Origin of the sequence: Buchnera aphidicola (Nurudea yanoniella), from assembly GCA_039829995.1 — a bacterium.
Lineage (GTDB): Bacteria > Pseudomonadota > Gammaproteobacteria > Enterobacterales > Enterobacteriaceae > Buchnera_B > Buchnera_B aphidicola_AV.
The window spans coordinates 173015-230685 of the sequence record CP140036.1 but is presented as its reverse complement, the minus strand read 5'-3'; the positions used below and the strand labels follow the sequence as shown (position 1 = coordinate 230685).

The following is a 57671-nucleotide window of genomic DNA, read 5'->3' as shown; positions in this document are numbered from 1 at the left end:
AATAGGTTGTCCTGAACCTAGATTAATAGTTCGACTTTGGATAATTTCTTTCATTTTTACAATTATAGGACTAGTTTTTATATTCAAGGCTAATTAAAATGTATAACTATTATAAAAAAAAATACTAATATTTGGAATGGGATTAACAGGTCTTTCCTGCTTACAATTTTTTATATCAAAAAATATTTATCCAAAAATATTAGATTTCAAAAAGAATCCAAAATATATTAAAGATATAAAAAAAATAAAAAATATAATTTATCATATTGGATCAATAAATTATAATTGGATAAAAGAATCTGAATTAATTATCACTAGCCCAGGAATACCTTTATATCATCCAGCATTAATATATGCCAAACAAAAGGGTATTGAAATTATTGGAGATATTGAATTATTTATTAGAGAAACTAATGCTCCTATAATAGCTATAACTGGAACTAATGGAAAAAGCACAGTAGCTACGATGGTAAAAAATATATTAAAAATGTCTGGATTTAAGGTATGCTTAGGTGGAAATATTGGAGTTCCTGTACTTAATATTCTAAATAATTCTTCAGAGATATACGTACTAGAATTATCTAGTTTTCAATTAGAAACTACCGTAAATTTAAAAGCTAGAATTGCAACAGTACTCAATATAAGCGCTGATCATATAAATAGATATCCGTTAGGTATAACTGAATACATCAAACAAAAACTAAAAATTTATAAAAAATCTACATTTTCTGTTTTAAATTTAGAAGATAATTTATCATTTAATTTTAAGATTCAACAACAACCACATGTTACATTTGGACTTAACAGGGGAATATACAACTTACAAAAAAAAGATGGAGATTTCTGGTTATGTTACAAATCTAAAAAATTATTGAATACTAAATCTTTAAAAATATGGGGACAACATAATTACATTAATGTACTATCTGCACTATCAATTGTTCACAATTTTAAATTAAATATAAAAACTAGCTTAAAAGCAGTAAAAAAATTTGAAGGGCTTCCACATCGTTTTCAATTCTCATATAAAAAAAATGATATATTATGGATAAATGATTCTAAATCTACTAATATTGGAAGTACACAATCAGCTATAAAAAATATCTTACCATATGCAAAAAGAAATATTAGATTGATATTAGGAGGTGATGGAAAACTAGCAAATTTCTCCTCGTTAATACCTTATTTAAAAAATGAAAAAATAAAGATTTATTGCTACGGAAAAAGTAAAAATGTACTTTTTAAGTTACGTCCTGAAAAATCAATATTGTCAAATACATTAAACGATGCAATGTTTTTGATAAAAACTATAGTAAAACCTGGAGATATAGTATTACTATCTCCTGCTTGCAGCAGTTTAGATCAATTTTCTAGTTTTGAAGAACGTGGAAACACCTTTATAAAATTAATAAAAGAACTACATTAATGGAAAAAAATCTATTATTTAAAAATAAAAAAACATGTCAACAAAAATATGAAATTTTTTAAAAAAAAGTTATACGATGCCGAATTATTATGGTGTACTATCAGTCTATTTCTAATTGGAATAATTATGATAACTTCGTCTTCGATCTCTATAGCTAATCATTTATATAAAGACCCATTATTCTTTACCAAAAAAGAAATATTATATTTGATAATAACTTTATTTTTAATGTATATATGTCTTCAAATACCTATACACTATTGGAAAATACATAGCATAAAAATTTTATTAGCCTCTGTCTTTATGTTGATATTAGTATTAATAATAAGTACTCCTATTAACGGATCTTTAAGATGGATTGAAATAAGTATTATACACATACAACCATCTGAAATATCTAAAATAGCTATATTTTGTTATTTCTCTAATTATATATCCAGAAAACACAATGAAATTATTAATAGTTTCATAGGTTTTTTAAAACCATTAGGAATAATATGTATTATATCAATATTATTACTAATGGAACCAGATTTAGGAACAGTAGCTATATACTTTATTACTATACTATCTTTATTATTTATCACTGGAGCACAAATTTGGAAATTTATACCCATTATTTTACTAGGAATAATAGCTACTGTTGTCTCAATAACTTTTATTCCTTATCAAAATGAACGAATACTATCTTTTTTAAATCCTTGGAAAGATCCATTTGGAAAGGGTTATCAACTCACACAATCACTCATGGCTTTAGGAAGAGGAAATGTATTTGGTGTAGGTTTAGGAAATTCTATTCAAAAATTAGAATACTTACCTGAGGCGCACACTGATTTTATATTTTCTATCATAGGAGAAGAATTAGGATATTTTGGATCTTGTATAATATTATCTATGATATTATTTGTTTCTTTCCGTGCATTAAAAATTGGAAAAGAAGCATTAAAGAATAATTGTTTGTTCTCTGGAAATTTTGCTTTTTCTATTGGAATTTGGTTTATGTCTCAAACCTTAATTAATATTAGTACTACTATTGGAATACTACCAACAAAAGGATTAACACTTCCTCTTATAAGCTATGGTGGATCAAGTTTACTAATCATATCAATTGCAATTTCTATATTGCTACGTATTGACTTCGAAACACGAATAAACAATAAATTTTATCGAGGTTGCAAATGAAAAAAAAAACAATACTCATCATGGCCGGAGGTACTTGTGGACATATTTTACCTGGATTAGTTATTGCAAAAAAACTAATAAAAAAAGATTGGAATGTATTGTGGTTAGGTACAAAAAATCATATTGAATCTGAAATAATACCACAAAATAAAATCCCTATTAAATTTATTAATATAAATCCAATTAAAAAAAAACTTTTTTTAATCTAATTAAATTTTCTTTTCAAATTTTTCTTGCTTGTTTGCAAACTAGGTCTTTTATAAAAAAAGTAAATCCTGATGTAATATTAGGAATGGGAGGATATGTCTCACTTCCCGGGGGAATAATATCAGCCTTATACAAAATACCACTTTTGATTCATGAACAAAATAGAATCGCAGGTTTATCTAATAAATTTTTATCAAAATTTTCAACTTGTACTATGCAAGCATTTCCAAAAACTATATCACATGCAAAAACTGTAGGAAATCCATTAAGAAAAGAAATTGCTAATTTGAAAAATCTAAAAAATCGTTTTAAAAATAGAAGCGGACCACTTAGAATACTAGTTATCGGTGGAAGTCAAGGAGCTAAAATATTCAATTCTGTACTTCCTGAAATAGCTTTTTATTTAAAAGATAAAGTGTTAATTTGGCATCAAGTAGGAAAAAAGAATAAAATACAAACATTAGAAAATTACAAAAAATTTAAAATTTTTCCTTATAAAATAGTTCCTTTTATAAAAAATATAGAAAAAGCATATTTTTGGGCAGATATTATTATTTGCCGATCTGGAGCAATGACTGTAAGTGAAATTGAATATATTGGTTTACCTGCTATATTTGTTCCTTTTCCTCATAAAGACAAACATCAATATTGGAATGCTTATCCTTTAAAATTAAAAGGAGGTGCAATAATAATAGAACAGCATCTTTTTAATGCTAAAACAACAACAAAAATTCTAAAAAATATAAATCGAAAAGTTATTAACATAATGTCAAACAAAATAAATCCAAGATTCTTACTAAATTCTATCAAAACTATTATTAAAACAATTGAAAATACATTTTTACTTTCTAAAAAAATCTCTTAATTTAATATAATCACAAATGATAAAATATTTACATAAATTAACTTATGAAAAATAATAACATACATTACTCTAATTCGCTTATTTCAAAAATGTGTCATAAAAATCACATCCATTTTGTTGGAATTGGAGGAATAGGAATGAGTGGAATAGCTGAAATTTTACTTAAAAATGGATACATTATAAGCGGTTCCGACTTAGAATCTACCCCTATTACAAAAAAATTAGCTAATTTAGGTGCAAAAATATTTTCCAAACATTCAAAAAAAAATATTAAAAATGCAAATTTCATAGTAATATCTAGTGCAATATCACCTTTTAATCCTGAAATTATACAAGCCAAAGCTTTAAAAATTCCCATAATACCAAGAGGTAAAATGTTATCCGAAATAATAAAAGACAAATATGGAATTGCAGTATCTGGAACACATGGAAAAACTACTACTTCTTCAATAATATTTAATATATTTGATAATAATAATTTAGATCCAACATTAATAACTGGAGGATATCTCCAAGAACTTAATAATAATGTTCAATTAGGCAAAAGTTCTTATTGTATAATAGAAGCAGATGAAAGCGATGCTTCGCTACTATATTTAAAACCAACTATAGCCGTATTAACAAACATAGATAATGATCATTTAGACAACTATAATGGAAACTTTAAAAATCTAAAAAATACTTTTATTAAATTTATAAATAATCTTCCATTTTATGGAACAGCAATAGTATGCATTGATGATAACAATATTAGAAATATAATATCATCAATACATTGTAATATCGTTACTTATGGATTTAGTTTAGATGCTGATATAAAAATAGATAAATACAAACAAAATAAATTTTCTAGTTATTTTAGAATAACAAAAAACAAAAAACTCGTATTAAATGCTATTTTAAATATTCCTGGAAAACATAACGCTCTTAATGCAACAGCAGCCATAGCCGTTGCTATCCAAGAAAAAATTAGTAATGCTGGAATTGCTAAATCTTTAAAAAAATTTAAAGGTGTTAAACGTAGATTTGAATTATGCAAAAAATTTTTTATTTGTTGTTCAAAAAATAAAAAAAATAAGATTACCATTATAAAAGATTATGGACATCATCCCAATGAAATTTTAGCAAGTATTCAAACTGCTAGATCTGGATGGCCAAAAAAAAAATTAATAATGATTTTTCAACCACATAGATACACAAGAATGCATTATCTATTTAAACAATTTATAAATATATTACTGAAAGTAGATGAATTATTGATCTTAAAAGTTTACTCTTCCGGAGAAAAAATTATTTCAGGATCAGATAGCCTTGCTTTATATCAAGAACTATCCAAGTATAGAGAAAAATCAGTTACGTTAATATTGAAAAATAATAAAATATTCGAAATTTTAAAAAACAAACTATCAGGAAATGATTTACTTTTAATACAAGGAGCAGGAAATATAAACGTTATATCAAACAAATATATTATAAAAAATTTTCAAATATTAGAAAAGGAGAAATATTATGATAGAAAAAGTAGCAGTACTACTAGGAGGAACATCTAAAGAACGAAATATATCCTTATTATCTGGATATAATATACTCAATAGTTTATTGAATTCTAAAATAAATGCGTATCCTATAGATACTAAATATTATCCGATTATTCAATTACCTACTCAAGGGTTCAAAAAAGCATTTCTTGCTCTTCATGGTAATGAAGGTGAAAATGGAACTATACAAGGAATATTAAAATATTTAAATATCTCTTATACTGGAAGTCGAATTTTATCATCTGCTATTTCAATAGACAAAATGAAGACGAAATTATTATGGAACAGCGTTAATTTACCTACAATACCTTATTACTTTACAAATATAGAAAAATTTGAAAAAACATCAAAAAAAACATTTCAAAAAAATATCTTATCATTAGGATTACCTCTTATAATAAAACCTAATACAGGAGGATCAAGCATTGGAATTTCATTAATTAATTCGTACAATTATTTAAAAAAAGCGTGCATGAAAGCATTTCAATATGATAAAAATATACTTATTGAAAAATTTGTGTATGGATCAGAATATTCTGTAGGAATTTTAGAAAATAAAATATTACCATCTGTTTTAATTATTTCAAAAAACGCTTTTTATGACTATAAATCTAAATATGAATCTGAAAATACTAAATATTTTTGTCCTAGCGGGTTAGATAAAAAAAAAGAAATAGAATTAAAAAAAATAATAAAAATGGCATGGAATATACTTGGATGTACAGGATGGGGAAGAATTGATCTCATTATGGACAAATATAAAAAATTTTGGCTATTAGAAATGAATACTTGTCCTGGAATGACAAAAAAAAGTTTAATTCCTATAGCTTCTAAGCAAGCAGGAATATCGTTTAAATCACTAGTTTTAACTATATTAAAATCGGCTCATTAAAGTTTTAAACCAACTAAATTTACATAAAAATGAAATATAAATCATCATATTATGGAATAACACAAAAACTACTGAAATATGCAGTCATATTATTTTTGATTTCTTTCATAATCTTAAATAGTTTTATATTAATAAAATTTTCTCAACAACTTTCTAATAAAAAAATATCTCATTTAATTATTAAAGGTAAATTTCATTATTTTAATAAAAATGCACTTAAAAATTTTATTCTATCTCTAAAAAAACCATATAATACTAATTTTCAGTACAATATTTTTTTAAAAAATGAACTTAAAAAATTGCCTTTTATACGCAATATTAAAATAAATGCATTAAATAATGACACGTTGTTAATTTATTTAGAAAATTTTAATCCTATTGCATATTGGAATGACAAATATATATTGAATGAAAACGGAGTAAGTACTAAAATTATAAAAAGTTTTTTTTCTGAAAATATTTTACGGTTTTATGGATCGAAAAATAGCATAAAAGACTTTTTAAACAACTATAATACAGTCCAAAACGTACTCAAAAAAAATAATATCCTTTTGAAGTCTATTATAATAACATCCCAAAATTCTTGGAAATTATTTATTCAAAATAATATTGAAATAATTTTAGGTAAATTAAATTATACTAATATTATGAGATTGAAAAGACTAATGAATGTTTGGAAATTTTTAACTGAAAAAGAAAGAACAATGAAAAAAAAAATAAAGCACATTGATATAAGATACATATCTGGTATAGCGATAGAATGGACATAATACATACAGGCTATAATTATGACAAAAGAAAACAACAGAAATTTAATAGTTGGATTAGAAATTGGAACAACGAAAGTGATAACTTTAGTAGGAGAAATGCTAACAGATGGAGTTATAAATATTATAGGAATAGGTATTTGTCCTGCGCTAGGAATAAGCCAGGGTATCATATATGATTTAAAACTAATTATAAAATGTATCAAAAAATCTATTTATCAAGCAGAAAATATGGCAGATTGCCAAATTTCTTCTGTATACTTAGCGATATCTAATAAATATATTAACAGTCAAAATGAAATAGGAATTGTCCCTATATCTAAAAATGAAGTTACAATAGAAGATATAAAAAATGTAATACACACAGCGAAATGCGTTCGTATTCAAAACGAACATCGTATTTTACATATTATTCCACAAGAATATTCTATAGATAAACGCATTGGAATAAAAAATCCAATTGGATTATCAGGAAAAAGAATAAAAGTTCAAGTTCATTTAATTACGTGCCATTCTGAAATAGAAAAAAACATTGTTAAAGCAGTAGAAACATGTGGAATAAAAATAAATCGTATTATTTTTTCAGGATTAGCTTCCAGTAAAGCAATTTTAACAAAAGATGAGAAAAAATTAGGTGTATGTATGGCAGATATCGGTGGAGGAACAATAGATCTTTCTATGTATACCAATGGAACGCTCAAAAATAGTTGTGTTATTCCTTATGCTGGAAATTCAGTTACAAATGATATTTCTTATGCATTTAAAATTCCTTTTATAAAAGCTGAAACAACAAAAATTCAATATGGATGTGCTGACATTTCTTCTTCTAACGATATGCACAAACAAATAGAAATATCTAATTCTAATAATACATCAATTAAAAAATTTAAAAAAAATACATTAATAGAAATTATTGAACCAAGATACACTGAATTACTCAATTTAATAAATAAAAAAATTTTAAATACACAAAAAAAATTAAAAAAATCAAACAATCACTATGAATTTGGAGCGGGAATAGTTTTCACCGGTGGAGCTTCAAATATTAAATTATTAAAAGAAAATGCTAAAAAAATTTTTGACATACCTGTAAGAATAGGAAAACCAAAAGAAATTATAAGTTTAGTAAATAACATCGAAAAATCTAACTATTCTACTACAGTAGGATTACTATATTATGGTAAAGAACATTATAAAAGCTATAACAAAAACAAAATGTCTGCAAATATTTTTAAAAAATGGTTTAATTTTTTTAATAACTGGATAAAAAAAGAACTATAATAAAAAGTAGGATATAAATTTATGTTTGAACCTGTCGAAAAAAATAACGATGCAATTATTAAAGTAGTAGGAATAGGAGGAGGGGGAGGTAATGCTGTGGAACATATGGTTCGAGAAAAAATTGAAGGCGTAGAATTTTTTGCTATAAATACAGATATACAAGCATTAAAAAAAATAGAAGTTGGAAAAACTATACAAATAGGAAATCATATAACACAAGGACTAGGAGCGGGAGCTAATCCTAAAATAGGACGAAATGCTGCTGAAGAAGATAAAGAAAACCTAAAATCAATATTAGAAGATTCAGATATGATTTTCATAGCAGCTGGAATGGGAGGCGGAACAGGTACAGGTGCAGCTCCTGTTATTGCAGAAATTGCAAAAGAACTAGGAATTCTAACAGTAGCTATAGTAACTAAACCTTTTAGCTTTGAAGGAAAAAAAAGAATGACTTATGCGGATCAAGGTATAATAGAACTATCAAAATATGTTGATTCGCTCATCACTATTCAAAATGATAAATTGTTAAAAGTACTAAAAAAAGGTATTTCTTTATTAGACGCTTTTAGTGCAGCAAATAATGTTTTAAAAGGAGCAGTTCAAGGAATAGCAGAACTTATGACTAAACCTGGTTTAATTAATGTAGATTTTGCCGATATACGTACTATAATGTCTGAAATGGGATTTTCTATGATGGGAACAGGAGTCGCTTCTGGAGAAAATAGGGCTAAAGAAGCATCTGAAATTGCTATTTTTAGTCCTCTATTAGAGGATATCGATTTATCCGGAGCTAAAGGAGTATTAGTTAACATTACTTCAGGATTTAATATGACACTAGATGAATTTGAAACTGTAGGTAATATTATAAGATCTTTTTCTTCTGATAATGCTACTGTAGTAATTGGAACATCGCTAAATACAGAAATGAACGATACACTTCGAGTTACAATAATAGCAACAGGCATTAAAATTGGAAAAACATCCACATACACACAATTTTCAAAAACTATACATTCAAAAAAAACATCCTTTAATTTTGAATATGAAAAACCGAATATGTTTTTCAATACAAAAAAATATACAATTGATACGAAACAATCAAAAAATATAAATAATACACTATCAAAAAATGATAATATTGATTATCTAGATATCCCAGCTTTCTTAAGGAAAAAATCTAAATAAAATATTTTATTTTTTAAAAAAACAAATTTAAAAATTTTTAAACATTAAAATAAATTAAATATATTATTTGCACTATTTTAAAAATAAAAATTTTAAAGTTGAGAAACATAATATGAAACAAACATCTAAACGTTTACTATCTTTTTCTCAAAAAGCTATTAAAAAAATTAATTCTATTACTGAAACATCTAAATTATCTAATTTAAAACTAAGAATTTACATCACTGGTGGGGGTTGTAGTGGATTTCAATACAACTTTAAATTTGACAAAAAACAATACGATGATGATACAATTATCACTAAATTAAATGCGTCTATTATAATAGATCCTATCAGTCTTCAATATATAAAAGGCGGAACAATAGATTATCAAGAAAATTTAAACGGTTCGAAATTTATAATATTTAATCCGAAAGCAAAAACTACTTGCAGTTGCGGAATTTCATTCAGCATTTAACGAAATAGTTTCCAAGTGAAATTTGAGAAAATTATGAAAGAAAAAAATGATAAAAAAAATATCACAATTGGAATTATTGGAGCATTAAGCGAAGAAATTAATTTACTATATAAATATATTAAATTTTATAAAAAAAAAATTATCTATAATAAAAAATTTTATATAGGAAAATTAAAAAATATTAAAATAATATTAATACAATCAGGAATAGGAAAAACTTCAGCTAGTATAACATGTACTATTTTATTATATGTTTATAAAATAGATGTTATTATTAATATTGGAACAGCTGGTAGTTTAAGTAAAAATATGAAACTTGGAACTATAGTACTGCCTTGTAGTACATGCTATCATGATGTTGATCTCACTCCATTTGGTTATAAAAAAGGACAAGTCAAGAATTTTCCTCAAATATTTTCAATAAATAATTATTTAACAAAATTAATTGAAACATATATGATAAAATTAAATATTTATTATAAAAAAGGTCTTATAATAAGCGGAGATTCATTTATTCATGAAAAAACAAAAAAAAATAAATTAAAAATACATTTTCCAGAAGCAATCGCCGTAGATATGGAATCAACAGCAATTGCTCAAGTATGCTACCAATTTAACAAACCGTTTTTAATTATTAAAACTATATCTGATCATTCCAATAACTATGCTGCATTAGATTTTCAAAAATTTTCGCACTTAGCTTCAGAAATGCTTTTAAAAATTTTTCAATATTTTCTACATCATTTTTATATACACGAATAACATATGTGAAATTTTAAATAATTTTTATAAAAAATTAAAGCCTTTAAAACAATAACAATTATCTTATAACAACTATAAATCATTAAAACAATAATTGAAGAAATTTTTCATGCATAATTTTACATAAATTAATTAAAGCTAAAAAAATTAATTGTTTAATTTAAAATATTCAAAATCTCGTAAAACATAGAATAATCTATATAAATTTCATATATAAAATTTTATATTTTCGAAACGTATTAAGTTATAATAAAAATTATTTTTCATCGTATCTATATTCAAATATTACATAAATTATAATAAATACACTACTACTTTTTTAAATTTAACATATCAGTAATAGTCCCTTGAAAAATTTGTGCCGATAAATTTATAGATTCATATAAGGTAGGATGAGCGTGAATAGTTAATGCAATATCTTCTACATCGCAACCCATTTCGATTGCTAATCCAATTTCTCCTAATAATTCTCCAGCATGGCTTCCAACAACAGAACCACCTATAATTTTTCTTGTTTTTGAATGAAAAATTAATTTAGTCATGCCACAAGAAAAATTTGAAGATATTGCTTTTCCTAAAAAATTCCATGGAAATACTGCACTTTCATATTCTATTTTATTGTGAATAGCTTCCTTTTCTGTCATTCCTACCCAAGCTACTTCTGGATCCGTATACAATACACATGGAACTACATAAGGATTGAAAACATGGTTTTTCCCAAAAATAACTTCAGCTGCTATATGACCTTGATGCATGCCTTTATGCGCTAACATAGGTTGGCCGGTAACATCTCCAATAGCATATATATTAGATATATTTGTACGTAATTTTTTATCTATTTTAAGAAATCTATTGCAATCTACTTCTAATCCTATTTTATTAATGTTTAAAGACTCTAAATTTGATTCTCTCCCCACTGCAACTAAAATAGCATTATACAATTTAGTATTCCGAACATTGTTTTCTTTATTTCTCGAAACTAAAAAACCATTTTTTTCTGGAACAATTTCTTTAATTTCAGAATTTAAAAAAATATTAAAATCTTTTTTTACTGCATTATAAAAAATGTTCACTATATCTCTATCTAAATGCGATAACAATTCATGTGAACTATCTATAATATCTACTTGAGATCCTAATGAGCTATAAACAGTAGCCATTTCTAAACCAATAATACCTGATCCAATAATTAATAAATTATCAGGTATATGAGGAAGCGATAATGCAATAGAAGAATCCCATATTCTAAAATCGTCAGAAGGAACATATTTTAACTTTTTAGAACGAGAACCTACTGCTATGATAACATTTTCAAAAAAAATAATAATGCTTTCATCTCCATTTTTTACTAATATACTTTTTTTATCTAAAAATTGCGCGTTTCCAAAAATGACTTCTATATTACGTTGATTCGCCATGTTTTTTATTCCAGAACTAAGCTTATTAATAACTCCATCTTTCCACTGACGTATCTTATTTATATCAAAAATTGGTTTAGAAAATGCAACACCTATGTTAAATAAATTTTTTGATTCTTTTATAACTTTAGATATATGCAATAAAGATTTTGAAGGAATACAACCTACGTTAAGACAAACACCTCCTAAATTATTATATTTTTCTATTAAAATTGTATCTAATCCTAAATCTGAACAGCGAAAAGCAGAAGAATATCCTGAAGGACCTGATCCAATCACTACTACTTGAGTGTATATTTTTTTATACGACATTATTCCTACCTATTTATAAAGAAAATTTTTCTATATTTTTCATTAAAATCAAATATTTCAAAAATTATTTGTAACAATATAAAACATTAAATTTAAAATTCATTTAATGATTTAAACTATTAATAATCTAATATCTGATAACATTTCACTGATTAAAGTAATAAATCGAGCAGCTTCTGCTCCATCAACAACGCGATGATCATAAGACAATGATAATGGAAGCATTAAATGTGGTTTAAATTCTTTACCGTTCCAATGCGATTTTATAAAAGCTTTTGATATTCCTAAAATTGCTACCTCCGGATAATTTATAATAGGCGTAAAATTGGTGCCACCAATCCCTCCTAAATTAGAAATTGTAAAATTTCCATTTGTTGTATCTATAACATCTAAAGTTTTTGATTTAGCTTTCTTAGATAAATAATTTAATTTCAATAATAAATCAATAATATCTTTTTTGTCAGCATTACGAATAACAGGGACTAATAATCCATCATTAGTATCTACAGCAATTCCTATATTTATATCTTTATTCAATATTAATTTTTTCTTAGTATTAGGACATAATATACTATTAAATCGAGGAAAACTCTTTAATGACTTAGCTACTACTTTTATTACAAAAACTAATATCGTTAGCTTTAAATCAGATTTTTTCGCACTTAATTTAATATTATAATCTTTTCTAAATTTTTCTAAATTAGTAATATCAGCTTCGTCAAATTGAGTCACATGAGGAATAACAGACCAACTCTGACATAAATGTTTGCTAGAAGCTTTTTGAATATTTGTCAGCCACAATTCTGAAGATTTTTTTAATTTATCATAACTACCTTGAATAGATTTTTCTTCGCTTTTATGTTTTACATTAATATTCTTTTTATTTTGTATTGATTTATTTTGTACATATGCAGAAATATCTTCTTTAATAATTCTCCCTTTTCTTCCACTACCTATTACATGAGATAAATTAATATCTAATTTCCTAGCTAATCTTCGAATAATAGGAGTAGCATGAACTAATTTTTCTTCTTTTAAGCTATTATCTTCTATAAAAATATCTCTTTCAAAATGTCTTTTATTATCATATTCTAAATTATCTAAATAAAATTTTTTATTATTTTGCAATACATGATTTTTACTGGAATTTGAAAGTGATAAAATTAGTGAACCAGATTTTACTTTTTGTCCTACTTGTACAAAAATAGACTGTATTATTCCTGATTTACTAGATGGAATTTCCATAGATACTTTTTGTCCCTCGACAGTAATTAAAGAATCATTTTTTTTTATTTTATCGCCTATTTTTACAAATATTTCAATTACTTCAACCGTTTCTATACCAATATCAGGAATTTTAATTTCAATATCCATTGCGTTTCCTATGCTAACCTCGGATTTACCTTACTTATGTTTATATCAAATTGGTTAATTGCATCTACAATAACGTTTTTATCAAAATTATGAAATTTAGATAATTCTACTAAAGCTGCAATAACAATATGAAATTCATCAATTTCAAAATAGTTTCGTAAATTTTTTCTACTATCAGAGCGTCCAAATCCATCTGTTCCTAATACACGAAAACTTTTTCCTGGAACATAAGCTCTTATCTGTTCGGCAAAGATCTTCATGTAATCTGTAACAGCAATAGCTGGAAAATTATTCATGATTTTTGTAACATAAGGTACTTTTTTTTCTTTAATAGAGGGATGTAATAAATTCCAACGTTCGCAATCTTGTCCATTCCTTGCTAATTCAGTAAAAGATGTAACGCTATAAATGTCTGAACTAATGCTATACTTACTTAATAAAATAAGAGAAGCCTTACATACACATTCTAAAATAGAACCAGATCCTAACAACTGCACTTTAATTTTAGTTTCTCCGATACTCTTTAATTTATATATTCCTTTACAAATACCCTCTTCTGAATCTATAGGAATAGCAGGCATTTTATAGTTTTCGTTAAAAGTAGTAATATAATAATAAATATTTTCTTGAACCTGTCCATACATTCTATGCAATCCATCATGAATGATCACTGCTAATTCATAAGCATACGCAGGATTATATGATATACAATTAGGAATAGTTAATGCTTGAACATGACTGTGTCCATCCCCATGTTGCAATCCTTCTCCATTTAACGTAGTTCTTCCCGAAGTACCTCCTATTAAAAACCCCCTAGCCTGTTGATCTCCAGCTGCCCAACATATATCACCTATTCTTTGAAATCCAAATATAGAATAATAAATATAAAAAGGAATCATAGGAAAATTATTAGTGCTATAAGAAGTAGCTGCTGCTAACCAAGAAGCGAAAGCACCCATTTCACTTATTCCTTCTTGTAAAATTTGACCGTTTTTATCTTCTTTATAGTATAAAAACTGATCTTTATCTTGAGGAATATATCTTTGTCCGCTCGAGTTATAAATACCTATTGTTCTAAACAAACCCTCCATACCAAATGTACGTGCTTCATCTGCAATAATAGGAACTATCCTATCTTTAATGCAAGTATTTTTTAAAATAATATTTAATATACGAATAAAAGCTACAGTAGTAGAAATTTCTTTTTTTTGACTAGTTAACAAAGAACTAAAATCATTTAATTCAGGAAGTGCAAGTTTTTCAGTAAAAAAAGATAAACGTGATGGAAGATATCCTCCTAATTCTCGTCTTCTACTATGAAGATATTTAGATTCTTTACTATCAGCTTCAAAAGAAACATACGGTAAATTACTAAGGTCTCTATCTTCTATTGAAATACACAAATTGTCTCGAATATACCGCATATCTTCAACACTAATTTTTTTGATTTGATGAGCAATATTTTTTCCTTCTGCTATATTGCCTAATCCATATCCTTTTATAGTATGTATCAATATTATTGCTGGTTTTCCTATAACATCATTAGCTTTCTTGAAAGCAAAATAAATTTTTTTAAAATCATGTCCTCCTCTATTTAAATTCCAAATTTCTTGATCAGTCATATCTTTGACTAAATGTAAAGTTTCTTCATATTTTCCAAAAAAATGTTTTCTTACATAAGCTCCATTTTTAGATTTAAATGTTTGATAATCTCCATCTAAAGTTTCATTCATTAATTGAATTAACTTTCCAGTTGTATCTTTTTTTAATAATTTGTCCCATTCACTGCCCCATATAACTTTAATAGTTTCCCAACCTGCACCTTTAAAAATACTTTCTAGCTCATCAATAATTTTTCCATTTCCTAAAACTGGTCCATCTAATCTTTGTAAATTACAATTTACAACAAAAATCAAATTATCTAATTTTTCACGAAAAGCAATAGAAATAGCCCCTTTAGATTCCGGTTCATCCATTTCTCCATCTCCCAAAAAAGCATATACTTTTTGATTAGATGTATCTCTTAAATTTCTATTTTTTAAATATTTTAAAAATTTTGCTTGATAAATAGCACATAATGGACCCAATCCCATTGATACTGTGGGAAATTGCCAAAAATTCGGCATACATTTAGGATGGGGATAAGAAGAAAGACCATTGCCATTTACTTCTTGTCGAAAATTATCTAGCTGTTTTTTATCTAATCTTCCTTCAATAAATGCCCGTGCATAAATTCCAGGAGAAATATGTCCTTGAAAATAAACCAAATCTCCACTATTTTCTTTATTATAAGCCCGAAAAAAATGATTAAAACATACCTCATAAATTACGGCTGCTGACTGAAAAGAAGATAAATGACCCCCTAAATCTAAATTTTTTTGAGATGCTCGAAGAACTATCATTATTGCATTCCATCTTATTACAGAACATATTCTATTTTCTAAAAATAAATTTCCTGGATATTCACATTCTTCAGATACAGATATAGTATTTATGTAATCACTAATAATTTTATTTTCTATAAAATTTACATTTTCTCGTCTTAATCTCTGGATGACCGAATAAACAATAAATTTTGCCCTTTCGATGCCCTCTTCACGAATAACTGATTCAATTCCTTTTATCCAATCATCTGTCTCAATAGGATCAACATCGCTTAAAAACAATTGTGTCATATATGCATTCCTCATAAAATTATAAAATTTAATTTTATATTTCCATTCCACTAAATATTTTATTTTCTTGCTCAGAAACTTTTATAAATGTTGTACGTTTAGTTAGTTCTTTTAAAGTTGAAGCTCCAACATAAGTACATGTAGAACGTAATCCTCCTAAAATATCACGTATAGTTTCATTTACTGAACCTCTAAATAATAACTTTACTGATTTTCCTTCTACAGCTTTATATCCTGCTACACCTCCAATATAGCGATCCATTGCAGATTTAGAACTCATTCCATAAAAAACCATATATTTTTTATCATTTTCTTCAAAAATTAAACCTTCACATTCGCTATGCCCTGCTAACATACCTCCTAGCATAACAAAATCAGCTCCTCCCCCAAAAGCTTTTGCAATGTCTCCTGAAACAACACAACCTCCATCGCTAATAATTTTTCCACCTAAACCATGAGCAGCATCGGAACATTCAATTACAGCAGATAATTGTGGATATCCTATAGCAGTTTTAACACGTGTAGTACATACAGAACCAGGACCTATACCAACTTTTACTATGTCGGCACCAGATAAAATTAATTCTTCAACCATTTCTCCAGTCACTACATTTCCTGCACAAATAATTTTTTTTGGAAAAAAATCGCGGACTTTTTTTAAGAAAGAGACAAATTGTTCTGTATAACCGTTAGCTACATCTATGCAAATAAATTTTAATTCAGCAGATAAAGAACAAATTGTTTTCAATTTTGTAAAATCTTTTTTAGAAGTACCAGTAGACACAATAACGTATTTTAATACAGTATCAGATACACTATAAACAAAATTCTTCCAACATTCATATGAATAGTATTTATGAACTGCAGTTAATATATGAAAAGAAGACAAAACTTCTACCATTCGAAAAGTACCTATTGTGTCCATATTAGCTGCAATCAATGGAATACCAGTCCAAATTTGCCCAGAACTTTTAAAAGCAAAAGTACGTGTAAGATCTACTTGCGATCGACTTTTTAATATAGAACGCTTAGGGCGAATAAGAACATCTTTAAATCCTAACTTTATATCTTCTTCAATGCGCATAAATTAATAATCTCTATATGTGAACTAAATTACATTCATTATTTTCAAGAAATAGTTTATAATTAATTTTATTATTTTATAATAAAAATATTTATGTCAATTCCTATAAAATAAATATAACTAAAAATTAAATTTTATGACTTATATTGTAGCTCTTACTGGAGGAATTTGTAGTGGAAAGACTACCGTATCTAATTTTTTTAAAAAATTCGGTGTAAAAATTATTGATGCTGATATAATTACAAGAGAAGTTTTAAATCATAATCAAACTATAATAAATGCAATTATAAAAAGATGTGGAATAAAATGCTTAAATATAAATAAATCGATCAATAGAAAATACCTAAAAAATTATATATTTTCTAATAAAAAAAATAAATTATGGCTAGAACAGTTATTGCATCCTATAATAATTAAAAAAATGCAAGAAAAAATAAAAGATATAAAATCCTCATGGTGTCTATTAGTAGTACCTTTACTAATAGAAATGAAACTCTATAAACATGTGGATAGAATATTATTAGTTGATACACCGATACAACAACAATTTTTTAGAATTATAAAAAGAGACAAAATTAAAAAAAAACAAATTAAATCCATTATAATGTCTCAAGCAACAAGATTAAAACGTTTATCACTAGCTCATGACATTATTAATAACAATTCTAAAATTAGTTCTTTAAAAATTTTTGTTGAAGAATTAAATAATAATTATTTAAAAATAGCAGCTAACCATTCTAAAATATTCAAGAACCTTTAATAAAAATTAAAAATTTTTAAAACTTCGATAATTTAATACAAATTTTTTATATTCAAAAATTTTAATAAAATTTATGTCTAAAATATCTCAATGCAAGAAATTAAAAATAATAAATTCAAACAAAATAATTTGTTTTTAACATTTATCATATTAAAAAAATTAATAAAATAATACAAAAAAAGTATTTAAAAGTTTTTACGAACGTATTTTTACAATTTTTAAAAACTTTTATATTAAATCATTTATATTTTTGAAAAATAAAATATCATTTTAAATGATTATTATCTTGAGAAAAAAAATCAAATTTGAATAAAGTAGAAATAACCTCAAATTTTAAAGACTTCAACATCACACAAAACATAAAAAAAGATTCTCTTTTATATTCTTGTTTTGGATCTTTTTGTGCATATCCTCTTAAATGAATACCTTGACGTACATATTCCATAGCTGATAAATGTTCTTTCCAAAGTTCATCTAATGTTTCAATCATAATTGACTTTTCAAATTTTCTTATATTATTTAATCCAAAAACTTTTATTTTTTCTCTATAGCTTGCATTAGCACACTCTAAAATTTTTTTTGTGAGTTCTTCTTCATATAGAGTTTCATCATCTTTTAACCATTGCATAATTGGACAAAATAAATTAAAATTATTATATAAACAAGATTCTAATTTCGATACCTTCCACATTTCTTTTAGTGAATTTTTTTTTATATACTTATTAATAACTCCAACAAAGACATCAAAAGAAATCTTTTCAATAATATTACTAATATACTCAGCATCTAATATATAATTTCGTTGACAGTAAATAATATGACGTTGCTCATTAGAAACATCATCGTATTCTAACAGTTGCTTACGAATATTAAAATTATGATTTTCTACTTTTTTTTGAGCATTAAAAATTGCTCTAGTAACAAGAGAATGAGTAATAGCTTCTCCATTTTTTATTCCTAGCGCCTTCATAATTCCAATTATTCGATCAGAAGAAAAAATGCGCATTAATGAATCTTCCATAGATAAATAAAATCGAGAAGAACCAACATCACCCTGTCTACCCGATCTCCCTCGTAACTGATTGTCAATTCTTCTTGATTCATGTCTTTCTGTTCCAATAATATGAAGTCCACCAGATTTTAAAACAAGATCATGCTCTTTTTGCCACTCACTTTTGAGATTTTGTATCTCTCTTTTACTAAGTTTTTTTTTGTTAATTAAATTAAGCTTTAAATTTCCACCCAAAACTATATCTGTTCCTCTACCAGCCATGTTAGTAGCAATAGTTACGGATTTTAATTTTCCCGCCTGAGCAATAATTTTAGCTTCCTTAGAATGAAAATTAGCATTTAAAACATTATGTTTAATGCCTAACTTAATTAAACGATTAGAAATTAACTCTGATTTTTCAATAGATATCGTTCCAACTAATACAGGTTGATTTCTTTTAATACATTCTTGGATGTCTTTTATAATTGCATCTATTTTTTCTGACTCTGTCATATATATTACATCAGGCATGTCATTCCGTATCATAGGACGATTAGTAGGTATAACAATCGTATCTAAATTATAGATCGATTTTAATTCAGATGCTTCCGTTATTGCAGTACCAGTCATTCCTGACAATTTTTTATATAATCTAAAATAATTTTGAAATGTAATTGATGCTAATGTTTGACTTTCATTTTTTATTTCTAATTTTTCTTTTGCTTCTATTGCTTGATGTAGACCATCTGACCATCTCTTTCCTTCCATCATACGACCAGTATGTTCATCAACAATAATTACATTTTTATTTTTTACAATATAATCTATATTTCTAAAAAATAAATTATGCGCTCGAAGAGCAGCTATAACATAATGCATTAAAACAATATTTTTGGAAGAATATAAAGATTTTTTAGTCTTGATTAGATTATTTTGAACTAATAAAGTTTCGATTTTTTTCAAACCTCTATCCGTCAAATTTATGTGACGATGCTTTTCATCAATAAAAAAATCTCCTGTTCCAAAAAAAACATCAGAATCTTCTTTCTTTTGAGAAATAAATTTTGGTATAATTTTATTAATTTTAGAATACAATTCTGAATTACTTTCTGAATCTCGAGATATTATTAATGGTGTACGAGCTTCATCTATTAAAATAGAATCTACTTCATCAATTAATGCAAAGTTCAAATTTCTTTGAACTCTATCATTTTTTTGAAAAACCATATTATCTCTTAAATAATCAAATCCATATTCATTGTTAGTGCCATATGTTATATCAGAATAATAAGCCTTTCTTTTTAAAATAGGAGACATTCCGGAAACGTTTATTCCAACAGTTAATCCAAGAAAATTAAATAGAATTGAATTGTTTTCAGCGTCTCTTTTAGCTAAATAATCGTTCATAGTCACAATATGTACGCCTTTTCCTTCAAGAGCATTTAAATATGCAGGTAATGTTGCGGCCAATGTTTTTCCTTCACCTGTCCTCATTTCTGCTATGCATCCATAATGTAATACAATTCCTCCTAATAATTGAACATCAAAATGACGCATACTAAATACTCTTTTACTAGCTTCGCGAACTACAGCAAAGGCTTCAAATAACAAATCATCTAATTTAAAACCTTTTTTCAAACAATCTTGAAAAAAAATAGTTTTATTACGCAATGCTTTATCCGATAATTTTGAAAATTGAAATTCTAAATCATTAATCCTATCTATTTTTTTTGTAATATGCGATATTATTCTATCGTTACGATTACTAAATAATTTATTTAAAAAATTAATTATTATATTCATTTATACTCATATTTAAAAAAATATTAAAATATTATATTGTATGAAAAAATCAATTTAAACTTTTAAATGATTTTAAATTAAAATAAGCTTATTTTTTTTTTGTATTACTAAATTATTAGACTAGTTCAGAATATTAATTTATTTATTATATAACAATGTAATAAAAATTATAAAAATGTATTAATGAATTTTAAAAATATAATTTTTACAAAATATAAAAATTCTTAATATAAACATTAAATTGTAATAAATAAAAACTTATATATCTTATATAATTATAAATTTTATGAATTAAAAAATAAAAAAATTATTCATTAATTTTTAAATTAAAAATTCACTAAAATCGTTTTCCACATTTATTTCATATTGAAAAGTTTTTATAAAGAAAAAATAAATAAAATTTCAATTACATTCTATACATCTCTTAAAACTAACATTTAATATATTTATATATTTAAAAAGTACAAAATCTAAAATTTTAAGTATATTAAAATCTTAAATTATGAAAATAACTTTTCATAGAATTAGAACATTGGTGCAATTCACAATATTTATGATTGTCTCTACCAATCCAAATTACAATTATTTTCTTTTTATCAATGCTAACAAACCACCTATCCACAAAATCATCTTTTTTTTTCACTATATTATTTAAAAAATCATTCTTAAACAATTTTCCTAATTTCTCAATTTTACAAAATTTAATCACTGATTGCATAGAAAATAATATTGAATATACATTCTGCATCGACATAACCCAATTAAATTGAGGCAAAATATTGTACAATACAATATTGTCTTTCGATATAATTGTTTGAATAAAAGACATATTTGACTTATAGCCTCTACTAGCTATTACCTGCAATACTTGTGCTACTTTAATAGGAGTTAAATTAATCATACCTAATGAAATATAAGGATTTTTTAATGTTTGATTATCTAAAAAACCTAGTTTTATAAAAATTTCTAATAATTTTTTTATTTCTAATTGTGCATTTAAATTTTTTTTAGGAAAATTAATAAAAAAAACTAATCTATCAATAAATCCTTCTTCTCTTTTAAACTCAATACTACTACTATTTTTAAATTGAAAAAATTGTTCACTATTAAATCTTGAAATAATAAATCTATCTGATATAAATTCGTCTATACTAAATGTATTAAATTGAATAAAAGTAAACAAACACGTGATAAATTCAAATAAAGAACCTACCGAATAATGTATTTGGGAAACATGATCATTATTCAAAATTTTATTATGAGAACTTTCTAAAATACCTTGAATACCTCCATTCACTTTATCAATAATCACCATAGACATGTCTAAATTTTTAATATTTTTTTCTCTTTTTAATAAAGATATAGAAGATTTCATAACATTTTCTGAAAAAATGTGAGAAATAAGATCTAAAGTAGTAAAAACTTTAATACCTGAAAAATTTTTTATTTTATGTTTTAACTTTTGTTTTATTTCTTTTTTAACAATTTGCATAAATAAACTTTTTTCTGAAATAATACTATCTTGAGACTGAACTCCTAATGGTCTTAATATAAGATAACGATATAATTTATTACTTATAATATTTTGTTTATGTAATACATATAAAACCACATTACGTCTATTTAATGTTATTGAAGGATTTTTCCATGGATTATACAAAGAAGCTCCTTTGATCATACCTACTAATAAAGCATATTGATCAAAACTCAATTCGTTCATAGGTCGACCAAAATAATGTAAACTAGCTAGAGGAAGACCTCTTATTTGTTTATTTCCATTTTGTCCTAAATATACTTCGTTTAAATATAATTCTAAAATTTTGTCTTTGCTATATTTCCAATCTAAAATCAAAGCCATACATATTTCATTTATTTTTCTCCATAATGTTCTAGAATTAGTTAAAAACAAATTTTTTACTAATTGTTGAGTAAGAGTACTTCCACCTTGAACAATATAACCAGCATGAATATTAGTTAAAAAAGCACGTATTATAGAATGAATATTAATTCCACTATGATTATAAAAATGTTTATCTTCTGTAGCCAATAAAATATTAATTAATTCGGAGGGATAACACTTAAGAGGTAAAAACAATCGCTGTTTTTCATATGAAGATGGTAATATTGTAATTAATTTAGGATCCAATCGTAACAATCCAAAATTATGATTATTGTATAAATTTTCTATTTTTGTCAATCTATTCTTGTTAAAATATAACTTTGCATAAATTTTTCCTTCTTTCTCATCAGGAAAGATAAAAGATCGTCTTATCAATATTATATTTTCTCCTTTTGTAATAAATTCTCCCGATCGTTTCAAGATAGAAACGTATTTATACTGTATACTTTTTAATATAGATACCATTTCTTTTTGAGAATAATAATTTCCAGGTTCTAAAGTAATTATTCGACTATATATTAAAATAGGAAATGACCATGTTTTTTTATTAATAAACGAATTAATTTTAATATATAAAAAAAATCCATATAACATAATTAAAAAAAATAATGAAAAAAATATTTTTGATACAACAATTGAATTAAATTTTATATTCATTTTATACATTTTAAATAACCTTTACCTAATATACAAAAATTTATTCCTATGATACAACCATGAAATTTCTCAAAATTTATTATATTAAAAAATCTCACATATTAATTTAACCACTAAAATAAAAATTAATAATTCATTTCAACAAAAAAAATAACTACTATGTATAAAATTACATTATAAAATAAGGTCCAATTTGAACTTTCGGAATATCAAAAATATTTGGATATGTTACTTTTACTAAGTACAAACCTTGAGCTTTAGCAGTAGGAGATGCTAATGTTCTATCTCTAGATAATAATAATTCTTTCATCCAATGTTCACTATACTTAGATGTTCCTATTTCAATCAAACATCCGACTATATTACGTACCATATGATACAAAAAAGAATTTGCTATAATATCAATAATAACTAATCGATTTAAACTAAAAACTTTTAAAAACATAATATTTCGAATAGGAGTACTAGATTGACAGTTAATAGATCGAAATGAAGTAAAATCATGTTCTCCAATTAAATATTTAGCAGCACAATTCATCTTAAATATATCTAATTTTTTAAAACAACTATAAAACCCTTGAGAAAAAATAGATGAGCGACATTTGTCATTATAAATTATATAACGATATCTACGTGATAAAGCACTATAACGTGCATGAAAAGATTCTGATACATCTTTTTTCCATAACACCGAAATATCCTGAGGTAAATAATTATTAACTCCAACAGTCCAAGCTGCATCATTTCTAACTGCAGAGGTATAAAAGTGAACTACTTGACCAATGCTATGAACACCTGCATCAGTTCTTCCGGCACAAAAAACTGTTATTTTATGATTAGCTATAATTGATAATGCCAATTCCACTTTTTCTTGAATATTTGATACTAATTTTTGATACTGCCATCCATGATAATTACTTCCTTGATATTCAATCCCTAACGCAATTTTTCTTTTATTAACTATATTATTCATTAAAAACTATCCTAAATTAAATTATGTAATTCGTAAAATTTTTTAAATTATTAAAGCGTTTTATCAAATTAATCATTATGATTAAACAAGTTTAAAAAATCCAAACAAAAATTTATTATTAAAAGTATAAAATTTGCAATAAATTTATATTTTGATAATATTAGTTTATTAAAATAATAAAAATTTTAAATATAAAATAACTCTTAAAAAAACAAATCAATAAAATTAATATATAAAAATAAAAAATATAAGTGTAGCGAATTTTTCTAAATTATAAATTTTGTCTATTGTATTTAAAAATAATACGTTTATAGGACGTGTATCATGCACAAAGAAAAGAAAAAAAAAAGATCTTCTTTAAGTATATTATTCATGGCAGGAGTACAGCCTTATGAAAATACAAAAAATGAAAAATATATGAATTCCAAGCAAATTAATCATTTTAAAAAAATTCTTATTGCTTGGGCTACTCAATTAAAAAGTGATCTCCCTAAAAAAAAACTATACGTTCAAGAAAAAACTACTAACTTTCCAGATCCAATTGATAGAGCTGTACAAGAAGAAGAATTTAATTTTGAATTACGTCATCGCGATAGAGAAAGAAAATTAATAGAAAAAATAGAGAAAACTTTAAAAAAAGTTGAAGAAAATGATTTTGGATATTGCGATTCATGTGGAGTAGAAATAGGTATAAAAAGATTAGAAGCACGACCTACAGCAAATTTATGTATAGATTGTAAAACATTATCAGAAATCAGAAAAAAACAAATGTTGGGATAAAGTACGATGCAAAGAAGTAATTTAGTGAACGGGATTTTCCCGTTTCACTTTAAATTTATTTATGTATAGAAGGATTTATATCTATATTACAAATATGACAATACCCGTAATCTCTTTTTTTTATTAAATTATCTTGTTAAAAATCTTTCCAGTATAAAAAATATCAATACAATTTAAAAAAACAGATTCTACAATAAAAAATTTTTTATACACATAAATAAAAACATAATTAAAAAATAAATTCTAACTTTCTTATATGCATATTTTTCTGATGAAATAAATAGTTAAACATTTTCCTTTTATAATCTCAGAAATTTTGATGTTTCATGTAAAATAAATTATGAATCTATTTATATCTTCAATGATTATAATATATTTTAATAAAAATTTTGGTATAAATCTTCGAAAATTCTTAGTTTTTCCAGGAAAAATATTTTTATCATGAAAAAATAGATATAAAGTCAATCTTAAAAATAAGATCAACTACACAACCTAAATAAATTACCCACGTCGACAAACTAAAAAATAAACGTATCAAAATTTTACCCTCACTATTTCAAACATTTTTACTAATTTTTTCTGAATTCATGAATTTATTCATTTAATTTTTATCAAAAAATAAAGATACAAACACTATCTTTCGTAATATTTTGTATAGTAATATAAAAACTTAAAATAAAATATTGACTTAAAAAATTATAACTTTTTATAGTATAAAAATATAAAAATATTTTTATTGCAAATATGATAGTATATTAAATAGTAAATTTATCACACAGAAAAATATTTATTCAATATGTTTGGTATTTAAATTTATTGTTTAATATAGTTTATATATTTAATAATTTTAAATTTATAATTTCTTGAAAAATATATCTGTATCTAATTTTTCATTTAAAACTAGTTCAAACTATATGCATAAAAAAGAGCTTACCTTTTGACGAAGTGTGGGCTTTTCTCATATATTACTTTAGGAATATTTTAACCATGAAAATACTTAAATTTGGTGGAACTTCTTTAGAAAATTCAAAAATGTTTCTATGTTCAACAAAAATCATTGAAAATAATTCCAAAAATGATCAAATTGCGGTTGTCTTATCTGCACCTGGGAAAATTACTAATTTTTTAGCTAATGCAATTGAAAAATCAATAAAAAATAGAAATACACTATCGGAAATGTCTGAAATAAAAAATATCTTTTCTAAATTAATTACTAATATATATCAAAAAAATAATAATTTTCCATATAACTTAGTACAAGAAATTATCAAAAAAAAACTTTTAAAATTACAATCCCTTTTAAATGGAATAAGTTTATTAGGAAAATGCCCCGATAGCAGTCGCGCAAAAATAATTTGCTATGGAGAATTATTATCTGTAATAATTATGAAAAATGTTTTAAAAGCTAAGTCCTACAAAATTACTGTTATTGATCCGCAAGAAAATCTTTTAGCCATTGGAGATTATTTAAATTCTACCGTCGATATTCATGCTTCAACTATAAGAATTAATGCTATGAATATATCTAAACACCACATTATATTAATGGCTGGTTTCATTGCTGGTAATAAAAAAAATGAATTAGTAGTTTTAGGAAGAAATGGATCTGATTACTCTGCAGCTATCTTATCAGTATGTTTAAAAGGAAAAATTTGCGAGATTTGGACAGATGTCGACGGAATATATACATGCGATCCCAAGCATGTAAAAGACGCAAAATTACTTCAATCACTTTCATATCAAGAAGCTACAGAACTTTCTTACTTCGGAGCAAAAGTACTTCATCCGAAAACCATAGCTCCAATTGCGAAATTTAAAATCCCTTGTCTCATAAAAAATACCAAAAATCCCAATGCTCCTGGAACAATAATATGCGAAAACTCCAACGATACTACTTTTCCGATAAAAGGTATTACATATCTAAATAATATAACTATAATTTATATTTCAAAATATAAAATAAAAAACATGATTACAATAGCATCTCGGATTTTTTCTGTTTTATATTCAAATCAAATCGAAATTATATTAGTTACACAATTTTCTTCAGAATTCGATATCAGTTTCTGTATATGCAAAAATAATACACAAAAAACTATTGACATATTAGAAACTGAATTTCAATTAGAACTAAAAAATAAGCTTCTAAAACCAATAAAGTTTATAGAAAATTTATCTATACTATCTATAATAGGATCAGGAATAAATACTCAAAAAAAATTTTTTTCTAAAATATTTTCAACTTTATCCAAATCTAATACATCTATATTTTCTATATCAAACGAATCATCAAAAAATTCTATTTCAATAGTACTACAAAATGATTGCATTTTATCTAACATTAAAGCAATACATAATTCTTTATTTAATAATGAAAAAACCATTGAATTATTTCTAATTGGTATCGGAGGTGTTGGTAAAACTTTATTGCACCAAATTAAAAAACAAAACAATTGGCTAAAATTAAAAAACATAAATATAAAAATTTGTGGAATAGCAAATTCAAAAAAAATTCTCTGCAATATCAATGATGGAATTGACTTGAATTTTTGGAAAAAATTTTTTTTAGAAACTACTAAACCTTTCAAAATTAATGACTTAATATTGTTATCTAAAAATAATACTTTAATAAATCCTACAATCATTGACTGCACTGCTAATCAAGAAATAGCTAATCAATATTCTATACTACTAGAAAGCGGATTTAATGTTATAACATCTAACAAAAAAGCTAATACATCTAATATGCAATATTATAAGAAAATTAGATCTTCTGCTTCGCATTCTAAGAAAAAATTTCTATATGAAACTAACGTAGGAGCAGGTTTACCAATTATAGAAAATCTAAAAAACCTATTTTATGCAGGAGATGAATTAATACATTTCAGAGGAATTCTATCAGGATCCTTATCTTTTATCTTTGGGCAATTAGAAGAAAATATACCATTATCTGAAGCAACAAAAAAAGCTCATGAACTAGGATTTACAGAACCAAATCCAAAAGACGATCTATCGGGAATAGATGTAGCACGAAAATTACTAATATTAGCACGCGAAATTGGACTAAATTTAGAATTAGAAAATATAAAAATTGAACCTATATTACCAGAAACGTTTAATAATATTTCTAATACTAAACATTTTATGATTAAAATTCAAGAATTAGATCATATCTTTTCAAATCGCATAAAAAAAGCTAAAAAACATGGAAAAACCCTTAGATTTGTAGGTATTATTGAAAAAAATAGAACATGCACAGTAAAAATTGAAGAAGTTGAAAAACACGATCCACTATACGAAATTAAACATGGAGAAAACGCATTAGCTTTCTATAGCAAATACTATCATCCCATTCCATTAGTTTTGAGAGGATACGGTGCTGGAAATATTGTCACTGCAGCCGGAGTATTTTCTGATATATTACGTATATTATCATAAAATAAGGAGTTTAAATAATGATAAAAATGTATTCTCCTGCATCAATCGGAAATGTAGGAGTAGGATTTGATATATTAGGCGCTGCAATTACACCTATAGATGGATCATATCTAGGAGATATTGTAACTATTGTTCCTTCAAAAACTTTTAATCTTATAAATAAAGGAATATTTTCCAATCAACTTCCTATTGATACTAGCAGAAATATAGTTTGGAAATGTTGGAACTATTTTTGTTCTTTCTTTAATAAAAATCTTCCTATTACTATAATTCTTGAAAAAAACATGCCGATCGGCTCTGGTTTAGGATCTAGTGCTTGTTCTGTAGTCGCCTCTATTACAGCTATGAACACATATTTTAAAAATCCAATAAATAAATTCGAATTATTGTTGCTAATGGGAAAACTTGAAGGAAAAATATCAGGAAGTATACATTACGATAATGTTGCTCCATGTTTCTTAGGTGGTTTACAATTAATAATTAAAAAAAACAACATTATTTGCCAAAGATTACCAATGTTTAAAAATTGGTTTTGGATAATTGCATGGCCTGGAATAAAAATAAAGACAGAAGATGCTAGAACAATATTACCTTTAAAATATAGCAAAGATATTTGCATTAAACACAGTCGCTACTTAGCTGGGTTTATTCATTCTTTATATACGAAACAGCCAAAATTAACTGCAAAACTTATGAAAGACGTCATAGCTGAGCCATATCGCATTAAATTAATACCTAATTTTCTAAAAACAAGAAAAGAAACTAAAAAAATAGGCGCTATAGGATGTGGAATATCAGGATCAGGACCAACTATTTTTGTTATTTCTGATAATTTGAAAACCGCTAAAAAAATAAAAATATGGTTACACGAAAATTACCTTCAAACCAATCAAGGATTTGTTCATATTTGCAAACTAGACACTATAGGAACTCGTCAAATAGGATAATTCATGAAATTATATAATCTTAAAGATAAAAAAGAAGAAAGAAGCTTCTCAGAAGCTGTTAAATTAGGATTAGGAAACCAACAAGGATTATTTTTCCCAAAAAATTTACCAACTATCTCATGCGAAAAATTATCACAATTATTAGACATGAATTTTCTACAACGTAGCAGCAAACTATTATCAATTTTTATAGGAGATGAGATTTGCAATTCTGATTTGACAAAACAAGTTCAATCAGCGTTTTCATGTACTACTCCAAATATTACATTGATCACAGAAAATATAGCTTGCTTAGAGTTATTTCATGGACCAACGCTAGCTTTTAAAGATTTCGGGGCAAGGTTCATGGCTCAAGTGATATCTTTTCTTAATCATAAAGAAAATAAAACCATAACAATATTAACTGCTACATCCGGGGATACAGGAGCAGCTGTCGCTCATGCTTTTTATAAAATGAAAAACGTTAAAGTTGTAATTCTTTACCCTAAAGGGAAAATTAGCGATTTACAAGAAAAATTATTCTGTACATTAGGAGAAAATATAGTTACTATTTCGGTCAATGGAAGTTTTGATGAATGCCAAAATCTCGTAAAAAAAACTTTTCAAGATGATGATCTTAAAAAATCAATAGGATTAAATTCTGCTAATTCAATTAATATTAGTAGATTGTTAGCACAAATATGCTATTACTTCGAAGCTTTTTCATTACTTACTCCTCAACAAAAAAACAATTTAATTATATCCGTTCCTTGTGGAAATTTTGGTAACATTACAGCAGGTTTACTAGCAAAATCTCTAGGTCTTCCTATAAAATCATTTATAGCAGCTACTAACGCTAATAATACAGTTCCAAGATTCCTTCAAACAGGTCATTGGCATCCACATAGCACGATATCAACACTTTCTAATGCTATGGATATTAGCCAACCTAATAATTGGCCACGAGTTAAAGAACTATTTAAAAGAAAAGCGTGGCCATTAAAAAAATTAAAGTTTGGTAGTGTGTCTGAAAAATCAACAAAAGAAAGTTTAATAGATTTAAAAAATAAAGGATACATTTCAGAACCTCATGCAGCAGTAGCATATAATGTACTAAAAAATAAAATTAAAAAAAATGAATTCGGATTATTTTTAGGAACTGCGCATCCATCTAAATTTAAAAATACTGTAGAAAAAATTTTAAATATAAATTTATCATTACCTAGTGAATTATCTCGCCGAGAAAAATTACCTACGTTTTCTCATAATATATCTCCGAATTTATGTGAATTAAAAAAATTTTTGCTAAAATAATAAAAATATCATTTGTATATAGAGAGAATTTTTCTCTGTATACATAAACTATATTAAACAGTGACATATAAATAACTTTCTCAAAAAATAATTTATTAATTTTATGTTCTTGAAAAGAACGTAAAATTATACTTTATACAATACATTTACAATATCTCCATCATTGATATGGTAATTTTTTCCTACTACCTTGACTTTTCCTAATTTTTTTACATTTTCTATACTTCTATATTTTATAAAATCGAGATACGCAATTACTTGAGCTCGAATGAAACCTTTTTTAAAATCTGTATGAATACACCTAACTGATTCACGAATTCCAATTCCACTTTTTGTAGTCCATGCATGCGTTTCTTGTTTTCCAACAGTAAAAAATGTTTTTAATTGCAAAAGCTTATACCCAAGATAAGAAATAGCATCTAAACCAGATTTTTTTAAACTTATTTGAAAATCATTAAAAGATCTATTATTATATTTTATAGAATCTTGTTGCATAAAATCCATGTAAACAAATAATATTATAAAATTTCTATGTTGAAATAAACTTCGTATACTTTTAACATATGAATCATTTTTAATATTATAATTCATATTAATTACATAAATAATAGGTTTTAACGTAATAAATTTTAAATGATCAATAATTTTAATTTCTTTTATAGTTAAATTTAAAATTTTTAAAAATTCATTTTTTTGTAAAACAATCAAACAACGATTCAATATTTCAAGTTCCTGAAGAATTTCCGTTGTATTAAATATATTGTTACTTTTTATTCTTCGTATTCTATTTTTGCAAACATCTAAATCAGATAATATTAATTCTAAATTAATTACCTCAATATCATCAATAAGACTAACTTTTCCATAAATATGAGTAATATCTATATTTTCAAAACCGCGAACTACATGAATAATTAAATCTGTTTGTCTAATATGACTTAAAAATTTATTTCCCAATCCTTCTCCTTGACTAGCTCCTTTTACTAATCCAGCTATATCTACTAATTCTATACATGTAGGAATAATATGCTTAGAATTAACTATGTTCGCAAGATCACTTAAACGAGAATCAGGAATAATCATTTTTCCAATATTAGGTTTAATAGTACAAAATGGATAGTTATGTGCTGGAACTTTTAATTTTGTTAATTCATTAAATATAGTTGACTTTCCTACATTCGGTAATCCAACTAAACCACATTTAAATCCCATATGATACTAACCTTATTGAAAAAATTTAAATTTAACTTTTTATATAATTTTTAAAATTTTTTAACATAAAACATTAACTATTAATTAACGAATGAACCATATTTATAGCATTGCAAATAGATTTTTCAATTAAAAATTTTTCTTCCGGAAAAGGAGAAGATAAAACAAAATCAGAAACTTTTTCTTTTTGATGAGGACGTCCAATACCGATTTGTATTCTTAAAAAACTACTTTTTTCTGGAAACATATCAATAATATTTCTAATTCCATTATGACCATTATGTCCGAATCCTAATTTTAATCGCACTTTTCCAGGATTTAAATCTAATTCATCGTGAACTACTAAAATTTCATTTAACGCAATTTGATAAAATTTAGAAAATAACATAATCGATCGAGCATTTATATTCATAAATACATTAGGTATAAATAAATACACTTTTTTTTTAAAATTCGAAAAAAAAAATCCGGTATATCCTAAAAATTTTTTATTTTTTCTTAAAATTTGATTATAGAATCTCGCTAAATTTTGAACAAACCAAGAACCTACATTATGTCGAGTTTTGTTATATTTAATAATTGGATTAGCCAATCCAACTATTAATTTTATATTTTTCAAAAATTTTACTCTGTAAAATTATCTTAAATTAAATAAATATATTTTACATTAAAACTATATTTAAATATAACCTAAATACAATTAAAACATCATAAAAATACATATATTTTTAAAAATAAAACTAAAAAATGCAATATTATCTTATATTAAATCTTTTACTAGCTTCATCCCAATTAATGACGTTCCAAAATGATTTTATATAATCCATACGATTATTTTTATATTGTAAATAATAAGCATGCTCCCAAACATCTAAACCAAAAATAGGAAAACCAGATGTTCCAGATATATCTTTTCCCATTAACGGATTATTTTGATTAATAGTAGAAGTAATAGATAATTTTCCGTTTTCTTTAACTAACCAAATCCAACCTGAACCAAAATGACCCATAGCTAATTTTTCAAATTTTTCTTTAAATTTTTCAATAGATCCAAAATTGTTTTCAAGAGAAACTTTTAAATCTCCTGTTAAAATAGTTCCAATCTTTAACATAGTCCAAAATAATTTATGATTGGCATGTCCTCCTGCGTTATTTTGTAAACTTATTTTATTTTTTACATTTATTTTTTGCAATTTAGAAATCAAATTCTCAATCGAAATAGTTGTACACAAATCATTATTATTTTTTAATATATCGTTTGTATTATTTATATATGCTTGATGATGTTTTAAATGATGAATTCTCATAGTTTCTTGATCTAAATAAGGCTCTAAACTATCATAAGAATAAGAAAGTTCCGGTAAAGTATAACTCATTTTTATAATCCCAACATTCTAAATATATTTATTAAAGCTATATTCGAAAAAAATTATAATATCATTATCAAAGTAAAATATAATTTTGTACTAATAACTTTTAGTATAAAAATTTTATATTATATTTTAAATATTTTTATTAAAAAAACATAAAATATTTAATTCAATATTATACAGGATATAATAAAAAATTAAATACATTTTAATAGAAAATAAAAATATAATGTACGAATATAGAAAACATTATTCTTTAAGAAAACGATTTCGCACTTTTTATCCTGTAGTTATAGACATTGAAACTTCAGGATTTAACTCAGAGAAAAATGCACTTTTAGAAATCGCTATAATTACACTAAAAATGAATGAATTAGGATTATTGGAACGAGAAACTCTTCTACACTATCATATAAAACCTTTTTTAGGATCAATTATTGATCCTAATGCTATTATCTTTAATAAAATCGATCCTTTTAATCCTTTAAGAGGGGCTGTAAGTGAATACGAAGCACTACAATCTATATTCAAACTTATTAACAATAATATTAAAAAACATAAATGTAGTAAAAGTATCATCGTAGCTCACAACGCAATATTTGACTATAATTTTCTTATGGCAGCCATAAAAAGAAACAAAATTAAAAATAATCCATTTCATTCGTTTGTTATTTTCGATACAGCTACATTAGGTGGTTTAGCTGTTGGGCAAACAGTGTTAGCAAAAGCCTGCAAAGCTATTGGATTAACATTTGACAATAATAAAGCACACTCAGCTTTATACGATACAAAAAAAACAGCAAAACTCTTTTGTGAAATAGTAAATCGATGGAAAAAATTGGGTGGATGGCCACCCAAAAAATAAAAATATTACTTATAAAAAACGCAAGAAATATAAAAAATTATTATTTGATTTAAAAAAAATTTTACATATTTGCAATAAAATTTCTTATAAATATTTAAAGAAAATTGTTTCTTTCAAATTTTTTATATTTTTAAACCTTTGTCAACAGCTTTCGTAATTAAATTTTGCAACTTTCCATTTTCAAAAAGTTCTAAAATTATGTTACATCCTCCTATAAGTTGTCCATTAATCCATAATTGCGGAAAAGTTGGCCAATTAGCATATTTCGGCAATTCAATCCGAATATCTGGATTTTTAAGAATATCCACATATGCGAATTTTTTACCACACGACGTCAAAGCTTGAACAGCTTGAGCAGAAAAACCACAACTTGGCGAAGAAGGAGAACCTTTCATATAAATTAAAATAGGATTGTTTTTAATTTGAGATTTAATTTTTTCTATAGCATTCATATTTTTTTCCTAAATAATTTTAAAATAAATTATAATATAAAATAACATAAATATTAACTATATATAAAATACTCATTATAATTTAAATACTAGATAAAAATATTTTTTTAATATATAATTTTTAAAAAAGGGGCTGATTTTGGACTTGACAAAATTATTAAAAACTTAAAGTGCATGCCGAGGACGGTTGCCTCGTTAAAAACCGAAAAAAATATAATAGCAAAACATAAAAATTACGCTTTAGCAGCTTAATAACCTGAACTAAAGCTCTCTTTCTTTATTTTTTCTCTTAAAATAAAGAAAATAGAGAAAACATAAAAGAGATTAAATTAATTTAAGACATGCTTATATTCTTAAATTAAAGTTTTTCATTTAATAAGCAAAATCTATATCGTGTCTATACGCTTATAGAGTATTTGAAAAATAATAGACTAAGCATGTAGTACTCAAGTCAAACATATTTTGGACGCGGGTTCGATTCCCGCCAGCTCCATTATTAATAATATTTGAAATGTACATTGTAAGAAAACTCATAAAATTTATTATGTAAAATTCTAAAAATATTAATTTAAAAATATTTTTATAATATTCCTAAACCACTATTTAGACCAACTCAATTTAGAATTTAAAACTTCAAAATAATTATAAGTTTTAGGATGTATTAAACATAAAAAATCATTACTCCTTTGAATAGAAATTACATCATTTTTTTTGACTGATATAATAATTTGACTATCACAACTAATTTTTAACTCTGATATAGTTTCCATACAACGCAAACAAATAGTACTATTACTATTTATTACTAAAGGACGAGAAGACAAAGTATGAGGAAACATAGGGACAAGAACAATAGCTTCTAAAGAAGAAACTAAAATTGGGCCACCTGCCGATAAAGAATATCCAGTAGATCCAGTAGGAGTAGAAATAATTAAACCATCGGAACGTTGAGAAAACGCAAAATTATTATTAATATACACTTTAAAATTTATCATATGTGCTACATGTGCAGAATGTAAGACAATTTCATTAATAGCTTTACTAAAAAAATATGATTTGTTTTTTTTAGTTACTTTTACTTCTAATAAAAATCGATTTTCTTGAATATATTCTCCAGATAACACTAATAATAATTGTTCAAGAACAATATCAGGATTTAAATCAGTTAAAAAACCTAAATTTCCTCTATTTACGCCTATTATCTTAATGTTATGAACAGACAATACACGAGCAGCGCGTAACATATTCCCATCACCGCCAACTACTATTACTAAATCGCATTTTTTACCAATATTAAACAATGACTCTTCATGAACATCTTTTAAATTTAATAGATTAGCTACTTTGTCTTCTATAATAACTCGATATTTTTTTTTTTAACCAATTATAAAGAACTTTATGTGTAGAAAATGCATTAGAATTTCTAGGATAACCTACTATTCCAATGCAATGAAAATATTGTTTCATAAAATTACTTCCTCTATAATAAAGTTACAAATTATTATTTAATACTAAATTATTTATTATAATTCTCTATATTCAGTAGAAAAATTAATTTATTAAAAACATAGGAAAATATATGAATAGTGAAAATACAAAATTACATTCTAAAAAAACTGTTAAAGAAAATGTTATCAATAACCTAAAAACGAAAGACAATGAAAAATATACAAATTACAAATTTAGCAATATTCATGAACTCAATAAATATATCAATAATATAAAAAAAAATATAGTTGATATGAAATTACGAGAACAAGCTGAAATCGAAAATATAAAAAAAAATACTGAAAAAAAAATAAAACAAATACAAAATACACAGTTAGAATTCTTTTGTACTCATTTAATTCCCATTCTAGATAACTTAAAAGATATAGAGAAAATTTTGTGTACACTAAATATAAAAAACGACAAAATAATTGAAGGAATATCATTGACATTAAAATTATTTTTAAATACCACTAAAAAATTTCACTTAATAACAGAAAAACGAAAAAACATAAAATTCGATTCATCATTGCATAAAACCGAATGTGAAAAGAATTTAAATAAAACAAATGATTATTATGTATCTGAAATAATTAAAGATGGTTACATATATAAAGGAAAAACAATACGTAAAGCTACAGTAAAAATTCATAAAAAACCTAAATTTAGTTAAAAATAAATAGTATTTCATTACAATTATTTACTATTTAGTAAAAAATAAAATATACATATTGTTTTATTTTTTAAATTACTAAAAAAACCAATTAATTTCACCTTTATTTTGTTCTTTCAGAAAAACATTAGTTTTTGAAAAATGGCGGCATCCAAAAAAACCTTTATAACAAGATAATGGTGATGGATGCGAAGCCAATAAAATATGATGTCTTTGATTACAAATATTTTTCATTTTATTTCTAGCATGTGACCCCCATAATAAAAAAATAATTCCTGAATGATATTCGTTAATTATTCTTATAACTTTATCCGTAAACAACTCCCATCCTAATTTGAAATGAGAACCTGGTTTTCCTGATTCTACTGTTAAAGAAGAATTTAATAAAAAAACTCCTTGATATGCCCAATGTTCTAAACAACCGTGTTTAAAAATAAAATTTATACCAATATCGTTAACTAATTCTTTCTGAATATTTAATAAAGAAGGTGGAATTTTAACACCTTTCTTAACAGAAAATGCTAATCCATGCGCTTGGCCTTTTTTAAAATATGGATCCTGTCCAATAATCACTACCTTTATATTAGAAAATTTAGTCAATAGAAAAGCATTAAAAATTTCATGTTTAGGAGGATAAATTAGTTTTTTTTTTCTTATTTTAGAAAGATTTTTAATAATATTAACAAAATAACATTTTTTTTTTTCTTTTTCTAATACATTTTTCCAATTTATAATATAATTCTTCATGTAAATATCTCTAATTCATTAATTAAAAATAAAAATTATATGTATGCAATAAACATAATTTTCTATATGATATACTTATTAAATTAGTATATAAAAATTTAAAAACTAAAAATTCAATTTTTCAATAGTATAAAATATAAAATAAATTAAAAAAACATAAATTAAAGCACAATATACCTAAAAAAATAAGGAAAAACATGCTAGTAACTTATCCAGCACCAAATTTCATTGCACCAGCCATTTTGCATAATGACGAAATTGTTGATAACTTTAATTTTTCTAATCATATTCATGGAAACACCACGGTTTTATTTTTTTGGCCTATGGATTTTACATTTGTGTGTCCATCGGAAATTATAGCTTTTGATACACACTTATCCGAATTTAAACAAAGAAACACAGAAGTTATAGGAGTATCTATTGATTCAATATACACACATCGCGCATGGAGAAACACTGAATTAAGTCAAGGAGGAATTGGAAAAATACAATTTATAATGATTTCTGACATAAAAAGAGAAATTCAAAAACTATATAAAATAGAACATCCAACATTAGGTGTTGCATTACGAGCTTCTTTCTTAATTGACAAAAACGGGATAATTCGCCATCAAATTATTAATGATCTTCCTTTAGGAAGAAATATTCCTGATATCATAAGAATGATAGATGCACTACATTTTCATGAAAAAAATGGAGAAGTTTGTCCAGCTAATTGGAAACCAGGAAAAAAAGGTATGCAAGCAACTTCAAGTGGAGTAAAGAAATATTTAAGAAATTTGCATAATTTTTCATAAAAATTTTATATATCTATTATCTTAAAATTAAAGTAAGTTATAAACCAGCAAAAAAATAAATTTATCGCTGGTTTTATTTATTTAAAAGCAATCTAAAAAATTGATATTTCAACATTTTAAACAAAATCATCATCTTCACAAATATCATAGTCACTACTATCTTCCAAAGAATCACAATCAGACTGATACGAGTTGTCAGTATTATTATCGTCATCATCTGTATATTTTTTAGTATCACTAATATATTGACTATGCATAGAATCATGTTCTAAAGAATTCGAATTGATATCATGAGAAGAATCAACATTATGTACCGAAGCATCCATTATTTCTTCTTCAGGTTTTTTATGTTGAAAAAGATTCATTAACATATTAGCCATAACAACACCACCAGCTACTCCAGCGGCAGTTTGTAATGCTCCTCCAAGAAATCCAGTACCAGAAGTAGCGCTATTATTAACTATTTCACCTTGAGGTGCAATGTTAGAATGAGATCGCATGGGAAATGAGCTACTTCTAACATCTTGTTCTGTACCTTTTAAACTATCTACGTTTTTATTTGAATGCAATGTGTCTGAAGTATTTTTAGATTTTTTTGTTCCAAATATATTTGATAAAAAACCATTAGATACAGATTTTTTGTTGTCTTGGTTCTCAACATTATTATTATTTAGAAAAGAAATTTTTTCATTTAACTTTTTAATAGCAGTCTCTTGAATTAAAATTGTTTGTGCCATATAATACGGCGAATTTGGATATTTTTCTAATAAATCTTTTATTAATTTTTCAGCTATATCATCTCTATTAACAGATTTTATTTCAGTTTTATACAATCTAGAAAATAAATCTTCTATTAATTTTTTTTCGTCATTATTCATATGGAACTCCACAAATGTATGTTTAAAAAATAATATATAATATGAAAATCCGAATAGTAAAACTTTATATTACATTTTTTAAAATATTAAAAATAATTGATTTATAATAATGTTAAAGATGTTTTTACATAAAACAAATCTACTGACATTTAATGTACAAAATATATATAATAAAATTAACTATTAATATTCAATAAAAGAATACATCATATAATATTGTAAAACAATATTTTATACTAATTTAAATATATCTTAAAAATAAATATTTTAGAAAAACTATATGAAAACGAATAAAATTAAAAAATACACTATAAAATTTGTTTGTAAATAACTTTTCTAATATAACTAATTTTAATTTTTTATTTTTTTATCTTTTATAATTATTATTATAACAATCATATTACTGAAATATTCAAAAATAAAGGACACATTCCTATATTAAAAAATTAAAAACATAAATTTTTAATAAAATGACTTTCTTCTTTAATTCAATTTCAATTTGAATACTAATATTATACTCTTTATTTAATAAAACAGAAAATTTAACTATGAAGAAAATTGCAAAAGAAATTATCAAAACAAACATACAAGACGAACTTAAAAATTCTTATTTAGATTATGCTATGTCAGTTATTATAGGACGTGCTTTACCAGATGTAAGAGACGGATTAAAACCAGTTCATAGAAGAATATTGTTTGCAATGAAAACATTAAACAACGATTGGAATAAACTATACAAAAAATCTGCTAGAATAGTTGGTGATGTTATTGGAAAATACCATCCACACGGAGACACAGCAGTATATGATGCGATAGTGAGGATGGCTCAATCATTTTCATTAAGATATACTCTCATTGATGGACAAGGAAACTTTGGATCAATAGATGGAGATTCTGCAGCAGCAATGAGATATACTGAAATTAGAATGTCAAAGATAGCATACGAACTATTAAGCGATTTAGACAAAGAAACAGTGAATTTTATTCCTAATTATGATGGAACAGAAAAAATTCCTGAAGTTTTACCTACAAAAATTCCAAATTTATTAATCAATGGCTCTTCTGGAATTGCAGTAGGTATGGCTACAAATATCCCTCCTCATAATATCAATGAGGTGATAGACGGATGCCTAGCTCTAATTAATGATAATAAAATTACATTAAAAAAACTTATGAAATACATTCCTGGCCCTGATTTTCCTACATTTGGAATAATTAATGGATGTAAAGGCATTACAGAAGCTTATCAAACAGGAAAAGGGAAAATTCATATTCGAGCTAAAAGTAAAATAGAAATTCAAAAAAAAACAAAAAAAATCTCTTTAGTGATTTTTGAATTACCTTATCAAGTCAATAAATCACGAGTCATTAAAAAAATAGTTGAACTAATAAAAGATAAAAAAATCGAAGGAATTAGTTGTTTACGAGATGAGTCAGATAAAGAAGGTATGCGAATAGTTATTGAAACAAAAAAAGAAGCTAAACCCGAAATAATTCTTAATCGATTATATACTCTTACTCAATTACAAATTTCTTTCGGAATTAATATGGTTGCTTTAACTCATGGACAACCTAAAATAATGTCTTTAAAAAACATTCTACGCGAATTTATATCTCATCGTAAAAAAATCATAACTAAAAGGAGCGTGTTTGAATTAAAAAAAGTTCAAAAAAAAATACATATCATTGAGGGATTAATAATTTCTTTAAATAATGTAGACATAATTATTTCATTGATTAAACGTGCAAAATCACTATCAGAAGCAAAAAAATTACTATTAGCTCAAAACTGGAATTTAAATGGATCTAAAAATACATATTATTCTAAAGATATTCGATTAAAATCTTGTATTTTTAACACTCAATTTACAAAGAATACTACTGTATTTTTAACTTCAGCTCAAGTAAATGCAATATTAGAATTACGCCTTCAAAAACTTACTCATTTAGAATTTTCAAAACTCATTGAAAAATATAAAAATCTTACACAATCTTCTATAGTATTAAAAAATATTTTACAAAATACTAACGAATTAATTAAAGTTATGAAAACAGAACTAATTGAAATTAAAAATAATTTCGGAGATAAAAGACGAACACAAATTATTAGAAGTTATAAAGATATAAACATTTCTGATATGATAGATCAAGAAGATGTAGTAGTTACTTTATCTCATTCAGGATATGTAAAATACCAACCATTATCCATATACGAAGCACAAAAAAGAGGTGGAAAAGGAAAATCTGCAGCTAAGACAAAAGAAGAAGACTTCATAGAAAGTTTATTAGTAGCTAATACACACGATACAATTCTTTGCTTCTCCAGTAAAGGAATAATTTATTGGATGAAAGTATATCAATTACCTGAAGCAAGTAGACACGCTCGCGGTCGTCCTATAGTAAACCTGTTACCCCTAAGTACTAAAGAAAGAATAACAGCTATATTACCTATTTCCGAATATAAAGATAGTATAAATATTTTTATGGCTACTGCTAAAGGAATGGTAAAAAAAACTAATTTATGTGAATTCAAAAAACCGAGAACAACTGGGATAATTGCAATAAAATTAAAAAATGACGACGAATTAATTGGAGTTTCTCTAACAAATGGCGAAGATAAAATTATGCTTTTCACAGCTGTAGGAAAAGCTGTTCATTTTTCTGAAAAATCTGTTAGAACTATGGGAAGAAATACTTCGGGAATGAAAGGAATTTCCATTAAAAAACAAGATAAAGTTGTTTCTTTAGTAGTTCCAAAAGGCACTGGAAATATATTAATTGTAACTGAACATGGATATGGAAAAAGAACAGAAATTTGCGAATTTCCAATAAAATCTCGAGCTACTCGAGGAACTATTGCCATAAAAATAACTAAAAAAAATGGAATAATGATTGGAGCTATGCAAGTAATAGAAAAAGATCAAATTATGATTATAACAAATGCAGGAACATTAGTAAGAACTAGAATTTCAGAAATTGGAATACTCGGAAGAAATACACAAGGTGTTATCTTAATTAGAACATCGGAAAAAGAAAAGGTAGTAGCCGTACAAAAAGCTAATGAATCGTTTTTATAATTTGTTAATTTAATAATAAATTAATATTTTTATATCTACAAAGTCTTCACCTAATATGTACATAAAATTATAGCTTTGAATACTACTCATATTAAATCTACTATGAAGAACAATATATAATTACATTGTACTTAAAAATCAAATCTAAGAAATTAATTATACATTTTATATGCCTTCTTTTATTAAAAATTTTATTATTTATACAATAATTATTTATGAAAATATTAATTAAACCAATGTTTAATTGCAAACGACTGTAATAAATATATTTTTAACTTTAGGAAAAACAAAATGAACCCAATATTACTAGTGAAAAAAAGAAATGGACGAAAAGAACTAATAGATTTTGACAAAATTCATCGAGTATTAAATTGGGCTGCACAAGATCTAGAAAATATTTCTGTATCTCAAGTAGCACTTAAATCTAGAATTCAATTTTATAATAATATAAAAACTACTACTATACATAAAACAATTATAAAAGCTGCAGCAGATTTAATTTCTGAAAATGCACCTGATTATCAATATATGGCTGCTAGATTATCTATATTTCATCTTCGCAAAAAAGCTTTCGGCCAATTCAATCCTCCATCCTTATATAAATATGTAAAAAAAATGGTAAAATTAGGAAAATACGACAAACATTTACTAGAAGATTATTCTAAAACAGAATATATAAAAATAAATAACTTCATTAAACATTACCGTGATATGAATTTTTCTTATGCAGCAGTAAAACAACTAGAAGGAAAATACTTAATACAAAATAGAGTTACGAAAAAAATTTATGAAAGTGCTCAATTTTTATATATAATGATATCAGCTTGTCTATTTCGTACATATCCAAAAAATACAAAAATGGAATATATAAAAAAATTCTATGACGCGCTTTCTACTTTTAAAATTTCTTTACCAACTCCCATCATGGCTGGGCTAAGAACTCCTACACGACAATTTAGTTCTTGTGTTTTAATTGAATGTGCTGATAGCCTAAATTCTATAAATGCTACTGCTAGTACAATTGTAAAGTATATTTCTCAACGTGCAGGTATAGGAATTAATGCAGGACAAATTCGAGCTTTAGGAAGTCCTATTAGAGGAGGAGATGCATTTCATACTGGATGTATTCCATTTTACAAACATTTTCAAACTGCTGTAAAATCATGTTCTCAGGGAGGGATAAGAGGAGGTGCAGCTACAATATTTTACCCTATTTGGCACCTAGAGGTAGAAAGCTTATTAGTTTTAAAAAACAATAGAGGAATCGAAGAAAATCGTGTTCGACACATGGATTATGGCATACAAATTAATAAATTGATGTACCAAAGAGTAATATTAGGACAACACATTACTTTATTTAGTCCATCAGACGTTCCAAAACTATATAGCTCTTTTTTTTCTAATCAAAAAAAATTTGAATTTCTATATACTAAATATGAAAAAGACATAAATGTTCGAAAAAAAAAAGTAAAAGCAATTAATTTATTTTCTTTAATGATGCAAGAAAGAACGTCTACTGGAAGAATATACATACAAAATGTTGATCACTGTAATACACATAGTGCATTTAATCCAAAATTAGCACCTATAAAACAATCTAATTTATGCTTAGAAATCACATTACCTACTAATCCTCTTAATGATATTCACGACATTAATGGAGAAATTGCACTTTGTACTTTATCTGCTATTAACTTAGGTTCTTTAAAAACTCTAAGTGATTTATCAGATCTATCTAATTTAATTGTTAGAGCATTAGATTCAGTATTAGATTATCAAGACTATCCAATTGAAGGAGCTAAAAAATCAGCATTGTCAAGGAGATCATTAGGAATAGGAGTTATTAATTTTGCATACTATCTAGCTAAAAACAAAGTAAAATATTCAGACGGAAGCGCGAATTCCTTAACACATAAAACATTCGAAGCAATTCAATATCATTTATTAAATGCATCATGTAAATTAGCAAAAGAAAAAGGAGCATGTGCTTGGTTTAATCAAACAACATATTATCAAGGTCTTCTTCCAATAGACACATACAAAAAAGAAGTTGATAATATTTGCAACGAACCACTGCACTTAAAATGGAACTTATTAAGAAAGAACATCAAAAAATACGGTTTACGAAATTCTACACTATCAGCATTAATGCCTTCTGAAACATCTTCTCAAATTTCTAATGCTACAAATGGTATAGAACCTCCTAGAGGATTTATTAGTATAAAAGCATCAAAAGACGGAATGTTACGTCAAGTGGTTCCAGAATACAAAAGACTGAAATCACATTACGAATTGCTATGGAACATGCCAAATAACATAGGATATTTACAACTTGCTAGTATTATGCAAAAATTTATAGATCAATCTATTTCTACTAATACTAATTATGATCCTAAATCTTTTTCTAACGGGAAAATTCCTATGAAAAAACTAATAACAGATTTATTAATAGCTTACAAATTAGGATTAAAAACATTATACTATCAAAATACAAGGGACAATGCAAAAGACAATCAGAGTGAGTGTTTAATATTTAATTATAACGATAATTGCGATAATGGAGCATGTAAAATATAAAACATATTTTATTTTTAATTAACCAATTTAATATATTTTTTATAAAGGAAATTCATATGACATATACTACTTTTTCTAAAAATAAAAATGACCAATTATTTGAACCAATGTTTTTTGGACAATCTGTTAATATTTCTAGATATGATCAACAAAAGTATGAAATCTTTGAAAAATTAATAGAAAAACAATTATCTTTTTTTTGGAGACCAGAAGAAGTAGATTTATCAAAAGATTTGATTGATTTTCAAAATCTTCCAAATCATGAAAAACATATTTTTATTAGTAATCTGAAATATCAAACTTTACTAGATTCTATTCAAGGAAGAAGCCCAAACGTTGCTTTTCTACCTATTGTTTCTCTTCCCGAATTAGAAACATGGATAGAAACTTGGTCTTTTTCAGAAACAATTCATTCTAGATCATATACACATATAATAAGAAATATAATAAATACTCCATCTATAATATTTGATGATATAGTTAATAATAAAAATATAGCAAATAGAGCTCGAGATATTTCAAAATATTACGATGATCTTATTAAAATGACTAGTTATTGGCACCTATTAGGAGAAGGATCTCATATAATTAATGGGAAAAAAATACTGGTTAACTTACATGAACTTAAAAAATTATTATATTTATGTTTAATAAGCGTAAATGCATTAGAAGCTATTCGATTTTATGTCAGTTTCGCATGTTCTTTTGCATTTGCAGAAAGAGAAATTATGGAAGGAAACGCTAAAATAATTAGATTAATTGCCAGAGATGAAGCTTTACATTTAACTGGAACTCAACATATTATAAACATATTAAGAAATAGAAATAATCAAGAAGAAATGTCCGAAATTTTTCAAGAATGCTATACTGAATGTTATGATCTATTTATTTTAGTTTCAGAACAAGAAAAATTATGGGTAGAATATTTATTTCAAGATGGATCAATGTTAGGACTAAATAAAGAAATTCTATCGCAATACATCGAATATATTACTAATATTCGCATGAATGCTGTTGGATTTCCTATGCCATTTTTAATTACTTCTAATCCTATTCCATGGATAAATTCCTGGTTAGTCTCAGATAATGTTCAAGTAGCACCCCAAGAAACTTCTGTTAGTTCTTATTTAGTTGGACAAATCGATTCCGATATTAAAGATACTGAATTTAATTCATTTAAATTATAATATGTCTTATTCAAAAATTAAAATTTATAATAATAATCGCATTATTTATTATAAATTTAAAAAAACCCCATTACGTGTTATTCTTCAAACGAACAATATAAATATAGAATATCAATGTACACAAGGATATTGCGGAACCTGTAGAATTAAATTAATCAAAGGAACAATATACTATAAAAATAAAAATGTTCCTCTAGCTTCTCAAAACCCAGGAGATATTTTTCCTTGTTGTTGTATAGCTCAAGGCAATATTGAAATAAAAATTTAACAATCTTTCTATCTAAATATTTATGTTATACAAACCTCAAAACTACTTTCATAAAACTTATTTATTTAGATTGTACAGAAGTTACAGCAATAGTATACACTATATCTTGCACTGAAGCTCCTCGAGACAAATCATTAACTGGCTTTCTTATTCCTTGTAATATTGGACCAATCGAAATAATATTTGTTGATCGTTGCACTGCCTTATATGCAATATTTCCAGAATTAAGATCTGGGAATATAAAAACTGTTGCTTCTCCATTAATAACAGAATTCGGACATTTCAATTGTGATACTACATTATCTATTGCTGCATCGTATTGAATAGGACCTTCTACAATAAAATGAGGACAACTTGATCGTACTATATTCGTTGCTTTCCTTATATTTTCTACTTTTTTTCCACTGCTAGATGATCCTGTAGCATAAGATAACATTGCTATTTTAGGAAATATTCCAAATAATAAAGCAGTATTAGCTGATTGAATAGCAATTTCCGCTAATTGACTAGCACTAGGATTAGGATTAACTGCACAATCTGCATATAACAATACACGATCCGGTAGTAACATAAAAAAAACAGATGATATGAGAGAAGAATTTCTAGATGTTTTAATCAATTGCAAAGCAGGTAAAATAGTATTAGAAGTAGTGTTTACAGATCCTGAAACTAATCCATCAACTTCGTTAGACTCTAATATTAAAGTAGATAAAATCGAATCATCTTGAAGAATTTTTTTCGCTTGAAATGTAGTAATTTTATATTTACAACGAAGTTGCAAATATCTTTCAATATATTTATCTCGTATTAATGTTGGATTTAAAATGCGTATATTGGGTTCTAATTCAATTCCATTTAACTTAGCAAGTTTCCTAATTGTATTAGGATTTCCTAATAATATACAATTTGCTATATCTTGATGTACACAAATAGAAGCAGCTTTAATAATACGAAGTTCATTTCCCTCAGGAAGAAGAATATTTTTTTTTTTCTTTTTTGCTAGTTTTTTTAAGTTATGAATAAATACAATAGGAGATACTGGATACTTATATAAATTCTTGTTTTGTAAAGAAGATATAAAATTATCATGAATATGCATCGAAACATATTCGCGTATTATTTCAAATTTTTCACTATCTTTGGAAGATATTTTAAAAGAAAACTTTTTAAACAAATCTATTATTTGCAATAAATTATACTTTATAGAAAATACAGGTATACATATTTTCTTCTTATTGATACAAATTTTTAAAGAATTTATATAAAATTCCTTACTATCTATTAAAAATAAAGCATTTATGCAATTATTTTGATTGACATAATCCAATATATCATCTAAATCATGTAAATTATCTAACGAAACTATTAATATTACACGAGATAAAACATTACTTTCATTTTTAAGCAAACTATTTTTATTATATAAAACAACTGAATTCACAAATAAAGAATTTAAATTAAACTGATTAATAAGACATGCTTTGAAATAACGAGATACTTTTTCTAAATTTGGTTCTATTAATTTTGAATACCATGGAATATATCCTAATATTGGAATTTTATAACTTTTATATAAAAAATCATAATTAACACTACTGTTATTATCTTTTTTTATTATAGTATTAAACATATCAAAATAATTTATAAAGTTTCCTTCACAATCAAAATTTATAGTTTTAAACTCATTAATTATAATTCCATGAATGTTAATATATTTTTTCTTTAAAAAACATTCGTTAATAATTTTCATATTATTACTAATATCAACAATATTATTTTTTCTTATAGTAAATAAAAAAATAATTTCTGCATTAGTAGCTTGTGCAATTTCATAATTAATTATATTTGATAAAAAAGAAGAAAATCGGAAACATACACCTTCTAAAAACAAAATATCATTATTTTTCTTTTCAGAATCTATCTTTAACAAAATATTTTCTAATATACTTTGTCTATATTTCGGAATTAAAAAATTATTTGCATTTTTAACTTTTATTGGATGAAGACATGAAATAGAACTCATATTCTTTAAAATTTTCGTAGTATGATCAAGACTTTCTTTACCATCGAAACTGTTAAAAATTGGCTTAAAAAATTTTATTTTAAAATCATTTTTTTGTATCTTACGAATTAATCCTATACTCACGGTAGTCAATCCAATATTTGTTCCTACAGGAATCAACATTAAAGTTCGTTTCAAAATTAACTCCATAAATGTAAATACTATTAAATTAAATGTTTTAGTGTATAAAAATCATATTTTAATTGTTTTTAACTAATGACATAGATTCTTTAGCTATTACTAATTCTTCATTAGTTGGTATAACTAATATAGAAATACTATCTTTTGTATTAATAAAGCCTTCTTTCCCCAATATCATGCATGAATTTAACTCTTTATTAATTTTTAAATTTAAAAGGGATAACTTAGATACAGTAATATTTCTCACTAATTTAGAATTTTCTCCAATTCCTCCCGTAAAAATAAGAGCATCTAATCTTCCTTTCAGCAAAGTAGTATAAGAACTAATGTATTTAGATAAACGATGACAAAATATATCAATCGATAATTTTATTTTTTTACATAATAAATAGTTTTTTTCCAAATGTCGAAAATCGCTACTACATTCGCTTAATCCTAGCAGTCCTGATTTTTTAATCAAAATGTTTTCAATCTCTTTCATGCTTATATTTAATTGATTATGCATAAAAAAAATAATTGCAGGATCTATATCACCGCTTCTAGTACCCATAATTAATCCTTCTAAAGGAGTTAAACCCATAGAAGTATCTACACATGAACCATTGCAAATAGCTGATACCGACGAACCACTTCCTAAGTGGCAAGTTATAATATTTAATTTATTTTTATGAATGTTTAACATTCTCGAAGAACGATTCATCACATATGAATGACTGATCCCATGTGCTCCATATCTTCGAATACCATAATATTTATAGAAATTATAAGGTATTCCATACAAATAAGAAGTTTTAGGCAATGTACTATAAAAAGCTGTATCGAATACAGCTACATTTTTTTTTTTAAATGAGGGAAAATTTTAAATGACGATTTTATTCCTAATAAATTTATAGGATTATGTAAAGGAGCAAAAATAGAAGCATCTTTAATATATTTCATTGTTTCTTTATTTATAATAACCGATTTTCTTAATTTCAATCCACCATGAACAATACGATGCCCTATACATGAAATGTTATCGAATATATATAAATTATTTTGTAAAATATTATGGAAAATAAAATGAATAATTTCCTCAATATCTTTGTCTGAATATAAAATATATTTATGTTTTTTAATTCTATTCTTCCAAGAAATCTCTACTTTAGAAGAGCATAAAAAATTAGCTATTCCTAAAATTTCTATATTGTCTGTTTTAGGATTAATAATAGAAAACTTTAAAGATGAACTGCCACAATTTAACGTTAATACGAATATATCAGACATAAAAATCTTCCAAATATAAAAAATATTTTTTATTCATATACCATTATGTATTTTATAAAATTTATTATAAAAATATTAAAAATAAAATACTAATTAGATATTACATAAAAATATAAAAAAGTACTAGAACTTAATTCATAAAATTACATTTGTTCTTTCTAAATACATTAGATATAATATATTTTTTAAAATATTAATACATATTAAGAAATAAGAATATGAATTTGCAAAAAAAAATAATTAAAACTCTAGGTGTAAAACCTATAATTAATCCAAAATATGAAATTAAAAGAATATTAAATTTTATAAAAACATACTTAACAAAAAATAAAAATATAAAAACATTAGTTTTAGGAGTTAGTGGTGGGCAAGATTCTACACTAACTGGAAAATTATGTCAATTAGCTGTGCAAGAACTGAATGCTATTAACAATAGCACTATATATAAGCTTATTTTATTATATTTACCATATGGAAAACAAATCGACGAACAAGATTGTCAAGATGCAATAGACTTTATTAAGCCAAAAATAACAGTGAATATCAATATAAAGAACTCTGTACTAAGTACTGAAAACGCTTTAAAGAAATCAGGAATATATATATCTAAGCGCATACACGAAAATAACAAAGCTAGAGAAAGAATGCAAATGCAATACAGTGTTTCCGGAATAAATAACGGAATTGTCGTTGGAACTGATCACGCTTCTGAAGCTGTTACTGGATTCTTTACAAAATACGGAGATGGAGGATCAGATATTAATCCCATTTCTGAATTAAATAAAAAACAAGGAAAACTTTTATTAAAAGAACTACAATGTCCATCTCATCTTTATCTTAAAAAACCTAGAACTTATTTAGAAGATACATACCCATATAAAACAGACGAAGAAATATTAGGAATAACTTATCACAAAATTGATTCTTATTTAGAAGGAAAGAAAATTGATAAAAAAAGTCAATTAATAATCGAAAAATATTATATTAATACTCAACATAAACGTAACATGCCAATCACACCCAATAAACTATTAAAAAAATATTTATAATATTATGTTAAAATATATGAAATTAAATTTTTATAAAAAATAAAATATTAAAAATCTTAATTTGAATATATTATTCCATAAAATAATAAATTAATGCAAAACAATATTTTGTTTCTCTATCGAATGAATTTGAACTTTTATTATTTCACTAATAGGATCTTCAGGGCAATGTTCTACAAAATAAATCAAATCAGTTAATGCAATGTGATTACATTCCAATTGAGCATATATTAATCCTCGATCACGTATTTCATAAGGATCATTAGGATTTATTTTTAATAATACATTGCTAACATTTAATGCTAATTCCATTTCTTTTTCTTCCATCAACGCGTTCTTCAACGTATCAAACATTTTTTGAATAACAGTTAAATATTTAACTTTATTTAAATCATTTTCATACAATTCTGCTGTTGGGCTAATATTTCCTTTCAGCCATACTTTTAAAATATGTTCGTTTAAAGTTTCTCCATTAAATGGATTTATCAACCACATTTTTTTATTAAACTCATCTGCACGCAAAATAAGTTGAGTAGGAAAAATGACCGGCATAAGGGGAAGACAAAGTTTTTGAGCAATATGTAATAATATTATGCCTAATGAAACTGCAGTTCCTTTTCGAGTTTGCAAAACATTGTCTAACCATAACACATCAGATAACTTATAAACTCCAGTAGCTCCACCAAATTTCCAACGATCATAAAACAATTCTATTAATTTTTTTAACTTTAAATACATCTCTTTTTCAGTTGCTATATATAATTTAGCTTCGGCTACTTTATTATTCAATTCTTCAATCACAAAATGAGATGGAAAATCCGGTCGAACAAGGCATAACATAGAAATTATTGATTCACATAAAGGCAATTTAGAAACGTCATAATCAAAAGAAGATGTCATATTATTTCCAATAATTAATTATTATATAAATATTGATTATTTAATACAAAACACATGTGATCATTTAATTATATATAAAAACACAAAATTAATTTAAAATAAGACTAAATAATTATAATACTTTTAAAAAAATATACATTACATACTAACAGGTTAAAAATCTTTACATATTTTTTTGTCCTACTGTAACTCGATCATTTCCAGAATAATCTCGATAAGTCATTATATTAACAAAACCATTTTTTTTAAATAACTTTTGTACACGTACCTTTTGCATCCAACTATGTTCTATTAATAACCAACCTGCATGTTTCAAATATCTTTTAGAATTTTCTATTATATAACGTATGGAACTCAGTCCATTTTCTGTAGAAATTAATGCTGTAAGAGGTTCAAATAATAGTTCTTTACTCAAATAATTTATTTCATTTAAACCAATATAAGGTGGATTACTAATGATAATATCAAATTTTTTATAAACAGAAGAAAACCAATTACTACAAAAAAAATTAGCATTTTTTAACTTTAAAATTTTTGCATTCTTTTTAGCTATATAAATTGATTTCTGAGAACGATCTATCCCTATAATTTTACAATAGGGTTTTATACTAGCTAATGCTAATGCTATGCAACCACATCCTGTACCTAAATCTAGTATATCTTTACAAAGAAAATCATCTAAACGCTCTAGCGCTTGTTCAACTAAAATTTCAGTATCCGCACGAGGTATTAATGTAGATTTAGATACAAAAAAAGGCAATGACCAAAACTCTTTCTTATGAACTAAATATGCAACTGGTTCACCATTTAATCTACGTTTGAGAATACTATTTAATCGTTTTAAATCACAACTCATTATTTTATAAAAATTATTTCTTATTAACCAACTAACATTCTTTTTAAGGACGAAATTTGCTAATACTTCCGAATCTAATCTAGGACTTTGACATCCAGAATGTTTTAATTTTAATAATGCCATATTGAGCCAAGATTCAATGTTCATTTATTTTATAAAATTTTTAGATATATGAGATAAATAATTAATTTGATATTTTTGGATAATAGGCTCAATTAATAAATCCAAATTTCCATTCAATACTTCATTTAAAGAATATAATACTAAATCAATCCTATGATCAGTTATTCTATTTTTCGGAAAATTATATGTCCTATTTCTATCTGAACGCGTACCACTTCCAAATAAATCTCGACGCATAATAGAATCTTCTTTCTTTCGTTGAAAAAACTCTTCTTCTTGAATCCTAGAAATTAATATAGATAGAGCTTTAGCTTTATTTTTGTGTTGAGAACGTTCGTCTTGACATTCAGCAACATGACCGGTTGGAATATGAGTAATTCTAATAGCAGAATCTGTAGTATTTACATGTTGTCCACCTGCTCCAGAAGATCTAAAAGTATCAATTCTCAAATCGTTCAGGCTAACGTTTTTTAACTCTTTTTTAGGAACTACAGGAATTACAGCAACTGTACAAGTAGAAGTATGAATTCGTCCCTGAGATTCAGTTTTAGGAACTCTTTGCACTCTATGACCTCCAGATTCAAATTTCAATCGCGAACATGCTTCTTTCCCTGTAATTTGAATTATGACATCTTTAAATCCTCCTTTTTCACTCTGAGTAGAATTAACAATTTCTGTTTTCCAATGATGTATTTCTGAATATTTAATATACATTTTACACAAATTTCCTGCAAATATAGCGGCTTCATTTCCACCAGTCGCTGCTTTTATTTCAATAAAACAACTTTTTCTATCAAAAGGATCATTAGGTAACAACAATTTTTGTAATTTTTGTTCTAATTTAGACTGTTTTAAAAAAATTATTTTTAATTCTTCTTCAGCTATATCATGTAATTCAATGTCATTTAATAAACTAGAAATTTTCGTCTTATCATGTTCATTTTTTTTCCAACTTTCAAATAAATTATTAATATTAGATAATTTTAGATATTCTTTAGATAATTTACGAAATTTATTTTTATCAGAAAATGTATAAACATCAGATAATATCAATTTTATTTCTTTATATCTTTTATGCAAAATTTCTAATTTTTTAAAAATAGAATTTTTCATTGTTTAAAGTACCCTTTTGTTGATTCGTAAAAAAATAGTTATACATATAATTGTTTATTTTATAAATTTAAAAATATAAAACATACATTTCATTAAAAATATTTATAATACTTCACTATTGCAAAACTTAATATAACAACACATTAATCAAAAAATTTAACATCACTAACAACCTTTTATGTTTTAAATGTCTTTACTAAAACATTATTTAAATAAAAATATACTTAACAATTTGAAATAATGATAAAATTCATAAGATAAACATTAAATAAAAAAATAAAATCAATTTTTCTACTTAACATAATTGAATAATTTTTATTTAATCTATTTTTTGCGTTATTACATACTTAATACTTAACTAAAATTATAAGTAAACTAAACATTACTTTTAATAAAAAATTTTTTTATAATTTTAATGGGAAAATTCTATATATCAATGTGCAAAAATATTAAAAACAATAAATATATATAAAAACACTCTTAAATCATTTTAAAAAATAATTTATTAAATTTCTAGAAAAACATATATATTTTGAATAAAAAAATACATACGTATGTTTTTAATATTAAACTGAAAAAGATATAATTTAACATATTAAATATTTTAAATATAAAAAATAATATTTATTCACCTTAATTCAAACAAAAATAATCATTTTAAATCACAACAACTGGATTTTAAATTAATGAAAACTATTTGGTGGCCCTCTCCAGCTAAAATTAATCTTTTTCTCTACATTACAGGAATACGTTCCGATGGCTATCACAATATCCAAACACTATTCCAATTATTAAACTATGGAGACATGATTTATACTACTCTTAATAAATGTGGAAACATAAATTTATTAACACATATTAAAAATATCCCAAATTCAAAAAATATAATCATTCATGCAGCAAAATTATTAAAAAAAAAGCGCAAAAACTAAAAAATCACTCAAAAAAAATAGGTGCTAATATTTATATTAAAAAAAATATACCTATAGGGGGGGGTTTAGGAGGGGGGTCATCTAATGCTGCAACTATTTTTCTAATACTTAATAAATTATGGAATACACAATTCACAATATCACAATTAGCTAATTTTGGAAAATGCTTAGGAGCTGATGTTCCTCTTTTTATCATGGGTAAAACAGCACTAGCAGAAGGGATAGGAAATATATTATTTCCTATTAAAACAAAAAAGAAATGGTATCTTATAACTTTTCCAAAAATTGAAATTTCTACTAAAAAAATTTTTTCTGATCCTAAACTTAAAAGAAGTTCTCCAAAAAGAAATATACATTCTTTATTATCTATTCCTTTTAAAAATGATTGCGAAGATCTTATAAAAAATACATTTTGTGAAATAAATGATTTGATTATATGGCTATCTAAATATGCACCTTCTCGAATTACAGGAACAGGATCATGTATATTTTCTGAGTTTGATTCAAAAACACAAGCAAAAAAAATTCTTTCTATGCTACCACTTAATGTTGATGGATTTATTGCAAGTAGTACTAATACTTCTATATTACATAAAAAATTGTAATAATTTTAATCATCATAAATAATATTTCAATACTATTTAATGAAAAATCACATATTTCACATACCGAGGTTCTCATGTCTGATATGAAATTATTTTCAGGAAATGCAGTTCCAAATTTAGCGAAATCTATTGCTACCCGACTTTACATGAATTTAGGAAATGCATCAATAGGAAAGTTCAGCGATGGAGAAATTAGCGTTCAAATTAATGAAAATGTTCGTGGAAATGACGTATTTATTATTCAGTCAACCTGTCATCCTACTAATGATAATCTTATGGAACTAATAGTTATGGTTGATGCTTTGAGACGAGCATCTGCAGGAAGAATTACAGCTGTAATCCCTTATTTTGGTTATGCCAGACAAGATAGACGAGTACGTTCAGCTCGAGTTCCAATTACTGCCAAAGTAATAGCAGATTTCTTTTCTAGTATCGGAATAGACAGAGTTCTTACAGTAGATCTTCATGCTGAACAAATTCAAGGATTTTTTGACGTTCCTGTAGATAATGTTTTTGGAAGCTTAATTTTGCTAGAAGACATGCTACAAATAGATCTTAAAAATCCTATAGTCGTATCTCCAGATATAGGAGGTGTTGTAAGAGCACGCGCTATTGCAAAATTACTACATGATACAGATATGGCAATTATCGATAAAAGAAGACCTAATGCAAATGTGTCACAAGTTATGCATATAATCGGAGATGTTTCTAATCGCGATTGTATTTTAGTTGATGATATGATTGATACTGGAGGAACATTATGTAAAGCTGCTGAAGCTCTAAAAGACAGAGGAGCTAAACGCGTCTTTGCATATGCCACACATCCTATTTTTTCAGGAAATGCTGTTGAAAATTTAAAAAATTCAAATATTGATGAAGTAATAGTATGTGATACTATTCCTTTATCAAAAAATATTCAAATGCTCCCGAATGTAAGGACACTAACACTTTCTGGAATGTTATCAGAAGCTATTAGAAGAATTAGTAACGAAGAGTCTATATCTGCTATGTTTGAACATTAATATATAAGTAATATATTTAAAAAATTTGAGTACAATAAAATATTATTTACATTTACTGTACTCAAAAATATTCAATACAATTTGGTTATCTACTGCTTTGATATAAAAAGATTTATTTTATAACAACACTTGCACATATTTAGTATATGTAATATTACATAAAAATATTTCTTATAAAAAATTTTAAAAATATTCTTATAAAATAATTATAATAAGGAACCAATAGCGAATTTTTAAAACTAACACTACTTGCAAATGTAGTAGAAAACTCTAAAAAAAATAACACAACACAAACAATAAGAATACCTCTTATTACCCCGAATAATATTCCTAAAATTTTGTTTAATATAGATAAATGAAAGTGTTTTATAAAAATTATTATTAAAAAATTTAGTATAAACTTAATTATTAATAAAAAAGTAAAAAAAACTAAAAAGTTCACTACATATTTTAAAATTTTATTATCAATATACATTGAAAAAAAAGAAAATAAATAGTAATACCTAATATATGAATACGTTCCTATTATCCACATTAAAATAGATATAATTTCTTGAAGAAAACCACGAAAAAAACTTGCAATAGTAGAAATAAAAATTACAATTATTGAAATATAATCTAATATATTCATAAAATGTTCAATATTTTATTAAAAACAAAGAATTTTTTGAAAAATGTTATTAATTTATTAAAAATTTATATATTTCTCTCACTGTAAAAAAAGATCCAAATATTAAAATCACGTCATTAATACTTACAATATTTTGAACTTTTCTCCAGGCATACTCAATATTAACGCATATTTCAGAAGAATTAATTGGAAGAAATTGCACTATTTTTCTAGGAGAAATACTTCTTTTCGTATTTAATCTAACACAATACCAAAAACTTACTATTGTAACTAATGGAGTAACAATGTTTAATATATCTTTACCTTTTAATAATCCTATTATAACATATATCTTTCCTAAAACTTTCATATTAACTAATTTTCCAAATAAATAATTTACTGCGCAACTATTATGTGCTACATCTAAAATTATT

General features: G+C 25.0%; 43 protein-coding genes, 1 other RNA gene and 4 pseudogenes (2 of these 48 running past the window's edge). 28 read left to right on the top strand and 20 right to left on the bottom strand.

Annotated elements, in window-relative coordinates:
* The 12 genes and pseudogenes from mraY to U0T64_00965 all read left to right on the top strand — a co-directional run.
* Positions 1–97, top strand: partial view of a phospho-N-acetylmuramoyl-pentapeptide-transferase gene (gene mraY, locus U0T64_01020; GenBank protein ID XBC41445.1) — the end only. Its footprint begins 983 nt before the window's first position; 97 of the gene's 1080 nt are visible here — the last part of the coding sequence; the start codon falls outside the window, past its left edge; it ends in the stop codon at positions 95–97.
* Position 98: 1 nt separating this feature from the next.
* A pseudogene (gene murD / locus U0T64_01015) lies at positions 99–1426 on the top strand (UDP-N-acetylmuramoyl-L-alanine--D-glutamate ligase).
* Positions 1427–1474: 48 nt separating this feature from the next.
* A complete protein-coding gene (gene ftsW / locus U0T64_01010) occupies positions 1475–2608 on the top strand; it encodes a cell division protein FtsW (GenBank protein ID XBC41444.1) in 1134 nt (377 codons plus the stop codon).
* Positions 2605–2817, top strand: coding sequence for a glycosyltransferase (locus U0T64_01005; GenBank protein ID XBC41443.1), 213 nt, complete (start codon positions 2605–2607; stop codon positions 2815–2817). Before ftsW ends, U0T64_01005 begins: the two co-directional genes overlap by 4 nt.
* A gap of 32 nt (positions 2818–2849) precedes the next feature.
* Positions 2850–3680, top strand: a complete 831-nt coding sequence (locus U0T64_01000; GenBank protein XBC41442.1) for a UDP-N-acetylglucosamine--N-acetylmuramyl-(pentapeptide) pyrophosphoryl-undecaprenol N-acetylglucosamine transferase — start codon at positions 2850–2852, stop codon at positions 3678–3680.
* A gap of 44 nt (positions 3681–3724) precedes the next feature.
* Positions 3725–5230, top strand: a complete 1506-nt coding sequence (gene murC, locus U0T64_00995; protein ID XBC41441.1) for a UDP-N-acetylmuramate--L-alanine ligase — start codon at positions 3725–3727, stop codon at positions 5228–5230.
* A complete protein-coding gene (locus U0T64_00990; protein XBC41440.1) occupies positions 5190–6110 on the top strand; it encodes a D-alanine--D-alanine ligase in 921 nt (306 codons plus the stop codon). The genes murC and U0T64_00990 overlap by 41 nt, the downstream gene beginning before the upstream one ends.
* A gap of 29 nt (positions 6111–6139) precedes the next feature.
* Positions 6140–6880 carry a hypothetical protein gene (locus U0T64_00985; GenBank protein ID XBC41439.1) on the top strand — a complete coding sequence of 247 codons (741 nt, stop codon included), beginning with the start codon at positions 6140–6142 and terminating at the stop codon, positions 6878–6880.
* An 18-nt stretch (positions 6881–6898) separates the two neighbouring features.
* Positions 6899–8158: a cell division protein FtsA gene (gene ftsA, locus U0T64_00980; protein ID XBC41438.1), complete on the top strand. Its 1260-nt coding sequence runs from the start codon at positions 6899–6901 to the stop codon at positions 8156–8158.
* A 21-nt stretch (positions 8159–8179) separates the two neighbouring features.
* The gene (ftsZ, locus tag U0T64_00975; protein XBC41437.1) at positions 8180–9343 is read left to right on the top strand and encodes a cell division protein FtsZ; all 1164 of its coding nucleotides are present in this window, start codon (positions 8180–8182) and stop codon (positions 9341–9343) included.
* Between the two features lie 112 nt (positions 9344–9455).
* Complete coding sequence (gene erpA / locus U0T64_00970) at positions 9456–9800, top strand: iron-sulfur cluster insertion protein ErpA (GenBank protein XBC41436.1); 345 nt, start codon at positions 9456–9458, stop codon at positions 9798–9800.
* Between the two features lie 33 nt (positions 9801–9833).
* Positions 9834–10562 carry a 5'-methylthioadenosine/adenosylhomocysteine nucleosidase gene (locus U0T64_00965; GenBank protein XBC41435.1) on the top strand — a complete coding sequence of 243 codons (729 nt, stop codon included), beginning with the start codon at positions 9834–9836 and terminating at the stop codon, positions 10560–10562.
* Positions 10563–10873: 311 nt separating this feature from the next.
* Here U0T64_00965 and lpdA read toward each other — a convergent pair whose 3' ends face one another.
* The 4 genes from lpdA to U0T64_00945 all read right to left on the bottom strand — a co-directional run bounded on the left by lpdA (position 10874) and on the right by U0T64_00945 (position 17425).
* Positions 10874–12292, bottom strand: a complete 1419-nt coding sequence (gene lpdA / locus U0T64_00960) for a dihydrolipoyl dehydrogenase (protein ID XBC41434.1) — start codon at positions 12290–12292, stop codon at positions 10874–10876.
* Positions 12293–12403: 111 nt separating this feature from the next.
* Positions 12404–13666 (bottom strand): 2-oxo acid dehydrogenase subunit E2, encoded by a 1263-nt coding sequence (locus tag U0T64_00955; GenBank protein XBC41433.1) that lies wholly within the window; start codon positions 13664–13666, stop codon positions 12404–12406.
* 8 nt (positions 13667–13674) lie between these two features.
* Positions 13675–16341: a pyruvate dehydrogenase (acetyl-transferring), homodimeric type gene (aceE, locus tag U0T64_00950; protein XBC41432.1), complete on the bottom strand. Its 2667-nt coding sequence runs from the start codon at positions 16339–16341 to the stop codon at positions 13675–13677.
* A 34-nt stretch (positions 16342–16375) separates the two neighbouring features.
* Complete coding sequence (locus U0T64_00945; protein XBC41431.1) at positions 16376–17425, bottom strand: GMP reductase; 1050 nt, start codon at positions 17423–17425, stop codon at positions 16376–16378.
* 136 nt (positions 17426–17561) lie between these two features.
* On the opposite strand from U0T64_00945, the gene coaE reads away from it, so the two are divergent.
* Positions 17562–18185: a dephospho-CoA kinase gene (gene coaE, locus U0T64_00940; protein XBC41430.1), complete on the top strand. Its 624-nt coding sequence runs from the start codon at positions 17562–17564 to the stop codon at positions 18183–18185.
* Between the two features lie 265 nt (positions 18186–18450).
* Here the strand turns inward: coaE and secA are convergent, their stop codons facing one another.
* From secA to truA, 3 genes are all read right to left on the bottom strand, one after another.
* Complete coding sequence (gene secA / locus U0T64_00935; protein XBC41513.1) at positions 18451–20973, bottom strand: preprotein translocase subunit SecA; 2523 nt, start codon at positions 20971–20973, stop codon at positions 18451–18453.
* Between the two features lie 493 nt (positions 20974–21466).
* Positions 21467–23545 carry a transglycosylase domain-containing protein gene (locus U0T64_00930; GenBank protein XBC41429.1) on the bottom strand — a complete coding sequence of 693 codons (2079 nt, stop codon included), beginning with the start codon at positions 23543–23545 and terminating at the stop codon, positions 21467–21469.
* A gap of 160 nt (positions 23546–23705) precedes the next feature.
* Positions 23706–24509 (bottom strand): tRNA pseudouridine(38-40) synthase TruA, encoded by an 804-nt coding sequence (gene truA, locus U0T64_00925; GenBank protein ID XBC41428.1) that lies wholly within the window; start codon positions 24507–24509, stop codon positions 23706–23708.
* Between the two features lie 324 nt (positions 24510–24833).
* Here truA and dksA point away from each other — a divergent pair, with 324 nt between their 5' ends.
* The 4 genes from dksA (at position 24834) to thrC (ending at position 30967) form a co-directional block, all read left to right on the top strand.
* The gene (gene dksA, locus U0T64_00920; protein ID XBC41427.1) at positions 24834–25289 is read left to right on the top strand and encodes an RNA polymerase-binding protein DksA; all 456 of its coding nucleotides are present in this window, start codon (positions 24834–24836) and stop codon (positions 25287–25289) included.
* 987 nt (positions 25290–26276) lie between these two features.
* Complete coding sequence (thrA, locus tag U0T64_00915; protein XBC41426.1) at positions 26277–28727, top strand: bifunctional aspartate kinase/homoserine dehydrogenase I; 2451 nt, start codon at positions 26277–26279, stop codon at positions 28725–28727.
* A 17-nt stretch (positions 28728–28744) separates the two neighbouring features.
* Positions 28745–29674, top strand: coding sequence for a homoserine kinase (gene thrB, locus U0T64_00910; GenBank protein XBC41425.1), 930 nt, complete (start codon positions 28745–28747; stop codon positions 29672–29674).
* Positions 29675–29677: 3 nt separating this feature from the next.
* A complete protein-coding gene (gene thrC / locus U0T64_00905) occupies positions 29678–30967 on the top strand; it encodes a threonine synthase (protein ID XBC41424.1) in 1290 nt (429 codons plus the stop codon).
* A 126-nt stretch (positions 30968–31093) separates the two neighbouring features.
* Here thrC and ychF read toward each other — a convergent pair whose 3' ends face one another.
* From ychF to U0T64_00890, 3 genes are all read right to left on the bottom strand, one after another.
* On the bottom strand, positions 31094–32179 hold the full coding sequence (ychF, locus tag U0T64_00900) for a redox-regulated ATPase YchF (GenBank protein XBC41423.1): 1086 nt from the start codon (positions 32177–32179) through the stop codon (positions 31094–31096).
* Between the two features lie 73 nt (positions 32180–32252).
* Entirely contained in the window at positions 32253–32798 is a 546-nt protein-coding gene (pth, locus tag U0T64_00895; protein XBC41422.1) for an aminoacyl-tRNA hydrolase, read from the bottom strand.
* Between the two features lie 136 nt (positions 32799–32934).
* On the bottom strand, positions 32935–33555 hold the full coding sequence (locus U0T64_00890) for a Fe-Mn family superoxide dismutase (GenBank protein ID XBC41421.1): 621 nt from the start codon (positions 33553–33555) through the stop codon (positions 32935–32937).
* A 223-nt stretch (positions 33556–33778) separates the two neighbouring features.
* Here U0T64_00890 and rnt point away from each other — a divergent pair, with 223 nt between their 5' ends.
* Entirely contained in the window at positions 33779–34414 is a 636-nt protein-coding gene (gene rnt, locus U0T64_00885) for a ribonuclease T (protein ID XBC41420.1), read from the top strand.
* Positions 34415–34536: 122 nt separating this feature from the next.
* Here the strand turns inward: rnt and grxD are convergent, their stop codons facing one another.
* Positions 34537–34866, bottom strand: coding sequence for a Grx4 family monothiol glutaredoxin (grxD, locus tag U0T64_00880; protein ID XBC41419.1), 330 nt, complete (start codon positions 34864–34866; stop codon positions 34537–34539).
* Between the two features lie 129 nt (positions 34867–34995).
* On the opposite strand from grxD, the gene ssrA reads away from it, so the two are divergent.
* Positions 34996–35362: a transfer-messenger RNA gene (ssrA, locus tag U0T64_00875) on the top strand.
* Positions 35363–35465: 103 nt separating this feature from the next.
* Here ssrA and nadK read toward each other — a convergent pair.
* Positions 35466–36333: pseudogene (gene nadK, locus U0T64_00870) on the bottom strand (NAD(+) kinase).
* 112 nt (positions 36334–36445) lie between these two features.
* Between nadK and grpE the strand changes: the two are divergent.
* Positions 36446–37027, top strand: a complete 582-nt coding sequence (grpE, locus tag U0T64_00865) for a nucleotide exchange factor GrpE (GenBank protein ID XBC41418.1) — start codon at positions 36446–36448, stop codon at positions 37025–37027.
* A gap of 78 nt (positions 37028–37105) precedes the next feature.
* On the opposite strand, the gene ung is transcribed toward grpE, so the two are convergent.
* On the bottom strand, positions 37106–37774 hold the full coding sequence (ung, locus tag U0T64_00860; protein ID XBC41417.1) for a uracil-DNA glycosylase: 669 nt from the start codon (positions 37772–37774) through the stop codon (positions 37106–37108).
* A gap of 197 nt (positions 37775–37971) precedes the next feature.
* Here ung and U0T64_00855 point away from each other — a divergent pair, with 197 nt between their 5' ends.
* Positions 37972–38571 carry a peroxiredoxin C gene (locus U0T64_00855; GenBank protein XBC41416.1) on the top strand — a complete coding sequence of 200 codons (600 nt, stop codon included), beginning with the start codon at positions 37972–37974 and terminating at the stop codon, positions 38569–38571.
* 116 nt (positions 38572–38687) lie between these two features.
* Here the strand turns inward: U0T64_00855 and U0T64_00850 are convergent, their stop codons facing one another.
* Positions 38688–39449, bottom strand: a complete 762-nt coding sequence (locus tag U0T64_00850) for a DUF2076 domain-containing protein (GenBank protein ID XBC41415.1) — start codon at positions 39447–39449, stop codon at positions 38688–38690.
* A gap of 548 nt (positions 39450–39997) precedes the next feature.
* Between U0T64_00850 and gyrA the strand changes: the two genes are divergently transcribed.
* The 4 genes from gyrA to yfaE all read left to right on the top strand — a co-directional run bounded on the left by gyrA (position 39998) and on the right by yfaE (position 46558).
* Positions 39998–42526, top strand: a complete 2529-nt coding sequence (gene gyrA, locus U0T64_00845) for a DNA topoisomerase (ATP-hydrolyzing) subunit A (GenBank protein ID XBC41414.1) — start codon at positions 39998–40000, stop codon at positions 42524–42526.
* A gap of 291 nt (positions 42527–42817) precedes the next feature.
* Positions 42818–45103 (top strand): class 1a ribonucleoside-diphosphate reductase subunit alpha, encoded by a 2286-nt coding sequence (nrdA, locus tag U0T64_00840; GenBank protein XBC41413.1) that lies wholly within the window; start codon positions 42818–42820, stop codon positions 45101–45103.
* Positions 45104–45159: 56 nt separating this feature from the next.
* Entirely contained in the window at positions 45160–46290 is a 1131-nt protein-coding gene (nrdB, locus tag U0T64_00835) for a class Ia ribonucleoside-diphosphate reductase subunit beta (GenBank protein XBC41412.1), read from the top strand.
* A 1-nt stretch (position 46291) separates the two neighbouring features.
* On the top strand, positions 46292–46558 hold the full coding sequence (gene yfaE / locus U0T64_00830; protein ID XBC41411.1) for a class I ribonucleotide reductase maintenance protein YfaE: 267 nt from the start codon (positions 46292–46294) through the stop codon (positions 46556–46558).
* A gap of 61 nt (positions 46559–46619) precedes the next feature.
* Here the strand turns inward: yfaE and pta are convergent, their stop codons facing one another.
* Both pta and U0T64_00820 read right to left on the bottom strand, forming a co-directional pair.
* Positions 46620–48758, bottom strand: a complete 2139-nt coding sequence (gene pta, locus U0T64_00825) for a phosphate acetyltransferase (protein XBC41410.1) — start codon at positions 48756–48758, stop codon at positions 46620–46622.
* Positions 48759–48819: 61 nt separating this feature from the next.
* A pseudogene (locus tag U0T64_00820) lies at positions 48820–50027 on the bottom strand (acetate kinase).
* Positions 50028–50245: 218 nt separating this feature from the next.
* Between U0T64_00820 and nadE the strand changes: the two are divergent.
* The gene (gene nadE / locus U0T64_00815) at positions 50246–51076 is read left to right on the top strand and encodes an ammonia-dependent NAD(+) synthetase (protein XBC41409.1); all 831 of its coding nucleotides are present in this window, start codon (positions 50246–50248) and stop codon (positions 51074–51076) included.
* 90 nt (positions 51077–51166) lie between these two features.
* On the opposite strand, the gene sirB1 is transcribed toward nadE, so the two are convergent.
* The 3 genes from sirB1 to prfA all read right to left on the bottom strand — a co-directional run bounded on the left by sirB1 (position 51167) and on the right by prfA (position 54068).
* Positions 51167–51976: an invasion regulator SirB1 gene (sirB1, locus tag U0T64_00810; protein ID XBC41408.1), complete on the bottom strand. Its 810-nt coding sequence runs from the start codon at positions 51974–51976 to the stop codon at positions 51167–51169.
* A 163-nt stretch (positions 51977–52139) separates the two neighbouring features.
* The gene (gene prmC / locus U0T64_00805; protein XBC41407.1) at positions 52140–52979 is read right to left on the bottom strand and encodes a peptide chain release factor N(5)-glutamine methyltransferase; all 840 of its coding nucleotides are present in this window, start codon (positions 52977–52979) and stop codon (positions 52140–52142) included.
* Positions 52980–54068 carry a peptide chain release factor 1 gene (gene prfA / locus U0T64_00800; protein ID XBC41406.1) on the bottom strand — a complete coding sequence of 363 codons (1089 nt, stop codon included), beginning with the start codon at positions 54066–54068 and terminating at the stop codon, positions 52980–52982. It abuts the gene before it with no gap.
* Between the two features lie 686 nt (positions 54069–54754).
* Here prfA and ispE point away from each other — a divergent pair.
* Positions 54755–55605 (top strand): annotated as a pseudogene (ispE, locus tag U0T64_00795) (4-(cytidine 5'-diphospho)-2-C-methyl-D-erythritol kinase).
* Positions 55606–55679: 74 nt separating this feature from the next.
* Positions 55680–56627 (top strand): ribose-phosphate pyrophosphokinase, encoded by a 948-nt coding sequence (locus U0T64_00790; GenBank protein XBC41405.1) that lies wholly within the window; start codon positions 55680–55682, stop codon positions 56625–56627.
* 680 nt (positions 56628–57307) lie between these two features.
* Here the strand turns inward: U0T64_00790 and folC are convergent.
* A protein-coding gene (gene folC / locus U0T64_00785) for a bifunctional tetrahydrofolate synthase/dihydrofolate synthase (GenBank protein ID XBC41404.1) crosses the window boundary here: on the bottom strand, positions 57308–57671 show its 3' portion. Its footprint extends 881 nt past the window's final position; only the last 364 of its 1245 coding nucleotides appear in the window; the start codon falls outside the window, past its right edge; the stop codon is at positions 57308–57310.

Bases quoted from the DNA above. Each gene is read 5' to 3' on its own strand.
- ftsW (XBC41444.1), top strand. From the start codon at position 1,475: ATGAAATTTTTTAAAAAAAAGTTATACGATGCCGAATTATTATGGTGT.
- U0T64_01005 (XBC41443.1), top strand. From the start codon at position 2,605: ATGAAAAAAAAAACAATACTCATCATGGCCGGAGGTACTTGTGGACAT.
- murC (XBC41441.1), top strand. From the start codon at position 3,725: ATGAAAAATAATAACATACATTACTCTAATTCGCTTATTTCAAAAATG.
- U0T64_00990 (XBC41440.1), top strand. From the start codon at position 5,190: ATGATAGAAAAAGTAGCAGTACTACTAGGAGGAACATCTAAAGAACGA.
- U0T64_00985 (XBC41439.1), top strand. From the start codon at position 6,140: ATGAAATATAAATCATCATATTATGGAATAACACAAAAACTACTGAAA.
- ftsA (XBC41438.1), top strand. From the start codon at position 6,899: ATGACAAAAGAAAACAACAGAAATTTAATAGTTGGATTAGAAATTGGA.
- ftsZ (XBC41437.1), top strand. From the start codon at position 8,180: ATGTTTGAACCTGTCGAAAAAAATAACGATGCAATTATTAAAGTAGTA.
- erpA (XBC41436.1), top strand. From the start codon at position 9,456: ATGAAACAAACATCTAAACGTTTACTATCTTTTTCTCAAAAAGCTATT.
- U0T64_00965 (XBC41435.1), top strand. From the start codon at position 9,834: ATGAAAGAAAAAAATGATAAAAAAAATATCACAATTGGAATTATTGGA.
- lpdA (XBC41434.1), bottom strand. From the start codon at position 12,292: ATGTCGTATAAAAAAATATACACTCAAGTAGTAGTGATTGGATCAGGT.
- U0T64_00955 (XBC41433.1), bottom strand. From the start codon at position 13,666: ATGGATATTGAAATTAAAATTCCTGATATTGGTATAGAAACGGTTGAA.
- aceE (XBC41432.1), bottom strand. From the start codon at position 16,341: ATGACACAATTGTTTTTAAGCGATGTTGATCCTATTGAGACAGATGAT.
- U0T64_00945 (XBC41431.1), bottom strand. From the start codon at position 17,425: ATGCGCATTGAAGAAGATATAAAGTTAGGATTTAAAGATGTTCTTATT.
- coaE (XBC41430.1), top strand. From the start codon at position 17,562: ATGACTTATATTGTAGCTCTTACTGGAGGAATTTGTAGTGGAAAGACT.
- U0T64_00930 (XBC41429.1), bottom strand. From the start codon at position 23,545: ATGTATAAAATGAATATAAAATTTAATTCAATTGTTGTATCAAAAATA.
- truA (XBC41428.1), bottom strand. From the start codon at position 24,509: ATGAATAATATAGTTAATAAAAGAAAAATTGCGTTAGGGATTGAATAT.
- dksA (XBC41427.1), top strand. From the start codon at position 24,834: ATGCACAAAGAAAAGAAAAAAAAAAGATCTTCTTTAAGTATATTATTC.
- thrA (XBC41426.1), top strand. From the start codon at position 26,277: ATGAAAATACTTAAATTTGGTGGAACTTCTTTAGAAAATTCAAAAATG.
- thrB (XBC41425.1), top strand. From the start codon at position 28,745: ATGATAAAAATGTATTCTCCTGCATCAATCGGAAATGTAGGAGTAGGA.
- thrC (XBC41424.1), top strand. From the start codon at position 29,678: ATGAAATTATATAATCTTAAAGATAAAAAAGAAGAAAGAAGCTTCTCA.
- ychF (XBC41423.1), bottom strand. From the start codon at position 32,179: ATGGGATTTAAATGTGGTTTAGTTGGATTACCGAATGTAGGAAAGTCA.
- U0T64_00890 (XBC41421.1), bottom strand. From the start codon at position 33,555: ATGAGTTATACTTTACCGGAACTTTCTTATTCTTATGATAGTTTAGAG.
- rnt (XBC41420.1), top strand. From the start codon at position 33,779: ATGTACGAATATAGAAAACATTATTCTTTAAGAAAACGATTTCGCACT.
- grxD (XBC41419.1), bottom strand. From the start codon at position 34,866: ATGAATGCTATAGAAAAAATTAAATCTCAAATTAAAAACAATCCTATT.
- grpE (XBC41418.1), top strand. From the start codon at position 36,446: ATGAATAGTGAAAATACAAAATTACATTCTAAAAAAACTGTTAAAGAA.
- ung (XBC41417.1), bottom strand. From the start codon at position 37,774: ATGAAGAATTATATTATAAATTGGAAAAATGTATTAGAAAAAGAAAAA.
- U0T64_00855 (XBC41416.1), top strand. From the start codon at position 37,972: ATGCTAGTAACTTATCCAGCACCAAATTTCATTGCACCAGCCATTTTG.
- U0T64_00850 (XBC41415.1), bottom strand. From the start codon at position 39,449: ATGAATAATGACGAAAAAAAATTAATAGAAGATTTATTTTCTAGATTG.
- gyrA (XBC41414.1), top strand. From the start codon at position 39,998: ATGAAGAAAATTGCAAAAGAAATTATCAAAACAAACATACAAGACGAA.
- nrdA (XBC41413.1), top strand. From the start codon at position 42,818: ATGAACCCAATATTACTAGTGAAAAAAAGAAATGGACGAAAAGAACTA.
- nrdB (XBC41412.1), top strand. From the start codon at position 45,160: ATGACATATACTACTTTTTCTAAAAATAAAAATGACCAATTATTTGAA.
- yfaE (XBC41411.1), top strand. From the start codon at position 46,292: ATGTCTTATTCAAAAATTAAAATTTATAATAATAATCGCATTATTTAT.
- nadE (XBC41409.1), top strand. From the start codon at position 50,246: ATGAATTTGCAAAAAAAAATAATTAAAACTCTAGGTGTAAAACCTATA.
- sirB1 (XBC41408.1), bottom strand. From the start codon at position 51,976: ATGACATCTTCTTTTGATTATGACGTTTCTAAATTGCCTTTATGTGAA.
- prmC (XBC41407.1), bottom strand. From the start codon at position 52,979: ATGAACATTGAATCTTGGCTCAATATGGCATTATTAAAATTAAAACAT.
- prfA (XBC41406.1), bottom strand. From the start codon at position 54,068: ATGAAAAATTCTATTTTTAAAAAATTAGAAATTTTGCATAAAAGATAT.
- U0T64_00790 (XBC41405.1), top strand. From the start codon at position 55,680: ATGTCTGATATGAAATTATTTTCAGGAAATGCAGTTCCAAATTTAGCG.